This window comes from Vibrio sp. Y2-5 (assembly GCF_014596725.1).
In the GTDB taxonomy this organism is placed as follows: domain Bacteria; phylum Pseudomonadota; class Gammaproteobacteria; order Enterobacterales; family Vibrionaceae; genus Vibrio.
Window position 1 is genome coordinate 1 of record NZ_JACVEG010000011.1, and the last position, 57,671, is coordinate 57,671.

The window sequence follows — 57,671 nt, forward strand, 5'->3', positions numbered from 1 at the left end:
CTCTGCCAGAGAGCTGTGCCACTCTTTTAACGCAGTACATAGTGGAATGTGTGATGAAACAGTTCGATAGTTAAATAATCATGATGCGATTAAGCCGAAAATAAATCCTATTCCCGGCTTTTTTATTTGTCTATGAAGACTAACCAACCTGCTTCAACTCAATCAATATTGCTGTTTCAGCGTCCAGAATCGGCATTGTTAGCCCGACGTTTTGGCACCATTCACCGGACATTTCACAGCCTGAAACTGTCCATTCAGGTTGACACGCCACAATACTGTTAAAGTTCCCCGGTTTATCAATCACTGAGACTTGGTAGATTGCATTTGGGTCTAATCCAACAATACGTAGATGACCACTTAGTGAATACGTTGGCATAGACAATTGAGAGACCAATACCACCGCTTCAGATTTGTCTTGTGAAACAACCGCATGGATTTGATGCGCTTTGTCCTCACTCGGAACTCGCCATGTTGTGCCACTATGCAGCAATGGGCGAAGTGCTTTGTGAAGCTTCACGTAGTGTTCAAAGCCTTGTTTTTCTTCTTGGCTCTCTTTTACAGGGTCTAGCTCAATACCCATATGACCAAACAGAGCGGTCAGTCCTCTGAATTCGATACTGTGGCGGCGGCGAGTACTGTGACAATGGCTGGCTCCGATATGGCTACCCATCACTTCAGGTGGAAAGAAGTAGCTCATGCCACGTTGAATAGTCTGACGCTCTAAAGCATCGTTGTTGTCTGATGCCCAGAAACGCTGGGTACGCTTCAATACCTCGTAATCAATACGTCCGCCACCCGCAGCACAAGATTCAATATCCACATGAGGATGCTTGGCTCGAACTTTATCCACCAACTGGTAGTAACGCTGTGTTTGTTTATGTGCTGCTGCTATACCGCCATGAGCAGGCTGAACCACTTCCCTGTTCATATCCCATTTGATGTAAGCAATATTGTAAGTGGAAAGGAAATGATCCAGCCGTTCGAATAGATAGTCAAAAGCCTCTTGGTTTTGCAGATCAATCACATACTGATTGCGTCCTGTGGGCTGCTCATACCCTTCCACAGCCAGTAACCAATCAGGATGTTGTCTGTAGAGGTCGGAATCTTTGTTGATCATCTCCGGTTCAAACCACAAACCAAATTCCATTCCGAGTTGATTAACATGATCAACAATTGGCGCTAAACCTTGAGGATATTTTCTTTCATCAAGGAACCAGTCACCTAAAGCAGCTTTATCATCATTACGTCCTCTAAACCAACCGTCATCGATGATGAATCGCTCGACACCCATGGCTGCCGCCTGAGTTGCCATTGACATAATGTATTCAGGATCGTGATTGAAATAGATACCTTCCCACGTATTGAGATGAATTGGACGAGGTTTCGATGCAAACTTTTGCGGCAAAATAGAATGGCGTACATGAGTGTGAAACTGCTGGCTCATTCCGTTTAGACCTTTATCGCTGTAGCTGGCATACAGCCATGGCGATGTGACACTTTCTCCCTGCGCCAATGAAACCTCACCCGCGAAATAAATCACTTCAGCCTGCACAAGGCGACGCCCGTCAGCCTTAACATCCGCACGCATGCGGTGGTTACCGCTCCAAGCGAAATGAAAGCCCCAAACATCCCCCTGCAACTCATCGAAATGCTGCTGACCAGCAATAAAAGCGGGATAGTGCTCATGAGAGGTTCGTCCGCGGCGGTTTTCTTGCTGATATCCACCATGCATTAAAGGCTGGCGAGCAGTTTGAAACTCGTGAACCCAACGGCCAAAAAATGTCATCAGTTCATTGGCTCTAGCAGGTAAAGGTAAAGTATTGGCTAAGCGATTAACCTGATAAACACCCGCTTTTAAATTGGTTAATGTATGACGAGTTTTCACCACATCATCAGCGTCTAAACACAATTCCGTCGTCAGCGACAAGCCTGCCAATTCATCGACGCTTTCAATACGTACCCCAGTGTCAATTTCAGCTATTTTCTGAACAACAAACACCGGAGCCCAATCCAAGCCGTCGCGATGCCCTTCAACACCCGGGCTACTAAAAACACCCCGACCGAGTTCTGGGCTTAATGTCATTGCTACATCTTTATCTAGACGCCCATAAGGCACAGGACGATACAAACTCTTCCTATAATTTTCCAAAGTGCCTTGGACGGGTTTGCCCCAATAGAGAACCTCTGCAAACTCACCGACCTCAACGATGATCTGGCTATGTTTACCGATTAAGTTAATTAATACTGGCTCCGTCACTGTCTGTTCCCTTCCAACCTTTGAGTTTTCGATATCATAAGTAAAATTGAAAAACTTTCTGTGATTAAAGCCATAATCATGGAAACGTTTCCATGCATCTATAAACTTAGCCATTGTTAATGGAAATGCTAAGTTTGGAAAATTCTGGTCAAAAACAAGCATGAAAATCTTGAGCTCACGCAGTAGTTGAGCTTTAAGGGCTTGAGTTGTCGAAATAACCGATATTTAATTAACGCCAACTAAAGCCTTTGGGCTTGAAAACATTTTCAGAGTCAGAACAATTATTTTCAGAGAACCACTCACATTACTTGAGCAATTGATTTTAAGCTTGGTTGACTTCAGGCTAAAACGTTCTCTTAGAAACCTAAGGTAAATATAACTATGGCGACCATAAAAGACGTTGCACGGGAAGCGGGGGTATCCATCGCGACCACTTCACGCGTCATTAATAACGCCCCGCACACCAGCGAAACCGCCATCATTGCGGTGAAAGCTGCAATGGAAAAGCTGGGCTATCGCCCGAATGCAAATGCTCGCGCACTGGTAAGCAAATCTTCCAACGCTATTGGCGTGTTAGTGAGTGACGTGTCGGCGCCTTTTTTTGGCATCATGGTTAAAGCCATTGATACCATCGCCAGTGAACAGGAAAAGCAGTTACTGGTTGGTAGTGGTTATCATGATGCAGAAAAAGAACGCAACGCTATCAATCTGCTAATTAACAGCCGCTGCGAATCACTTGTACTTCACAGTAAAGGTATGAGCGATCAAGAACTGACAAAGCTCGCAAAAGAAGTCCCCGGAATGGTGTTAATCAACCGCGTGGTGCCCGATATTGCTTCTCGCTGCATCGCCCTAGATAACCGGAAAGGCGCTTATATCGCCACTGAATACCTGATCAAAAATGGTCACAAGCATATCGGCTATATTGCCTCTAGCCACAATATCGATGATGCCCATGATCGACTTGCAGGTTACTTTGACGCGCTACGTGATTACGGGATCGACGCACGAGAAGAATATGTGGAATATGGTGAGCCTGACGAACTTGGCGGTGAACAAGCAATGGTCAACCTGATGGCAAAGAATACCGACATCACAGCGGTCGCTACCTATAACGACTATATGGCGGCGGGTTGTTTGGTGCTGCTACAAGAAAATGGTATTCGTATTCCCGAAGAGATGTCGGTGATTGGCTTTGATGACGGACATATGGCTCGCTTTGTTTACCCGCGTCTCACCACTATTCGATATCCCATTCAATTAATGGCAAACGAAGCGGTAAAGCTTTCTCTACAACTGGCCAATAAAGAAGATATTGAACGCCCAGACAACAAACTGTTTATGCCCACTTTAGTTCGTCGTTCCTCAGTAGGCAGAGCGCGATAAGCTCTGTCCTATGACCTCACCTATTGCGCTTGAAGGCGAGCATCTATCTCTTGAGCATAAGTGTTCGCTTTCATGCCATAGATGATTTGCACATTGCTTTTGTCTAGTAGAACCACACCAAAAGCGCCATTGCACTTTAAGTAGTCTGCATCAACCAAACCCGAGTCATTGAGTTGCAATCTTAGCCTTGTCGCACAAGCGCCTGAGTGAACAATGTTTTCTAATCCACCGACAGCTTTTACAATACCATCAGTTTCCTGACCAATGTTCGGGTTTACTCTGACTAAAAAATTAAAAATCTGACGAATTTTATCAATCATAAAAACCTGCTGATGAGTAAGATGATTTGTAGTAAATACAATAAATAACCCTACACTGTATGTACATGAGCTTAAATTACACCTTAGTCATACATACAGAACAATCAGTGTTTTCTGAACATCTCGTCATGCAATACAGAGGAACACAATAACGGAGTGCTCAACGCTAATTCGCGCTACGAGTTCAATCTAGAGTGTAAAGTTTAAACTTTTTTTATTCTTAAATTGAAAACCTTATCTTTGGTTGGTTGTTATTGACTACGCAAAGCAGGATAATACCGAGCTCGGAACGAAGACATTATATAATTATGACCGAATATCTTTTGTTGTTAGTCGGCACTGTGCTGGTGAACAACTTTGTACTGGTAAAGTTTTTGGGCTTGTGTCCATTCATGGGCGTATCCAAAAAGTTAGAGACTGCAATTGGCATGGGGTTGGCGACAACGTTCGTTTTAACCTTAGCTTCCGTATGTTCGTATCTTGTAGAAAGTTACATCCTTAAACCGTTAGGTATTGAATACTTACGCACCATGAGCTTTATCCTCGTGATTGCGGTAGTGGTTCAATTTACTGAGATGGTGGTGCACAAAACCAGCCCGACACTCTATCGTTTGTTAGGTATCTTCCTGCCTCTCATCACCACTAACTGTGCAGTTTTAGGTGTGGCATTGCTTAACATCAACGAAAACCATAATTTCGTACAGTCGATCATTTACGGCTTCGGCGCTGCTGTAGGCTTTTCATTGGTACTGATCCTGTTTGCATCAATGCGTGAGCGTATTCATGTGGCAGATGTGCCTGCGCCATTCAAAGGTGCGTCTATTGCTATGATCACGGCTGGTTTGATGTCGCTTGCCTTTATGGGCTTTACCGGATTGGTGAAGTTGTAATGAGTACGATATTAATTGCTGTATTAGCTATCGCGGTACTTGCGGCCGTTTTTGGCGCTATTTTGGGCTTTGCATCCATCCGCTTCAAAGTTGAAGCCGATCCTATCGTTGACCAAATTGATGCTATTTTGCCACAAACCCAATGTGGTCAATGTGGCTACCCAGGTTGTCGTCCTTACGCAGAAGCGATTGCCAATGGTGACCAAATCAATAAATGCCCTCCGGGCGGTCAGCAAACGATCGAAAAATTAGCCGACTTAATGGGCGTTGACGTCCAAGAGTCCGCACACGATCTCGATAGCAAAGTCAAAACCGTGGCTTTTATTCATGAAGATATGTGTATCGGGTGCACCAAGTGTATTCAGGCCTGCCCTGTCGACGCAATTGTCGGAGGCACCAAAGCACTTCATACCGTAATTAAAGATGAGTGTACGGGTTGCGACCTCTGCGTTGCTCCGTGCCCTACAGACTGTATTGAGATGATCCCTGTTGCAACAACCACTGACACTTGGAAATGGCAGCTAAATGCTATTCCTGTGGTTGATGTTACTCACGCTGCAACCACTCAGCAAAGCAGCGGGGATTAAGGATTCATATGTTGTCATTAATTGAACAAATCAGAACGGGTAGCCTGTGGACATTTCCGGGCGGCATTCACCCACCAGAAAACAAACAACAATCGAATCAATCCGCAATCGCTCAGGCAAGTATTCCAGGTGAACTCGTCTTGCCTCTTAAGCAGCACATCGGTAAACCCGGCGATCTACTGGTCAGTGTTGGCGACAGCGTTAAAAAAGGTCAGGCGTTAACGCAGTATACCTCGACATTTATGCTGCCCATTCATGCACCGACATCTGGCACTGTGAAAGCGATCGAACCTAGAACCACAGCGCACCCATCCGGTCTTGCCGAATTGTGTGTCGTTATTGAAACTGACGGAAAAGATGATTGGATTGAGAAGACATGCATTGAAGATTTTACTCAATGCTCGCCTGATGAGCTGATTGAAATCATTCGCCAAGCGGGTGTTTCAGGTATGGGTGGTGCTGGCTTCCCAACAGCAAAGAAAATCCAATCAGGTTTGTCACGCACTGACATTCTGATCATTAATGCTGCTGAGTGTGAACCTTACATTACCGCTGATGATGTTCTGATGAGAGAAAACGCTCAAGAGATCATTCAAGGCATCAGCATTGTCGAACACATTCTAAAACCCAAGCTGACCATTATTGGCATTGAAGATAACAAACCGAAAGCGATTGAAGCGCTGCAAAATGCGGCGCTGAATAAAGACATCGTTATTCGTGTTATTCCAACCAAATACCCGTCAGGTGGCGAAAAGCAACTGATCAAGATCTTGACTAATCTTGAAGTACCCAACGGTCGAATCCCTGCTGATATTGGCTTGATGGTTCAGAACGTCGGTTCTATGCAAGCCATTAAACGTGCCGTTGTCGATGGCGAGCCACTAATTCGCCGAGTCGTCACTCTCACTGGTAACAGTTTTAAAAAGCCGAAAAACGTTTGGACTCTGCTTGGCACCCCCGTTCAGGCATTGCTTGATGAATTTGGTTATCAGGCTGATAAAAAGCTGCCGCGCCTGATTATGGGTGGTCCTATGATGGGCTTTACCCTGCCACATGCCAATGTGCCTGTAACCAAAACATCCAACTGTATTCTCGCTCCGACGCGTCAGGAAATTGCTCCACAATCCTATGAAGTGGCGTGTATTCGTTGTGGTCAATGTGCTGAAGTCTGCCCTGCATCCCTTCTACCACAGCAGCTGCAATGGCATGCAAAAGCAGAAGAATTCGATAAGTGCGAAGAGCTACACTTAAAAGACTGTATTGAATGTGGCGCGTGTGCCTATGTCTGCCCTAGTGAAATTCCACTGGTTCAATACTATCGCCAAGCCAAAGCAGAAATCCGTATTCGCAAGCAGGAATCAGAAGCCGCTGAGCGTGCAAAACTTCGCTTCGAAGAGAAAAAAGAGCGTATGGAACGCGATAAAGCGGAAAGAGAAAACCGCTTTAAAGCGGCAGCAGAAAACCGTCGTCAAGAGATGACCACCAACGATGGTGAAAACGCCATTGCTGCAGCCATCGCGCGAGTGAAAGCACAAAAAGAACAATCGAAAGCGACATCCGATTCTGCGGTTAAACCAGCCGTTGCAGCCGCTATTGCCAAAGCGAAAGCAAAACAAGCAGAAGCAGCAAAAACAGGCGCTGCTGAACCTGATAATGCTGAGATGATCAAACTGCGAGAAGAACGCAAGCGTCAGGCTCGTGAACGCAAGCTGGAAAAAGAGCAGCAAACTGACACATCTCAAACACCAGCTAACGATAAAAAAGCAGCCGTTGCTGAAGCTATCGCCCGAGCCAAAGCCCGTAAGGCGCAGCAAGAATCCGCACCTGCTGAAGATGCCAAAACGGAAACCGAAACGTCTGACGATCCGAAGAAAGCAGCCGTTGCAGCGGCGATTGCCCGAGCCAAAGCTCGCAAGGCGCAGCAAGAATCCGCGCCTGCTGAAGATGCTCAAGCGGAAGCCGAAACTTCAGACGATCCGAAAAAAGCTGCAGTTGCAGCAGCGATTGCCCGAGCCAAAGCTCGTAAAGCGCAGCAAGAATCTGCATCTACTGAAGAAGAAATTCAAGCTGAAACGGAAACTTCTGACGATCCGAAAAAAGCAGCAGTTGCCGCTGCGATTGCCCGAGCCAAAGCCCGCAAAGCGCAGCAAGAATCCGCACCTGCGGAAGAAAAAGCTCAAGCTGACACTTCTGACGATCCGAAGAAAGCCGCTGTTGCAGCAGCGATTGCCCGAGCCAAAGCGCGTAAAGCGCAGCAAGAATCCGCACCTGCGGAAGAAAAAGCTCAAGCTGACACTTCTGACGATCCGAAGAAAGCCGCTGTTGCAGCAGCGATTGCCCGAGCCAAAGCGCGTAAAGCGCAGCAAGAATCCGCGCCAGCTGAAGATGCTCAAGCGGAAACTGAAACTTCTGACGATCCGAAAAAAGCCGCAGTTGCAGCAGCGATTGCCCGAGCCAAAGCGCGTAAAGCGCAGCAAGAATCCGCGCCAGCTGAAGATGCTCAAGCGGAAACTGAAACTTCTGACGATCCGAAAAAAGCCGCAGTTGCAGCAGCGATTGCCCGTGCGAAAGCTCGTAAAGCAGAGCAACAAAACAAAAATACCGAGGAGAATAACTAGTGGCTTTCTTTATAGCTAGTTCCCCACATACACATATTAAACGCAGCACTTCAGATCTAATGAAGTGGGTAGCGTTGTGCGCATTGCCGGGCTTGTTTGCCCAAACCTATTTCTTCGGTTACGGTACCTTAATTCAGCTGGTATTCGCTGTTATTGTCGCGCTTTCGTTTGAAGCCGCAGTAATGAAGCTACGTAAACGCCCTGCTCATCTTGCATTAAGAGACCACAGCGCCATTGTCACCGCTTGGTTATTGGCAGTTGCCATTCCACCAATGTCACCTTGGTGGATCGTGGTCATCGGTCTTATTTTCGCCATTCTGATTGCAAAACATCTTTACGGCGGGCTTGGTCAGAACCCGTTTAACCCTGCGATGGTGGCTTACGTGGTGCTTCTCATTTCATTCCCAGTGCAAATGACAAGCTGGATAGCACCACACCAGCTAGGTGCTGATAGCATCTCTTTAAGCGACTCTTTTTCTTTGATCTTTACTGGCTTCGATGCTGACGGCTTATCACTACAGCAAGTTCGAACTGGTATTGATGGTCTAACAATGGCAACACCATTGGACTCAGTGAAAACATCGCTAAGAGCGGGACACACCTTATCGGAAGTTATGACTCAACCTCAATTCGGTACCTTGGCTGGCATTGGTTGGGAATGGGTCAATCTTGCCTATTTGGCGGGAGGTATTGTCCTTCTGAGACTTAGAGTCATCAACTGGCATATTCCTGTCTCCTTTATCGGCAGCTTGTTGGTACTGAGTACATTAGCGGTACTGTTTGCACCGGGTACAACCGCATCTCCGTTAGTTCATCTGTTGTCTGGTGCAACCATGTTGGGCGCATTTTTCATTGCAACTGATCCGGTTACAGCTTCTACCACAGTGAAAGGTCGTTTAGTGTTTGGCGCATTCATCGGTGCTATGGTGTTTATCATTCGCAGTTGGGGTGGTTTCCCAGACGGTGTGGCATTCGCCGTTCTGCTCGCTAACATGTGCGTACCGTTAATCGATTACTACACTAAACCTCGAACTTACGGGCACTAAGGAGCAACTATGCTAACCGCAATTAGAAAAAACGGTCTTATCCTTGCTACCTTTGCCTGCTTATCGACAGGGGTCGTAGCGCTGACTCATCAATTAACTGAATCGCAGATCAAGAAGCAAGAGAAGATTCAGTTGTTGTCGATTTTAAACCAAGTGATTCCTAAAAAACTGCACGATAACGAGCTGTCACAATCGTGCATTTTGCTCAATGATCCAGCTCTTGGCACGGATAGCTCTATGCCTGCTTATGTGGCGACACTGAATGGTCAGCCTAGTGCTATCGCGATAGAAGCTATTGCACCGGATGGCTACAACGGTGCGATTAAAGTGATTGTTGGCATCAATAATGACGGCACGATTACCGGCACCCGAGTTCTGGCACATAAAGAAACGCCGGGATTGGGTGACAAAATTGACCTAAGAATCACTGACTGGATACTAAACTTTACCGGTAAGTCTGTAACAGCAGACAACGAAGATCAGTGGAAAGTCCGTAAAGACGGCGGTCAATTTGATCAGTTTACCGGTGCAACTATAACTCCACGAGCAGTGGTGAAAGCAGTGAAGAATGCCGTGACTTACGTGAATCAAAATCGTGAAGCACTGGCTAAACAAAGCTATAACTGCGGAGAACAGTAATGAACAATGAGCATAAAGCATTAATGAAAAACGGCATGTGGGAAAACAACCCAGCCTTAGTACAGTTGCTTGGTTTGTGTCCGCTACTTGCTGTTTCTTCCACCGTAACCAATGCACTTGGATTAGGGATTGCTACCTTGCTGGTTTTAGTCGGTTCCAACGTGACCGTATCATTGGTTCGTGATTACGTACCTAAAGAAGTGCGTATTCCTGTATTCGTGATGATCATTGCGTCGTTGGTAACGTGCGTGCAACTGTTGATGAATGCTTACGCCTACGGGTTGTATCTATCACTCGGCATCTTCATCCCTCTGATCGTGACTAACTGCATTATCATCGGCCGCGCAGAAGCCTTTGCCTCAAAAAATGACGTACTGCCTTCCGCTCAAGATGGTTTGTGGATGGGGCTAGGCATGACTTCAGTGCTGGTTGTTCTGGGTGCTATGCGAGAAATCATTGGTAACGGCACCTTGTTCGATGGCGCTGACTTGCTATTAGGCGACTGGGCAAAAGTATTGAGAATTGAAATTTTCCATTTTGATAGCAGCTTCTTGCTTGCCCTACTGCCTCCGGGCGCGTTTTTCGGTGTAGGTTTGCTGATAGCTCTTAAAAATGTAATTGATAAACAACTTGCGGCGCGTCAACCAAAACAAGAAAAACCAACTATCGAACGTGCACGAGTCACTAACGTATCGTCTTAATAGAAAAATTTAAGAGACTGGAAACAGCGCAGAGCAATGAATAAAGATAAAAGAAGACAAATTCTCGAGCGACTGAGAGAAAACAATCCAAAGCCGGAAACGGAGCTCAACTGGAATTCACCATTCGAACTGTTAATCGCCGTTCTGTTGTCAGCTCAAGCAACAGATGTAAGTGTGAATAAAGCGACGGACAAGTTGTATGCCGTCGCCAATACACCTCAAACCATCTTTGATTTGGGCGTTAATGGCGTTAAAGAGTACATCAAGACCATAGGTCTGTTTAACTCGAAAGCAGAGAACGTGATTAAAACTTGCCGTATTTTGCTTGATCAGCACAACGGTGAAGTTCCCGAAAACAGAGAAGCACTGGAAGCGTTACCCGGTGTAGGCCGAAAAACAGCAAACGTTGTGTTAAATACCGCATTTGGCTGGCCAACAATCGCTGTGGACACTCACATTTATCGAGTGTCCAATCGCACCAAATTTGCAATGGGAAAAACTGTCGACGACGTCGAACAGAAACTACTGAAAGTCGTTCCCGCAGAATTCAAATTAGACGTCCACCACTGGTTGATTTTGCATGGCCGGTACACCTGTATCGCACGCAAACCTCGCTGTGGGAGCTGCATAATTGAAGACCTGTGTGAGTTCGCCTCGAAAACAGAACTGTAAATATAAAATTTACCCTGAAAGCTAGGAGTCCAAAATGTCAAACAACCGTGTTCTACATACCATGCTACGCGTTGGTGATTTAGATAAATCTATCGAGTTCTACACCAAAGTTATGGGTATGGAGTTACTACGTAAAAACGAAAATGCTGAGTACAAATACACTCTAGCGTTCGTTGGTTATGGTGATGAGTCACAAGGCGCCGTTATTGAACTCACTTATAACTGGGGTGTAGAAGAATACGACCTAGGTAAAGGTTTCGGTCACATCGCTATCGGCGTAGACGACATTTACGCAACTTGTGATGCAATTAAAGCGGTTGGCGGTAATGTTACTCGCGAGCCAGGTCCAGTAAAAGGCGGTACAACACACATCGCTTTTGTTAAAGACCCTGATGGCTACATGATTGAACTGATCCAAAACCGTCAAGCGACCGCAGGCCTGGAAGGTTAATCCCTGTTCTTTCTGTCAAAAACACCGCCATCTGGCGGTGTTTTTTGTTTTTAAAGCGCAAGTTCAGCACTAAATCTGTGTTCGCCCGAGTGATATCACCACACGGCGGTTCTTATCTTTACCAATCGGCGATTCATTGTCTGCGATCGGACGACGTTTACCAAAGCCTTGAACCTGAATTCTGTCTTCCGGTAAACCAAGTGACTTAAAGTAGTTACGCAGTCTTTCCGAACGTTTTTCCGACAAACTCTGACTTTCATTTTTGCTGTCGGTTGAATCTGTGTACGCTGCGACCAGAACTAAATCGATATCATTGTTATAACGGATGTACTCAGCAATCTGCTCTAAACGCTTTTGAGAAGCTTTGTTCAGATCGACGCTGTTACCGCGGTCATAATGAAGAATGGTGAACGAGATATCTTCGAAACTGTATGGTAATAAGTTGGCAATACAGTCACTAAAAACGTTGTATTGAGCTTGGAACAGCACCGAAGACAGTGCCACTTCAATACGTTGGTCACGACTTTGCCAATCCTGATAGCTAAATGTCGGATAACGACCTTTTTCCAGCTCACTTAATAGTGTCCAAGCTGATTGACCACCGATATAACCATCAAACTGCTTAAAGAACTGAATGTTGGTGATACGATCTGCACTTTCACCCGGTCTCCATGCTGGAGGCATAGAGACTAAACTTACGTTGCGCGTGTCTCCCATAGGACGGCGCATTTTGAGTTCAAAGTCCAAATTCATTTTCTTACTGGCGCGTGCAGAAAACTCTGCATCTCCGTAATTTGGGATGGGATGCACAAGTCGGCACTCAAGTGGTGTGTTCGCCACCATCTGCCAAGTGGATTGCTGTGGCGTTGCCACATAACGCTTTTCTAATGCCGATGCGGCAACAGGCGTCAATAGAGTGGCAGCGGCTAAACTTGTCACAAGCCATTTATTCATAAGGACTTTTTTCTCTTAATACTGCATGTCATCGTGGCTAGTCATTGCCACCAACGGGAACCTGTACAGAGTAATGCAAAAATCTCGCCAGATAAATTCGAAAACACCAATCTAGAACCGGGTAAGAACCGATATTTCTACCCCGTATGATAGCTCCGAGTGGTGAACCAATTAATTCCGTCTAAATAGAATGCTCAGGTTTTTCTTGTAGTCATAACATGCAATAATGCCGCCCTTGTCACAATAACTAGAGCCAGCATGACTGATTTAAAAGAAGCAAAGACATTAAAAGAGCGTTTCCGTGGTTATTTTCCTGTCGTTATCGATGTTGAAACCGCTGGATTCAATGCCCAAACCGATGCTTTATTAGAGATTTGCGCAGTGACTTTGCGTATGGATGAAAATGGCGACTTGTGTCCTGCTTCTACCATTCACTTTCATGTTGAGCCTTTTGAAGGTGCCAATTTAGAAAAAGCGGCACTTGAGTTCACAGGCATCTATGACCCATTCAGCCCGCTTCGTGGCGCAGTGTCTGAAGATCATGCGCTAAAAGAGATCTACAAGCTAGTTCGTAAAGAACAGAAAGACTCTGATTGCAGCCGAGCAATCATCGTCGCGCACAACGCCAACTTCGACCATAGCTTTGTTATGGCAGCAAGCGAGCGCAGTAAGCTTAAGCGCGTTCCTTTCCATCCATTTGCCACTTTTGATACCGCAACGTTAAGTGGTCTAGCTTACGGACAAACGGTACTTGCTAAAGCGTGTAAAGCAGCTGGAATGGAATTTGATAATCGTGAAGCACACTCAGCGCTTTACGATACACAAAAAACTGCAGAGCTATTCTGCGGAATCGTCAACAAATGGAAAGCTCTTGGTGGCTGGCCTGTTGTTGATAACCAAGAAAACAACTAAAACCAAACACGACTTGAATTGAGAATTATATGAATCCTGTAGTCATTTCCGTTTGCGTCATGCTGCTTCTTGCACTGATGCGCGTAAACGTTGTGGTTGCCCTAACCTTCAGCGCCATTGTTGGCGGTTTAGTGGCAGGTATGAGCTTAAATGATACTGTAGCAGCTTTCGAAAGCGGCCTTGGTGGTGGTGCGACTATCGCACTTAGCTACGCAATGCTTGGTACGTTTGCTGTTGCTATTTCTAAATCGGGCATCACTGATCTGTTAGCACAGAGCGTGATCAAACGTCTTCATGGTAAAGAACATGGTGCGGCAACAACCGGATTGAAATACGCGGTCCTAGTTGCATTGTTGTTGATGGCGGTATCTTCACAAAACGTCATTCCCGTACACATCGCATTTATCCCAATTTTGATTCCGCCTCTATTAGGTGTATTTGCCAAGCTCAAACTAGACCGTCGCTTAGTAGCCTGTGTTCTTACCTTTGGTCTGATCACTCCTTACATGGTGCTACCTGTAGGTTTTGGCGGTATTTTCCTCAACAATATCCTGCTAAAGAATCTACATGATAATGGCCTGGAAAACATCTCTGCAGGTCAAGTACCTATGGCGATGCTACTCCCTGCTATTGGTATGATTACAGGTCTGCTTATTGCAGTATTCTTCAGCTACCGCAAGCCGCGTGAGTATCAAGAAACAGAGTTGACGGTTGTTCATCATCAAGCGAACGAAATCGACAAGAAACACGTTGGCATTGCCGCTATCGGTATCGTGGTTGCGTTAGCCGTTCAGCTCGCGACAGGCTCAATGATCATCGGTGCATTGGCTGGCTTTATGGTGTTTACTTTCGGCGGTGTTATCGCATGGAAAGAAACGCACGATGTGTTCACTAAAGGTGTTCACATGATGGCAATGATCGGCTTTATCATGATTTCTGCAGCTGGCTTTGCCGCTGTAATGAAAGATACCGGCGGTGTTGAATCCCTTGTTAGCGCGTTATCAACCAGTATCGGTGACAACAAGCCTTTGGCTGCATTGCTCATGCTTGTGGTGGGTCTACTGGTGACTATGGGTATCGGTTCTTCGTTCTCAACCATTCCAATTATCGCGACCATCTATGTACCTTTGTGTATCGCTTTTGGTTTTTCTCCGATGGCGACCGTAGCGCTCGTGGGTACTGCAGCAGCACTGGGTGATGCTGGCTCACCAGCCTCTGACTCAACATTAGGCCCAACATCAGGTCTAAACGCCGATGGACAGCATGAACACATTTGGGAAACCGTTGTACCGACCTTCCTCCACTACAACTTGCCGTTAGTTGTATTTGGTTGGATTGCGTCAATGATTCTTTAACCTATTTGCTTTCAACCCCACATACTGAAATTGTGGGGTTGATAAAACGCAAGACATTAAAAAGGCTTCCCTAGGGAAGCCTTTTTGCTATTCATTGACTATCAACATACTGAAACGTAAAGTGATTAAGCACCTTCGTTGTACAGTTCCAGACTTGCTAGATCCTGAATTTCACGTTGTGCTTTTACATCGTCACCACGCATCGACTCTAGGTAGTCAAGGTATTTCTGGTCGATGTCGCCTGTCACGTATTCACCGTTAAATACCGATGCTTCAAATTTAGCGATATCAGGGTTACCTACGCGCACTGCATCTTCTAAATCTTCAAGCGTTTGGAAGATAAGCGCGTCAGCACCAATTTGTTTACAGATATCGTCATTATCACGGCCGTGAGCAATTAACTCGTTTGCTGTTGGCATATCGATACCATATACGTTCGGGAAACGAATCTCAGGCGCTGCTGATACCATGTAAACTTTCGCTGCACCAGAATCACGAGCCATCTCGATAATCTGCTCAGAAGTCGTTCCACGTACAATTGAGTCATCGACAAGCAGTACATTCTTATCTTTAAATTCAGAACGGATAGCATTCAGTTTGCGACGAACAGATTTCTTGCGCTGCTGTTGACCCGGCATGATGAACGTACGACCAACATAACGGTTTTTCACGAAACCTTGGCGGTATGGCTTATCAATCGCTTGAGCAATTTGCAGTGCAATATCGTTTGATGTTTCTGGGATTGGAATAACAACATCAATGTCCAAATCAGAAAATTCGTTCTTAATACGGTCGCCTAGACGTTTACCCATTTCAACGCGTGCGCTGTAAACAGAGATTTTATCGATGAATGAATCAGGACGAGCAAAGTAAACGAACTCGAAAATACATGGAGTAAGACTTGGGCTATCAGCACACTGTTTAGTGAACAGCTCACCTTCAAAGGTTGCGTAAATAGCTTCACCCGGCGCAACATCACGTACGAAGTCGAAACCTACCGCATCGAGTGCTACCGATTCTGACGCAACCATGTATTCAGTACTACCATTCACTTCGCGCTTACCAAGGCAAAGTGGACGAATACCATTTGGGTCGCGGAATGCAATCATACCGTGACCAATGATCATAGCTGTGACCGCGTATGCGCCACGAATAGTGCGGTGTACGTTTGCCACTGCACGGAAGACATCTTCAGAAGTAACATTACCTCTTACAGTATCAATCTCATGCGCCAATACGTTTAGCAGAACTTCAGAATCTGAAGTGGTATTGATATGACGACGATCTTTTTCGAATAACTTTTCACGTACAACATTCGCATTGGTTAGATTGCCGTTATGAGCAAGCGTGATACCGAATGGAGAGTTTACGTAAAAAGGCTGAGCTTCAGATGCACTTGAGCTGCCTGCAGTTGGGTAGCGAACGTGCCCAATACCCACAGTACCTTGAAGACGCTGCATGTGTTTGGCTTCAAAGACATCTTTTACTAAACCGTTCGCCTTGCGCAGACGGAAACGATTGCTATCTATGGTACAAATACCAGCGGCGTCTTGGCCACGATGCTGCAATACCGTTAAAGCGTCATAAATAGACTGGTTTACAGGCGTTGTGCCCACGATTCCAACAATACCACACATGTCTTATTCCTCGATTTGCGTCAGTAACTGACGCGTCATATCGCGTCAGATAGAAAACTTGATGTTGCTTGTATGTGTTCGAAGAGAGGCGCAATCACACGGCTAAATTCCGGTACTAGTTGCGAACTCTTCCACCACTCTGAGCTTGGTAATGCAGTAAAGGTATCGATAAAAAACAGAGCTGCCGCTACGATTAGAACCCCACGTAATGCGCCAAATACAACGCCTAAGACTCTATCCGTACCTGATAAACCTGTTTTCTGAACCAATTGCGAAATCACATAATTCACAATAGCCCCCACCACTAAGGTTGCTACAAAGAGTGCAGCAATGGCGGCGCCGTTGCGAATCAAATCGTCTTTAATGTTGGTAAAGTACACCGCAAGTTTTGCGTAGTACTGTGAAGCAATAAAAAATGCACCACACCAGATAATTAATGACAGGGCTTCTTTCGCAAAGCCACGTACCAAACTGATCAAAGCTGACAAGCCGATCACACTTAAAATGACAATATCTAACCAATTCATGAGTTCTTACATCTTAAGTTGGCGCGCATTTTAACAGAAAAAAACGCGACGCAAACGTTTTCTTATGGGTTTAGTGGTTTAAATTTGAGCAATTGACCTTTTGAACCGGTAACTTTCTCTAATTCCAGCAGTTGTCTCTCAAGCTTACTTTTTGAGACATCAGGTCCAATGATTACTCTTGTAAAACCGTTTTCTTGTTTTGTGTGAGCTTGATAACCGCGTTTTTGCAAATCGCTCACAACGTTTTTCGCGTTTTCTGCGTTCTTCAATGCCATCAACTGAATGATCCACGCGCTGTCTTGGTAGTCATTTTTCTCAGGTACTTCTTTGACGACGGTTTCCATCGGTTTATCAGCATCAGCCGAGGCGTTTGATGTCTGAGACGTTTGTTGAGTGACAGAGACCGGAGATTCCGGTAATGCGGTTTGATCTTCAACAGGCTCAAGCACTTCGAACTTTTCTACATCACTATTAAGCTCAGGCTTGATCGGAATGCTTGTGATCTCTTCTTGATAGTGCATTTTCTTGCCATCAAGAACATCAGGCAAAACGATGACACCTATCGCTACCAAAATAATAGTACCTACTAAACGGCTTTGAAATTTACTCGCCATTTACGCTCCTTTATTTTTCCAGTGCTCAAGCACTTCACCGACTGTGTGAAAAGATCCAGCGACGATTATGACATCACCATCAGCAACCCTTGTCATCGCACTTTCAAATGCACTTACAGGGTTTGCATACTCCACTTGACCTTGTTCAAGGTGCTGACACAATTCAGTTGCAGAAGCCGCTCTGGGTCCTGACAACGAAGCTGGGTACCAATGCTTCACAAATGGCTTAAACACATCAATGGTGGACTGAATATCTTTATCGTGCAGCATACCTAGCACCATATGTATGGTTTTATCAGGAAACTGAATACGGATCTGGCTAGCAAGATATTCGGCTGAATGAGGGTTATGAGCCACATCAAGTAGTACTATTGGATTATCACTAATGCGCTGCATGCGCCCAGCCAATTTTGCTTTGCGCAGACCTTCGACAATATTGACATCGCTAACTTCTAACCCTGAACATCCCAAAGCCATCAATGCCGTTGCCGCATTAGCAAGAGGAAGTGTTGGGACTGGCAGATCAGTGAGGTCAAAAGGCCCACTTCTCCACTGCCAAACAGAGTCTGACACTTTTTCATAATCAAACTGGATACCAACTTGATAGAAATCCGCACCAATATCATCGGCATGAGCGGCAACCGTTGAAGGAGGCTTTGGTTGCCCGCAAATGGCTGGCTTACCTGTTCGGAAAATGCCCGCCTTCTCAAAACCGATCACATTGATATCATCACCCAGCCAATCAACATGGTCGATAGCTAAGCTGGTAATAACAGATACATCGTGATCAACCACGTTAGTCGCATCAAGACGACCACCAAGGCCAACCTCTAACAGCACAACATCGACTTTTTCTGTTTGAAAAATGCGCAGCGCAGCCAATGTACCGAACTCAAACAAGCTTAGGCTAATTTCGCCACGCTGTTCTTCAATATAAGCAAAAGCTTCTGTGTGTAGTTCATCACGAGCATCAACACCGTTAATACGTACACGTTCGTTGTAGCTAATAAGGTGAGGAGAACTGTAGACACCGACCGAATAACCTGCATCCAGAAGAATACTTTCCATTAACGCACAGGTAGAACCCTTGCCGTTGGTTCCGGCAACTGTGATAACGGTAGGAGCGGGTTTAGTGAGAGAGGCTTTGTTAGCCACCGCTTGTACGCGGTCCAAGCCTAAATCAATTGCAGAAGTGTGAATATGGGTTAAATAATCAAGCCACATCGACAGTGGAGATGTGGCTTGAGGAATTGGGTTTTGTTTCATCTAACGTAGAACCATTGTTTTCTTTGGTTTAGTTAGCGCCTACTTTACCCTTTTTTCTTCGCTTCTGGTACTGAATATGCTTCCTCTTGTGGAGCATCGTTCACAGAAACTACGAGTGGAGATTTTTGGTTGGTCATCTTCGCAAGTAAGCCTGCAATGCGTTGACGCATTTCGCGACGGTCTACGATCATATCAATCGCGCCGTGCTCTAGCAGGAATTCGCTGCGTTGGAAGCCTTCTGGAAGATCTTCACGTACTGTTTGCTCAATAACGCGACGGCCAGCAAAACCGATCAGTGCTTTTGGCTCACCGATATTGACATCACCCAGCATCGCAAGGCTTGCAGAAACACCACCCATTGTTGGGTCAGTCATTACCGAAATGAACGGTAGTCCTTCGTTTGACAAGCGCTCTAACGCTGCACTGGTTTTAGCCATTTGCATTAGAGACATCAAAGCCTCTTGCATACGAGCACCGCCACTTGCAGAGAAACATACTAGGCCACAGTTTCGTTCAATTGCCGACTCCACTGCACGAACAAAACGAGCACCGACAACCGAGCCCATTGAACCACCCATGAATGAGAATTCAAAAGCACAAGCCACAAGTGGAATACCGTGCAACTCACCGTTCATAACGATAAGAGCATCTTTCTCGCCGCTGTTTTTTTGCGCCGCTGCTAGGCGTTCTTTATAACGCTTAGAATCTTTGAATTTTAGTTTATCTTGAGGCTCAAGCTCTTGTGCAATCTCTTGACGATTGTTTTCGTCTAAGAATGTTTCCAGACGACGACGCGCTCTCATACGCATGTGATGATTACACTTTGGACAAACTTCGAGGTTGCGCTCAAGCTCTGCGTGGTATAGCACCTGCTCACAAGACGTACACTTAGTCCAAACACCTTCAGGAATCGATGCTTTACGTGAAGTTACTATGTTGCTTTTTTCTAAAATCTTTTCAAGCCAACTCATAGAAGACCTTTTACTCTGTGCTCTCCCGCTCAATGCGAAAGATTTAAATTCGACAATAATGCGTGGGGATTAAAGCATAGAAAATGCCAACTGTAGACAAAAAACTGGTTGTACCTATTTCTTGTACCAGCCACACACACCTAATATTGCTCATTTTCAACGCTAATCAACTGATAACTTTGAGCCAATTACTACACTTTAGTTCAACATTAGTTCAAATGATCAGGTAAAAATAGCGGCCCTAATGGTGGTTTTGGTAAATCAAACTCTTGTGGGTAATCCACAGACACCAAATATAGACCTTCCGCTTTTGCAGTTGCCCCCGCCAATGTGCGATTTTTCGCATCCAGCAACCACTGAATCCACTCAGGTTCTTTCTCACCACGACCAACAGCAATAAGGCTACCAGTAATATTGCGAACCATGTGATGAACGAAAGCATTCGCTTTAATATCAATAACTACGTAACGTTCATGGCGGGTAACATTCAAGTGCATAATATTACGCCACGGACTACGTGACTGGCAATGAACGGCTCGAAATGACGTGAAATCATTCTCACCCAACAGATATTGGCCAGCTTGATGCATTTTTTCCGCATCAAGTTCTCCGTGATAGTGGCTCACACCAGAAGCCAGAATCCCCGGACGGTATTCATGGTTATAAATCACATAACGATAACGTCGAGCAGTTGCGGTAAAGCGAGCGTGAAATTCGTCAGGCACTTCTTTTGCCCAACGTACCGCGATATTTTTCGGTAAGTTCGCATTGGTTCCCATCGTCCAAGCGACCATTTTTCGTGTCGCTGTTGTATCAAAATGCACAACTTGTCCAGTGCCATGTACGCCAGCATCTGTGCGTCCTGCACACTGAACTTCAACAGGATGGTTGGCGACGACAGACAGTGCTTTTTCTAGCTCTTCTTGAACACTTGCAACTTCTCTTTGACGCTGCCAACCAAAGTAATGAGTACCGTCATACTCAATACCCAACGCTATTCTCATGGTGTATTACTCTTAATCACTATAGGTCTGCTGACCTTGGGTCGGGCAGTATAATATCAATCGCTTGAGATTTCTAACCCACGAATGTTTATAGCCACTGGGTCTCTCCTGCTGTGTATCATTCCGAAATAAGCAAAGAGGCAGCGAATGCTGCCTCTTACTCTAGTTATCTTTATTACACTCGACCATTAATGACATCGATAAGGTGCTTCGCCTGTTGGCGAATTTCATCACTACCATCCACGATCGCTTCTTCCAGCAACTTAATGGCACCTTTATCATCGTTCATCTCAACGTAGATTTTCGCTAAATCTAGCTTACCTGCAGCTTCTGAATTACTGTCTACGTCGATATCACTGACATCACCAATCACATCTGGGAACTCATTGAGTCCCACATCCAGTTTTAACTCTTCATTATCTAGATTAAGAGTGCTGCCATCATCGCTCTCAACCTGAGCCATTAAATCGTCGATAGTCATAAACTGACGACTAGTAGGCTCAAAATCAGCAAACTCTTCCTGATTTCCCCAATTTTCTTGGGCGACTTCTGGCTCTTTCACCTGAATTTCAGGATGCCACACGTCCTTCTCAGTTTCTGGCACTTCGTCAGATATCGTCGCTTGCTGATCAGGCGTTAAGTTAAATCCATTCCAATCTTCTCCGCCCATTTCCAGCATGGCATCAATGTCCATGCCAGCACTGTCAACGGACTTCGCATCAATAGGTTTGTCAAAAGCAAAGTGAGTTTCTGCTTTATCCTCGTCAGTCAACCAATCGGAAAGCGCTTGCTCATCAAACTCTTGTTTAGAAACATCGCTAAGATTAACTTCCGTTGTCTCTGGTTCTGCCTCTGCGTACAGCGATGAATCATCTAACTGAGCGTCTTCTGATTCATCAGACAGTTCATCCGTTTGGGAGAACATATCCGCTAGAGCATCCTCTTCCGTATACTCAGGTAACTCAGAATCGTCAATTTCTACATCCGCGATCTCGGCTTCAGCTTCTGGCAACTCTTGCTCTTCGACGAATTCAGAATCCGCCAGCGCATCTTCTTCTGTGTACTCTGGAAGTTCTAACTCATCGAATTCTGCTGCAATGTCTTGCTCTGGCTGTTCAGGCGCAGTCTCTTCCGCTAAAACCTCGGCAGGCTCCACTTCGTTTTGCGCTTCTGGAGCTTCCGTTTCTGCTGCTTCAGATTCAACATCGGCCAGCGCATCTTCTTCTGTTGTGTACTCTGGAAGATCTAACTCATCGAATTCTGTGGCAATGTCTTGCTCTGGCTGTTCAGACGCAGTCTCTTCCGCTAACACCTCGGCAGGCTCCACTTCGTTTTGCGCTTCTGGAGCTTCCGTTTCTGCAGCTTCAGATTCAACATCGGCCAGCGCATCTTCTTCAGTGTACTCTGGAAGATCTAACTCTTCGAATTCTGCTGCAATGTCTTGTTCTGGCTGCTCGGGCTTAGTCTCTTCCGCTAAAACATCGGCAGGTTCCGCTTCGTCTTGCGCTTCTGTAGCTTCAATTTCTGCTGCTTCAGATTCAACATCGGCCAGCGCATCTTCTTCTGTGTACTCTGGCAGATCTAATTCGTCGAATTCAGCGGCAATATCTTGCTCTGGCTGTTCCGGCGCAGTCTCTTCCGCTAAAAGCTCAGCAGGCTCCACTTCGTTTTGCGCTTCTGGAGCTTCCGTTTCTGCTGCTTCAGATTCAACCTCGGCCAGCGCATCTTCTTCTGTGGACTCTGGAAGATCTAATTCGTCGAATTCTGTGGCAATGTCTTGCTCTGGCTGTTCAGGCGCAGTCTCTTCCGCTAACACCTCAGCAGGCTCCACTTCGTTTTGCGCTTCTGGAGCTTCCGTTTCTGCTGCTTCAGATTCAACATCGGCCAGCGCATCTTCTTCTGTGTACTCTGGCAGATCTAATTCGTCGAATTCTGTGGCAATGTCTTGCTCTGGCTGTTCAGGCGCAGTCTCTTCCGCTAAAACCTCAGCAGGCTCCACTTCGTTTTGCGCTTCTGGAGCTTCCATTTCTGCTGCTTCAGATTCAACATCGGCCAGCGCATCTTCTTCTGTTGTGTACTCTGGAAGATCTAACTCATCGAATTCTGTGGCAATGTCTTGCTCTGGCTGTTCAGACGCAGTCTCTTCCGCTAAAACCTCAGCAGGTTCCGCTTCGTCTTGCGTTTCTGGAGCTTCTGCTTCTGCTTCTGCTTCTGCTTCTGCTTCTAAACCATCAAACACCCAATCATCATCTTGAGGAACACCGAATTCATTCGCTACAGCTTGCTCTTGTTCTGTATCAGCTTGTTCGCTACCTTCAATTTCTGGATTAAATTCGAAATCATCCAGTTCTAAATCGTCTTCCTTTAGTGCGGAAATTGATTCGAATTCTTCATCCAGTAAAGGATCTGATTTAGGTGCATTAGTAATGAGGTCATCGATAAAGTTTTCACTATTGAAATCTTCAACCAATTCTTCAGATTCAGCGTTTTGTTCGATTGTCAGCAGCTCATCAAAAAGCTCTAAGCTTTCATCTGGCTCATCTGAGTCTTCGGACTCTAAACTAACGTCATCGGCTAAAAAGTCTTCGTACCCAGTCGGTTCCTCACTCAGTTCACCAACAAAATCATCGAGCAGGTCTGTACTGTTTTCGTCGATATCAGGTATGTCCGAATCACCGGCTTCTCCCAGTAGTTCGTCCAGTTCCAGCATCATTTCGTCGGCGACATTTTGTTCAGAATCTGCTTCATCAAAACCATTTTCATCCAAAAGCTCATCTAGCAACGCTGTGCTATTGGCTTCGAAGTCTGGCTCATCTTCATCATCTTCTAACAACAACTCGTCAAGTAATGCGGTATCGTCCTGCGCATTCGCCTCTAAAGACTCTAGGTCAGCTTGGGCTTCTATGTTTGAAAATATGTCGTCTAACTCTTCATCTGAAGTGAATGTAGCCGCTTCAGGCTCAAGACCGCTTTGAGACTTTTCATCTTCTAGCAAGCTGTCGAAATCTAGCAACTCTGAACTGCTTTCATCATCGTCTTGTGCTGCAAACAGTTCATCCAACATAGATTGATCAAGAGACGGTGAATCAAGCTCTTCAGAATCACCATCTGTAGCCAATAAGGATTCAATATCAGCTTGTGACATTTCACCGTCATCAGACAGGTCAAAGCCAATCTCATCATCTTCATCATTGTTCTGCGATGCTTCGTCTAGAGCGCGCTCCATTTCTTCTAAACCGAGGGCTTTCTCATCAACTTTGACATCGATACCGTTATTGCTAGAAGATAAATCACCGAAGTCGGTATCAAGGTCACCAGAGTCATCAATAGCAGCGAACAAGTCTTCGCCTTCTTCACCTTCTAAATCGAAGTCTAATTCGCTATCGTCTAAACCAGCAAAGATGTCACCTTCGTCTTCATCCGCTGCATCTTCTTTCTTCTCTTCACCAAAGAGTGAATCGTTGTCATCCATGCTGCCAAACAGATCATCGTCCAGAAGCAACTCATCATCTAAATCTTCCAGAGCCTGATCACCAACCGCAAGTGGAGCAACAGTTTCAGCGCTAGAATTCGTGTTGAGTGCGGTTTCTTGAGTTGGTGAGCTTGATGCTTGATTTGAACCTGAACGACGTCCTAAAAATAGCACCACGAGTAAAGCGATTAATAATCCTGGAATAAGTGCTAACCCAGCAACAACCCAGTTGTTCGCAAGCAATTCATCTAGCTTAGAAGGTGCTAGACGTTGCATCTCTTCGCGTTTAATTCTCTCTTCAGCCAACAGTTTTTCGACTTCAGAACGAATACGGTTTTCGTCACCCAATTCTTGTTTCAAACCGCTTACTTCAGATTGCACTTCTGCAAGCATCAAACGCAGTCTGTGGTTCTTCTCTTCCAGTGCCTGTATTTCATTTTGATCAGCTGATGACACTTTCATGCTGTCATCATTTTTGGCTTCCATAACAGGCTTTTCTGCAATCGCAGGAACTGTTGACGTTGCTTGCGCTTCAGGAACCTTCGTTTCTGTAGGAGCGACAGCGGTTGGTTTCACATCTACTGTCGGTTTAGGTTCTACTTTTGGTGTGTTAACGGCGGGGGTTGCAGGCTTCGCTGACTGTTGAGCGAGGCGAGCTTTATGCGCGGCCATTACATTGACCGCTTCTTCCGTTGAAACACTGCTCACTTGAGCGAGAGAAGGAATACGTAATGAGCTACCGGGAATTAGGCTATGAATATTTTGGTTTTCAAACGCTTGAGGATTTAAACGATAAATTGCCAGTAGCGTCTGCTGTACGGAAACTTGGTTAGAGGGACGTATACGTGATGCAATCGACCATAAAGTGTCTTTTTCAGAAGTAGGGCCAAGAACCTGTGAAGGCTCTGCCGTTGCTGTTGTTCGATTACGGACAATATCACTACTATATTGTGGCGCTGACTGAACTTCGCCAGTCGGACCAATAAGGCGAATACTCTCTGCACTAACGAAAGAAGTCTGAGTCACGGCCGCTACAGCGATTGGCAGTAACAGGCGTTTAAAAAATTGACGCATATAAGGCTCAGCTAGGTGCTATGAATTAATAAAGATAATAATCTGTTAAATATATCGGATAAGAGGAGCAAAACTATAGGAGATAACGCAAAAAATGTGTTCGTACCGTAATAATCGCAGCAATCTCACACTAAAAATCCATTTTTGTTACTCATGTCCGATACCATAATGACGATTCAAAAAATAAAAGCCAGCTTTAAGCTGGCTTTTACATCGTGTTACCTTACTCGGATATTACTCAGACTCAATTTTAGCCCAAGTATCGCGAAGGCCAACAGTGCGGTTGAACACTAAAGATTCTGGCGTTGAATCTTTATTATCAGCACAGAAATAACCCACACGCTCAAATTGGTAACCAACTTCAGCTTCTGCAGTCGCAAGGCTCGGTTCAACAAAACCATTCACCTTAACCAGTGATTCTGGGTTAATCGTTGCGGCGAAATCATCGGCTGCACCTGGGTTAGGTACCGTGAATAGGCGATCATATAGACGGAATTCAGCTGGAAGACCTTTATCTGCAGATACCCAATGGATCACTCCTTTCACTTTACGACCATCTTCTGGGTTTTTGCCCAATGTCGCTGGATCGTAAGTGCAGTAAATCGTTGTGATGTTGCCGTCTTGGTCTTTCTCTACACGCTCTGCCTTTACAACATACGCGCCACGCAGACGAACTTCTTTACCTAACACCAAACGCTTGTATTTCTTGTTACCTTCTTCTCGGAAGTCTTCACGTTCAATCCAGATTTCACGAGTAAATGGTACATCACGAGACCCCATATCAGGGTTATTGGGATGGTTAGCAAGATTAAGCACTTCCACATTACCTGCATCGAAGTTTTCGATAACCATCTTCACAGGATCCAACACAGCCATTGCACGCGGTGCATTGGTGTTTAGATCATCGCGAATACATGACTCTAGTGAACTAAACTCAATCATGTTGTCTTGCTTAGTAACACCAATACGTTTACAGAATTCACGAATAGAAGCAGCTGTAAAACCACGACGACGCAAACCGGAAATTGTAGGCATACGCGGGTCATCCCAACCATCGACCAATTTCTCAGTCACAAGCTGATTTAGCTTACGCTTAGACATTACTGTGTATTCTAGATTCAGGCGGCTGAACTCATATTGACGTGGATGACAATCAATCGTGATGTTATCAAGCACCCAATCGTACAGACGGCGGTTATCTTGGAATTCCAAAGTACAGATAGAGTGCGTAATACCTTCCAACGCATCCGAAATACAGTGCGTAAAGTCGTACATTGGGTAAATGCACCACTTGTCACCCGTCTGATGATGATCAGCAAAGCGAACACGGTAGATGACTGGATCACGCATTACGATGAATGACGAAGCCATATCGATTTTAGCACGCAGACATGCTTCACCTTCTTTGAAGCCACCAGTTCTCATTTTTTCAAATAGAGCCAAGTTTTCTTCTACGCTACGGTCACGATAAGGACTGTGTTTGCCCGGAGTGGTTAAAGTACCACGGTATTCGCGGATCTGCTCTGGAGTCAGCTCTTCAACATAAGCCAAACCTTTGTTGATAAGCTCCAGCGCATATTCGTATAGTTTGTCAAAATAATCAGATGAATAGCAAATATCACCAGACCACTCAAAGCCTAGCCAACTTACATCTTTCTTAATTGATTCTACGTATTCGATGTTTTCTTTCTCTGGGTTTGTGTCATCAAAACGTAAGTTACACTGGCCCTGATAGTCTTGAGCGATACCAAAGTTCAAACAAATCGACTTCGCGTGACCGATATGCAGATAACCATTAGGCTCTGGCGGGAAACGAGTATGCACGCTAGTGTGTTTACCATCCGCTAAATCTTTATCTATGATTTGGCGAATGAAGTTCGATGGACGAGCCTCAGCTTCACTCATCTATAGCACCTCAAAATAATTTAATACTGGCAGAAAGTTTTCCTGTCTGGGCCAAATTAGCCGCAATCCACAGAAATATTGCGTTCAATGATCCACAATTCTGGGCATTTTCACAATAAAAACTGCGGATTTATTAGGAAATAATATTTCCTTCGCTTGTTATGTAGCCAACGTCTTACAAAGCAAAAAGCCTTCGCATATAGCGAAGGCTTTCATTTCAGCTACAGAATTTTATCTATTATGGCAGTTTCACGCCAGATAGATCTTCAGTAGCACTGATTGCTTTCATTTCGCCAGCAACGATTTCTGCTAGTGGGCCAAGGATAACTTGTAGGTTGTTTTCGCCAAGTTTAACCACACCTTTAGCACCTAGTTTCTTCAATACCGCTTCGTCAGCCACTGAACGGTCTTTCAGTGTTAGACGTAGACGTGTAATACAAGCATCAATAGTTGTTAGGTTTTCGTGACCACCTAGAGCTTTTAGGTATTGGCGCGCTAGCTCACCTTTGTCAGCACTTGAGCTTGAAGGCGCTGCAACAGCTTCATCATCATCTTCACGACCTGGTGACTTCAAGTTGAAAGTACGGATTGCGAATGTAAATGTGAAGAAGTATAGAGCGAAGAACGCTAGACCAATGATAAGTAGAGTTACAGGTTTAGTTGCTAGACCCCAGTTTAATGCGAAGTCGATTAGACCAGCAGAGAAACCAAAGCCGTGTAGTGTACCAAACATGTTAGCAACAACTAGAGCTAGACCAGTGAACACTGCGTGCATTGCGTATAGTGCAGGTGCTAGGAACACAAACATGAACTCTAGAGGTTCTGTGATACCTGTTAGGAATGAACAGAATGCTACAGAGAACAATGCACCACCAACTTGATGACGTTTTTCTACAGGCGCGGCAAAGTACATTGCTAATGCAGCACCAGGTAGACCGAACATCATGATTGGGAAGAAGCCGTTCATGAATACACCAGCGCTCTTATCGCCACCGAAGAAACGGTGTAGGTCGCCAGACTTCATTGTTTCAGTTACTTCTTTAACAACAGCTGTGATTTCTGGAGTCGCTACGTTTTGGAAGTTAAACGTATGCTCTTGACCAACGACTAGAGCTTTAGCAATAGATGGATCCACACATAGCTTTTGTAGTGCAGGTAGAGCTTGACCAGCAGCCTGAGCACCCGTTACTACGATTTCCTGACACGTACCCATACCGAACCAGAAGTATGAGTTAAGCACGTGGTGCAAACCGACAGGAATGAGCGCACGGTTTAGAGTACCGTAAACAAACTGACCTACTGAACCAGAAGTTGACACAGCATGCGCAAGAGTATCAAGGCCACCTTGAATACTTGGCCATACGATACCCGAAATGGCACCAGCCACAAGCGCAAACAGGCCAGCCATAATAGGTACAAGACGCTTACCAGAGAAGAACGCTAACCATTCCGGAAGACGAGTAGCGTAAAAAGCGTTATAAGCGTGACCTGCGATGATACCTGCAAAAATACCGCCGAAGAATGACATGTTAATTGATGGATCAATTGTTTTTGCTGTTGCTGTTAGTACGAAATACGCAACTGCACCAGCTAGACCAGCAGCACCAGAACCGTCTCTTGAAAGACCGATTGCGATGCCAAGACCAAATAGAAGTGGTAGTTGACTAAAGATCGCACCACCAGCTTCTGCCATAAATGGAATGTCTAGCAGGTCGCCCTGACCTAGACGTAATAAGATCGCTGCAACGGGTAGCGTTGCGATAGGTAGCATCAATGCTTTACCTAACTTTTGCGCATATCCAAGAATATTCACCGTAAGTTCCCCCTATAGGATTTTATAAATATCGGCAAACTTATTTTAGTCGCCCAATTTAGTCACATTTAGTGTATGACAATAATTTTGCTCCGCAAATTAAAAGCTCATCAATTGTGACCGTAATCACCTCAAAGCAGCATAATTCGAGGTTTTTGCTAGCGAGATCATAAAACTTATTTTACAATATAAAAAAACATAAATTTATCGGTACTATTCGATTAATACATAAGTGATGTAATGTCTTATTTCAAAAGAGATTATGACAACTAAAAACCTTATTCTTGGTGTTCAAACCAAGATAAATAAGGTACCGAATAAGCGTCCAGAAGCACCATTTGAGTTGCCTCTGAGCACAAAGATATTTCGCGATTTGATAAAAGTTAGCAAAGAGTCAGCTTGTACCATACTCTTTAGAGACAATATCAGCTTATCGCTCCTAAAATTATAGAATGTCTATCGACGAGGATTCGTTAATTATGTACGCACTAACTAACTGTAAAGTATACACAGGCAGCGATGTACTAACTGACCATGCTGTTATCATTAATGCCCATACAATTCACGCTATTATCCCTGAAGAAAATCTTCCTAGTGACATAGAGCAAAAAGATCTTGATGGAGCAAACCTAAGCCCTGGCTTTATTGATTTACAGCTCAATGGCTGTGGCGGCGTTATGTTCAACGATGAAATAACAGCAGACACCATCCATACGATGCATCAAGCTAACCTTAAATCCGGTTGTACAAGCTTCTTACCTACTCTTATCACCTCTTCAGATGAAAACATGCGTCAAGCAGTTGCGGCAGAGCGTGACTATCGCCAAAAGTACAGCCATCATTCATTAGGCCTTCACTTAGAAGGTCCTTATTTGAATATTGAAAGAAAAGGGATCCATAGCGTTGACTTTATTCGCGAATCGGATGAAGCAATGATCGACTTTATGTGTGAGAACAGCGATGTCATTACTAAAGTGACGTTAGCCCCAGAGAATAATAATCCTCAACATATTGAAAAATTGGCGCAAGCAGGCATCGTAGTATCGATTGGCCATACCAACGCAACCTATCAAGAAGCACGTAAAGGCTTTGAATCCGGAATTACTTTTGCGACTCATTTGTTTAATGCGATGACACCAATGCAAGGCCGTGAACCAGGTGTTGTTGGTGCTATTTTTGATACACCAGAAGTCTATGCCGGCATTATCGCTGACGGTTTTCATGTTGATTACGCGAATATCCGTATCGCCCATAAAATCAAGGGTGAAAAGCTCGTATTAGTGACAGATGCCACAGCTCCTGCAGGCGCAGAGATGGATTACTTTATTTTTGTCGGTAAGAAAGTATATTACCGAGATGGCAAGTGTATCGACGAAAACGGTACACTTGGCGGCTCAGCCCTAACGATGATTGAAGCAGTTCAAAATACGGTTGAGCATGTCGGCATCGCTTTAGATGAAGCACTGAGAATGGCTACCTTGTATCCAGCAAAAGCAATTGGTATTGACCAGAAATTAGGTCGTATTAAGAAAGGCATGATTGCCAATCTGACTGTTTTTGACCGTGACTTCAATGTAAAAGCGACTGTGGTTAACGGACAATACGAGCATAAGTAATAATGAATGGCGGACAAATAGGTAACGTAGATTTAGTCAAGCAGCTAAACAGCGCTGCAGTATATCGATTAATAGACCAACAAGGTCCAATTTCTCGAATCCAGGTTGCCGATGTAAGTCAGCTTGCCCCTGCAAGTGTGACAAAAATAACCCGCCAACTTTTAGAACGCGGCCTGATTAAAGAGGTCGCTCAACAAGCTTCTACTGGTGGTCGAAGAGCAATATCTCTGACCACCGAAGTCGCTCCATTTCACTCTGTTGCAGTACGCCTTGGGCGAGACTACATTCAGTTCAGTCTTTTTGACTTAGGTGCGAAAGAGATCGCATCAGGTTTTCAAGAGTTTCTCTATACCAGTCAAACTGAGTTGGTAGATGGCCTTCTCAAATACCTTAAAGATTTCACTAATCAACATGCTTCCTCAATTGGGCAACTGATTGCGATCGGTATCGCCTTACCTGGTTTGGTCAATCCAGAGACTGGCGTTGTTGAATATATGCCAAATGTCAAAATAGATACTTTACCGCTGGGCGAAATCATCAAAGACAATTTCCATGTAGAATGTTTTGTTGGTAACGACGTTAGAGGAATGGCATTAGCTGAACACTATTTTGGTGCCAGTCAGGATTGTCAGGATTCAATATTGGTTAGTGTTCACCGAGGTACAGGGGCGGGGATTATTGTCAATGGTCAAGTCTTCTTAGGCTTCAATCGTAACGTGGGTGAAATTGGTCACATACAAATAGACCCACTGGGTGATCAATGCCAATGCGGCAACTTCGGTTGCTTAGAAACCGTTGCAGCGAACCCAGCGATCGTCAATCGCGTCAATAAACTCATCGCTCAAGGTTATGAATCCAGCTTGTCTCAAGTCGATGGTATTACTATTCATGATATATGTGAGCATGCCAACAATGGCGATGAACTTTCCCAACAAGCTTTGGTACGTGTAGGGAATCAGTTGGGAAAAGCAATCGCAATTACCATTAACCTGTTTAACCCACAAAAAGTCATCATTGCTGGTGCGATTACAGAAGCAAAAAGCACTCTGTTCCCTGCAATTCAACGCAATGTAGAGAATCAATCTCTAAAATCATTCCATACTAATTTGCCAATTGAAGCTTCCCAATTAGACAAACAACCAACGTTAAGTGCTTTTGCAATGATCAAACGCGCAATGCTGAATGGTGTATTGTTACAAAAACTTCTGGAAGATTAGGGTCTATCCACATTGGTATAAGCAACTGATTACCCTATAATGCAAGGCTGCGTCTATTAATTAGACACAGCCTTTTTATTTCTGGGAAGCAAATATTTACCAATGGAAATTATTCTAATTACAACGGCATTCTTCGCTGGTTTTATTGCGCTAAAGTGCAACCTCCCTCCCCTAGTGGGCTTTCTTATCGCTGGTTTTGCGCTGCACGCTTTTGGCTTTGAATCAAACGAGACCATCTCCATTTTGGCCGATCTTGGTGTTACGCTGCTGCTGTTTACTATCGGTTTGAAACTGGATATCAAGACTCTGCTGACAAAAGAGATCTGGGCCGGAGCAACAATACATAATCTTTTATCAACCGCTGTATTTAGTATTGCCCTTATCGGTTTGAAATACTTAGGATTAGACAGCCTCGCATTGGTTTCTGTCTCTAGCATCATTTTGCTTGGCTTTGCACTCTCCTTTTCAAGTACCGTTTTTGCCGTCAAATCCCTTCAAGAAAAGGGTGAAATGAATGCAACCTATGGCACCATCGCGATTGGTATTCTTGTTATGCAAGACATCTTCGCCGTCATTTTCTTAACCGTTTCAACAGGTAAAATTCCTGAGTGGTATGCGCTTGCTTTGTTCTTGCTCCCATTCATACGCCCTTTGTTTTTCAAAATACTTGATTGGGTTGGGCACGGTGAAATGCTGGTTTTGGCAGGGATTTTCTTTGCTTTAGTCGTAGGGGCTGGCCTATTTGATTTCGTTGGTATGAAACCAGATTTAGGGGCACTCATTTTAGGCATGATGCTAGCGGGACACAGCAAAGCCTCAGAGTTATCCAAGTCTTTGTTTAATATGAAAGAGTTGTTCTTGGTCTGCTTTTTCTTGAACATTGGCTTATCTGAACAACCGACTGTCACTGGTTTCTTGCTTGCACTATTATTACTGCTGCTACTGCCACTCAAAGGTGTGTTGTACTTCTTAGTATTAAACAAGTTTCGTTTTCGTGTCCGAACGTCACTACTCGCCACTATTTCTCTCTTCAACTTCAGTGAGTTTGGACTTATCGTCGGCGGACTGGCATTTAAGATGGGCTGGCTCTCGGGAGACATACTCGTCGCCTTAGCCATTTCAGTACCTTTGTCTTTTATTGTCACCGCACCAATCGTACGTAAAGGTCACGAGATCTATCACTACTCGGCACATTGGTTAAAAGAACAAACCGCCGAACGAATAAATATCAGAGACAGGTTTATTAATCCGGGTAGCTCGCAACTGATTATTCTTGGTATGGGACGCATTGGGACTGGCGCTTACGACGAGTTCCATGCCCGCTATGGTAAAATCTGTTTGGGCGTTGAGCTGAGAGAAGACACGGCTTTAGAACATAGAAACGAAGGTAGAAACGTTATCTCTGGTGACGCTACCGACCCCGATTTTTGGGAAAGAATCCTTGATACAGGTAACGTTAAAATGGTGCTGTTGGCAATGCCACACCATCAGGCAAATCAGATTGCCCTAGAGCAATTGAAAAAGCGTTCATTTAATGGGCAGATTGCAGCTATTGCCGAATATCCGGATCAGTTAGATAACCTTATCGAAAAAGGCGCGCACGCAGCGTTTAACATTTATCGAGAAGCTGGCTCTGGTTTTGCTCGTCATGTCTGTGAACAACTGAAGCCTGAATTTGCAAAACACTAGCCGAGATACCTAGTTCACTCAAAGAGTAAAAAGAGCACTAAGTGCTCTTTTTTTATTCCAAGCGGTGTTTTTTTCATCATTATTTAAAATTCATCCACCAAAAAAGTAAATTAGTTAAAAAATATTTACCTATGAGAAGTTTATTTAAACTATTTACCAATCGTGGGTTGTTTTTTTTAATCAAAATGGCAAATTGGAGTCATCTGATTAAAACTCGTTTACTAAGGGAAGTTGTATGTGTTCTATCTTTGGCATCTTGGACATCAAAAGTGATGCGGCTACGCTACGCCCAGTAGCATTGGAAATGTCGAAAAAACTCCGTCACCGTGGCCCTGACTGGTCCGGTATTTATGCATCTGACAAAGCTATTTTGGCACACGAGCGTTTGGCTATTGTTGGTCTAAATAGTGGCGCACAACCTCTTTATAGCCCAGATAAGAAACTTATCCTCGCAGTAAACGGTGAAATTTATAACCATAAAGAAATTCGTGCTCGTTACGAAGGTAAGTACGAGTTCCAAACCGATTCAGACTGCGAAGTTATCTTGGCACTATACCAAGACAAAGGCGTGGATCTTCTTGAAGAACTCAACGGTATCTTTGCTTTCATTCTTTACGATGAAGAAAAAGACGAGTACTTGGTAGGTCGCGACCACATCGGTATTATCCCGCTATACCAAGGTCAAGATGAGCACGGTAACTACTATGTTGCTTCTGAAATGAAAGCTCTGGTTCCCGTATGTAAAACCCTAAGCGAGTTCCCTCCAGGTAGCTACTATAGTTCTCAAGACAAAGAACCAACTCGATACTACGTACGCGACTGGAACGAATATGCAGCCGTAAGTGGTAACACCACGAGCAAAGAAGAACTGACTGCAGCGCTCGAAGCGGCTGTTAAGCGTCAGTTAATGACAGATGTACCATACGGTGTACTTTTGTCGGGTGGTTTGGACTCATCAATCACTTCAGCAGTCGCGAAACGTTTTGCAGCCATGCGTATTGAAGATGATGAAAAATCTGCAGCTTGGTGGCCACAACTTCACTCATTCGCAGTAGGTCTTGAGGGCGCACCGGATCTTAAAGCGGCACGTGAAGTGGCTGAGAAAATCGGCACAGTTCACCACGAGATGACTTACACCATTCAAGAAGGTCTTGATGCAATTCGTGATGTGATTTACCACATTGAAACCTATGATGTCACAACCATCCGTGCTTCTACCCCTATGTATCTCATGGGGCGTAAAATTAAAGCAATGGGCATTAAAATGGTTCTTTCTGGTGAAGGTGCGGATGAAATCTTTGGTGGTTACTTATACTTCCACAAAGCTCCAAACGCTCAAGAATTCCACGAAGAAACCGTTCGTAAATTGCTTGCACTGAACATGTTTGACTGTGCACGCGCAAACAAATCGCTTGCTGCATGGGGCGTAGAAGGCCGAGTGCCATTCTTAGACAAAGAATTTATCGATGTTGCAATGCGTCTGAACCCTGCAGATAAAATGTGTGGTAACGGCAAGATGGAAAAACACATCCTACGCGAGTGTTTTGAAGACTATTTACCTGAATCCATCGCATGGCGTCAGAAAGAGCAATTCTCTGATGGCGTTGGCTACAGCTGGATCGATACGCTAAAAGCAACCGCCGAGGCGAAAGTAACCGATCAACAAATGGAAACTGCACAATACCGTTTCCCATATAACACGCCAACAACCAAAGAAGGCTATGTGTATCGTGAAATCTTTGAAGAGTTGTTCCCACTGGAGTCAGCTGCTCAATGTGTTCCGGGAGGCCCTTCAGTGGCTTGTTCTTCTGCAAAAGCAATTGAATGGGATGAATCATTCAAAAACTGTGTTGATCCATCAGGTCGAGCTGTAAAAGCCGTTCACATCGAAGCTTACTAAGTAATAAAAAGAAAAAGGCGCCTAGGGCGCCTTTTTCTTATATCGATGTATTTAGTCGCTCTACTTAAGATCTAAATCTTTGTTATCAATACTCATCACTATTGGTTGGTTGATGAGCTTAATCAACATTAATGATCGAGTTTCCCCATCCGATTCCTGATAAATTGCTTCGATGCCAGAAAATTGCCCACCAGTCACTTTCATCACTTGACCTTGTGTTGGCATTTTAGAAACAGCAAAACTTTGCTCACTCGTATCCATCTGTTTAAGTTCATAAATCAGATCACCTTGCAATTCTTTAGGTTGAGCGCCAAAGCGGATAAAATCAGCGACTCCACGGGTTGAGCGAACCGTGGTAAATGAAGGGCCAATTTCAAAATCAAAACGGACGAACATATAACAAGGGAAAAGCGGCTCTTTCACTGATTGACGCTTTCCTCGTAGAATTTTCTCAACTGTAACTTCTGGGTAAAAGCACTCAACGCCTTGATTTTCTAAATGAGCTTTCGCTCTAAGCTGCTCACCTCGCTTACAATAAAGTAAATACCAACGTTTCATATTCTTAACCAATTATTTTTTTGGCAATGCTATCACTATGGATTTACATAGTCATGATTAAAGATAGTAACAACCATTCATCGTCGCTCGTGTGACGAAATAAACAGCACTACCTCATCTAACAATACTTTATTTAAAAATTAGTTTTCACAAATAGTAACTTTTTCAAATATCCTGAATTAACAACGATAAGCAGAGTGAAAATCCACCAAACACACTAATTTACAATATTAAATCATTTGAAATATCTTTATGACCAATGTATATCTATCGGCCACTAAAAATATAATGATGGCATTAGTTTCTAATTATGCAAAACCAACGACAAATTTTTGGTCACCCACGTGGCTTATTTCTTTTATTTAGCACAGAGCTTTGGGAACGTTTCTCCTACTATGCAATGAGAGCTATCTTAGTTCTTTACTTGACTGACGCCACTCTTAACGGTGGTTTGGGTTGGTCAACAAAAGACGCTCTTGATCTTTACGGTATCTATACTGGCTTGGTATATATCACTCCACTTATTGGTGGCTACCTAGCGGATAATTACCTTGGTCAACGCCGTTCCATTCTAATCGGCGGCGCATTGATGGCTATTGGTCAATTCACCTTAGCAATGCCAGCAGAGGTTATTGGTATTTCGCCAATGCACTCTTTTTATCTTGGCCTAGCGCTACTGATTGCAGGTAACGGCCTGTTCAAACCAAACATTTCAACAATGGTTGGTGATTTGTACCAAGAAGGTGATCATCGTCGCGATGGTGCCTTTACTATCTTCTACATGGGTATCAACATTGGTGCTCTGCTTGCTGGTGTTGTCGCAGGGTCAGTAACCAATTCTTTCGGCTGGAAAGCAGGTTTTGTTGCAGCAGGTATCGGCATGCTAATTAGCTTAGTTATGCAGCTTACTCTTGCTCAGTCGTGGCTTGGTGATATCGGTAGAGTTCCTGCAGCTAAACGCGCAATGGAAAATAACAAATCTCAAACCAAGCAGCCGCTTACGAAAGAAGAGTTTGACCGCATTAAAGTTATCTTAATCATGAGTCTGTTTACTATTGTGTTCTGGGCTGGTTTTGAGCAAGCTGGCGGTTTGATGAATATCTATACCCAGCAATATACAGACCGCATGATCGGCAGCTTTGAAGTGCCAGCGGCTTGGTTCCAGTCACTAAACCCATTCTTTATTATTACTCTGGCTCCAGTACTGGCTGTTTTTTGGGTAAGACTGGGCAAACGTGAACCTAACTCTCCTGTTAAGTTTGCACTTGCAATGTTCTTCTTAGCACTTGGCTTCCTATGTATGGTAGGTGCGGTGATGCAGCAAGGCGGAGACACTACGGTAAAAACATCTATGCTGTGGTTGGTGGGTGCATTCTTCTTCCATACTTTAGGCGAGCTGTGTTTATCTCCAATTGGTTTATCACTAGTGACTAAACTTGCTCCACTACGTCTTGCTTCACTCATGATGGGTGCATGGTTTGGTTGTAATGCGATCGCAAACTATGTTGCTGGCTATGTTGGCTCTCATGTAGGTGAGTTAGGCGCAATGGCCATCTTCAGTGGTATTGCTGTGACAGCTACCGTATCTGGTGTCATTCTCCTTCTGTTTGCAAACAAGCTAGTATTTTGGATGCACGGAGCAGAAGGCTACGTTGAAGTTGCAGCTGACGAAAAACAAGCTGAAGTACAACCGGCTTAATACTGCTTGGATAGTAAAAAGGACCACTTAATGTGGTCCTTTTTGTTTACTAGAACATTCAAACTTAGCTCGTTACAAGTGCGTTCATCATCTCGATATGAGCATCATCTGCATTCAAACAAGGAATGTAATTAAACGTCTCGCCACCAGCTTCTAAAAACAACTCTTTGTTTTCCCCTGCTATCTCTTCAAGCGTTTCCAAACAGTCGACAGAAAATGCCGGACAGATGATATCAAGCTTCTTAATGCCCTTTTCAGGTAGCGATTCCATCGTTTTGTCGGTATAGGGTTGTAACCACTCTTCCTTACCAAATTGAGACTGGTAGGTCATCAGAACTTTATCTTCGGATAATCCGAGCTCTTGGGCAAGAAGGCGCGTCGTTTCTTCACAATGCAGTGGATAAATATCGCCATTATCAGCGTATCGCTTAGGGATTCCGTGGTAAGAGCATACTAATAAATCCCCTTGACCATTTTGCTCCCAAGATGCACGAACGCTGCTTGCTAACGCTTGTATGTATAGAGGGTGGCTGTAGTAGTCACGCACAAACGTAAGCTGAGGCATAGTTGGAATGCCCTTTATGGCTTTCGCCAATCCATCAAAAACAGCAGCGGTCGTCGACGATGAATACTGAGGATATAGAGGAAGAACAATAACCTCTTCAACGCCTTGTTGCAGGAGTTTTTCCAGGCCACTACTTAAACTTGGTTCACCATAAGTCATTCCAAGTTCAACAGGAATATTTAGCAATGCTTGTAGCTTGTTACGCTGTTGCTGTGAATACACCATCAAGGGAGAGCCCTCTTCCAGCCAAACCGACTGGTACAGTTTTGCAACTTTAGGAGAGCGAATAGGTAGGATGATTCCATGTAAAAGCGGACACCACAACCAACGACTCATATCGACAACACGTTTGTCATGAAGAAATTCAGCCAAAAAACGCTTAACTTCAACAGCGGTAGGAGCTTTAGGTGTACCTAAATTGGCTAACAAGACACCTTGTTTTTTTATCGTTTTCATAGCGTCCTTTTTCTATTATTCCGGCTCAATACTTAAGTAAAAGGGGGATATACCCAAATCAGTTGGGGCTGATTTTACACGAATTTACATCACTAACATTGTGTCAGTTTCAAGTCGTTTAGGTATAAAAAAAGCGACCTTACGGCCGCTTAACTATAACAAAATTATTAAAAATTTTGATAATAGGTATTATCTATTAAGCTAATGCTTTTTCGATATCAGCACTTACTTCAGCAACTTGCTTAGTACCGTCAAATTTCAGGTACTTAGTATTACCTGCTGCCGCTTCTTTACCGTAGTACTCGATAAGTGGTGCAGTTTGGTTGTGGTATACACCTAGACGTGCACGTACTGTTTCTTCTTTATCGTCATCACGAACAACAAGATCTTCACCAGTTACGTCATCTTTACCTTCAACTTTTGGCGGGTTGTACACTACGTGGTAAGTACGACCAGAAGCAAGGTGAGCACGACGACCAGCCATACGCTCAACGATGACATCGTCTGCAACGTCAAACTCAATTACGTAGTCTACGTCGATACCCATTTCTTTTAAGCCGTCAGCTTGAGGGATCGTGCGTGGAAAACCATCTAACAGGAAGCCTTTCTCGCAATCATCTTGTGCGATACGCTCTTTGATCAGACCAAGAATGATTTCATCAGAAACTAGCTGACCAGCATCGATAACAGATTTAGCTTGTTTACCAAGCTCTGTACCTGCTTTGATAGCGGCACGTAGCATGTCACCAGTAGAGATTTGTGGAATACCGAACTTCTCCATGATGAATTGAGCCTGTGTACCTTTACCAGCACCTGGAGCACCTAGAAGAATGATGCGCATGTTTAATCCTCTTTAGAAAATAATATTTATACCGAAGCTCACTATATCCTTTTAGAAGCAAAGTCCTTTAGAGGAACATCCTTGATAGGGGAACGGTAAGTTTCGGTATAACAGTTGATACAGCTAGCGAATGCAAGCTGGCGTGCAAAATACACGCGTTGATAACCATATTCAAGCTTCGCATTCTATCACATAAATTTGTCTCTCAGGCGAATCTAAGACTAAAGAATGCAACTTGGCATCCATCCCTAAAGCCTGTTTAGCACAAATCGAAACAAATAAACGACGTTAGCTCACTTTTTAATAAAAAAGCCCGCATTTCGCGAGCTTTTTATTCATTAAAACTATTAAACCTTAGTCAGAAGTTTATTCATTGCACTCAGGAACTGAGAAGGATCGGCCATTGAACCGCGTTCAGCCAACATTGCCTGACCCAGCAACACTTCTACCCAACGTCCAAAGGCTTCTTCGTCTGGTTCATCAGACATCATCTTAACCAAAGCGTGTTCAGGGTTGACCTCAAAAATATACTTCACTTCAGGCACTGCCTGACCAGCTGCTTCCAAAAGCTTCGCCATTTGAGTACCCATTTCGAAATCATCCGTGACAACAACTGCCGGAGTCGTCGCAAGCTTAAATGTTGTACGCACGTCTTTTACTCGGTCACCTAAGTAGCCTTTGATACGCTCAACAACCGACTGAAACTCTTGTTCCGTCTCTTTATGCTTCTCTTTTTCTGCTTCGTCTTCGAACTTGCTTAGATCAAGACCCGCTTTGGTGATTGACTGGAACTGCTTACCATCAAACTCTGTTAAGTAGTTCATCAACCATTCGTCAATGCGATCGTACATCAGAATAACTTCGATACCCTTAGACTTAAATTGTTCTAAGTGTGGGCTATTCTTAGCTGCCGCATAGCTGTCAGCCGTCAAGTAATAGATCTTGTCTTGGCCTTCTTTCATGCGTTCAACATAGGAAGCTAAACCAATTGTTTGCTCTGAAGAATCGACTTCTGTCGATGCAAAACGCAGCAGACCGGCAATCTTCTCTTTGTTTGCCATGTCTTCAGCTGGGCCTTCTTTCATTACAAGACCAAACTGCTTCCAGAACGACTGGTATTTCTCTTCATCATTACTTGCCATGCGCTCAAGCATAGTAAGTACACGCTTAGTACATGCGTTGCGTAAAGATTGAGTAACCTTATTGTCTTGCAGAATTTCACGTGAAACGTTTAGCGGCAGATCGTTTGAATCTATCAAACCACGCACAAAACGCAGGTAAGACGGCATAAACTGCTCTGCGTCATCCATAATGAATACACGTTGAACATAAAGTTTCAAACCAGACTTATGGTCTCGGTTCATCATGTCCCAAGGTGCTTTAGAAGGAATGTACAACAAGCTGGTGTAATCGTTCTTACCTTCCACCTTGTTGTGGCTCCAAACGAGCGGTTCAGCAAAATCATGAGATACGTGTCTGTAGAACTCTTGATACTCTTCATCAGTAATATCTGATTTGCTACGAGTCCAAAGCGCTTGTGCTTTATTGATTTGTTCCCAATTCTTATTGCCCGTCTCTTTACCTTCGTCATCACGCTCTTCAGTCTGAATAAAGACTGGAATACCGATATGATCTGAGTATTTTGAAATCACATCACGTAAACGCCATTCAGAAAGGAACTCTTCCCCTTCTTCGCGTAGATGAAGAATGATATCTGTACCACGACTTGCCTTTTCAATTGACTCTACCGTGTACTCACCTTCACCTTTTGAATGCCATTGAACCGCTTCATTGCTCGCAACTCCCGCAGCGCGAGTACGTACCGTTACTGCATCAGCAACGATAAATGCAGAGTAGAAGCCAACACCAAATTGTCCGATAAGCTGAGAATCCTTGGTTTGCTCTTCAGAAAGCTTAGAGAAAAACTCCGCTGTACCTGATTTCGCGATAGTACCTAAATGCTCAATCACATTTTCGCGATTCATACCGATACCGTTATCCGAGATCGTTATCGTTTTTGTCTCTTTGTCGAATGACAGTTTAACGCCAAGGTCTGCATCACCTTGGTAAAGGTCTGGATTTGATAATGCTTGAAAACGCAGCTTATCTGCAGCGTCTGAAGCGTTAGAAATCAACTCACGCAGGAAGATCTCTTTGTTTGAATACAAAGAGTGAATCATAAGATGAAGTAGTTGCTTCACTTCCGATTGAAAGCCACGAGTTTCTTTATTTGCTGTCATTGTTTCGCTCATTTTAGCTCCATAACATCACATTAGAGATTTCCAGTCACAATGCTTAAAAATTAGCCAGACCAGAAAGATAACCAATTTGGTAAATAAGTAGGGTCGGCGAATGTAAATTCAAGGTCAACAAGGTCAAAAAACACTGTTTTTTTTATTTTTATTGATTATGCTTGGCACAGTTTTATATCAAGGAAGATAAATATTCATTGTGGTCTTAACTCCTCCTTAACTCCTTAGCATGGAAACTATTCCCAGTTAGCCGTGATTTAAGACTCTAAAAATAAATGAAGAAGATATCGATGACGGGCATAGGCAATAAATTCCTTCTCGGAGACAGATTTACTTTCGACTCAATCAGCAATTCGCTGATTGATAATGTTTTTGACGATGAACTCGTTCGTCTGGGCAGTAATGAAAGTCGAATACTCCTTCTATTCTGTCAACGTCCAAATGAAGTCGTTTCTCGTAACGAACTGTATGATTTTGTTTGGAGAGAACAAGGCTTTGAAGTAGATGATTCCAGCTTAACTCAAGCTATCTCGACCCTACGCAAGCAACTTAAAGATTCCACTAAGTCACCTCAGTTTGTGAAAACTGTGCCTAAACGTGGCTATCAGTTAATTTCAACAGTGACAGACATTTCTGAGTTTGAAGAAAATGCGCACTTAAACGAACCAGAAAATCTAGAGTGGGAAGAAAAAGACGTCCACAGCGATGTTTCTGAAGAAATTGCTCAGCTTGAGATTGAACAATCCAGCAAAACAGACAGCAGTATCGCTCGCGATGAATTAGAGACAGTGGGTTCACAGCATCCGGTTTCGGCTAAGCGCCCTATTGACCTTGTTACTAAGTTACTGTTCCTGTTCTCTGTGCTGCTACCTATTTTTGCAGTCATGTTCACCCATCCGACTCAATCAGAGTTCAGAAGGCTGGCGAGTTATCATGGCGTCGTGGTAGACACACCCAAAAATCATCCCGACCTAACGGAATGGCTACCTTCGATCGAGTTGTGTGTGAATCAATACATATCTGAGTATCAAGGTGAATTTGCTCTAGAGAAAGTGATCGCAACAGGCGGTCATAACGATGTGCTGATCCTGAATTACATCCATAAACCGGAGTATTCATCAGCCAATATCACGTTAAAGATTGTGGCGAATCAAGATGAGATCAATAAAGTTTGCCAAAGAGGTGAATCATCATGATCAGAAGAATTGCAATAATGATGAGCATCGTTTCAATTGCGTTGAGTAGTTGGCTCTATTGGGGAAGCGATTTAAAGCTCGAGCAGGAAATTTCTTCACGCGAGTGGCAATCAAAAACAGTCACCGTTATTGAAAACACGACAACACATCAACAAATCGGTTCGCTGCGTCGCGTTGATATTTCTTCAAATGTAAAATATCTGCCGAACGGTACCTATGTGCGTGTTTCTAATGTGGTTTTACATTCTGAAAATGATGATGCTCAAAATATCATGAATATCTCAGAAACGGGCAAATGGGACGTCAGCGATAACTATTTACTCGTTTCTCCAACAAAGTTTAGAAATGTTTCACAAAGCCAAAGTCAAGAATTCACCCAACAAGAGCTTGAGTTGGTAACACAGTTTTTCAAAATGGAAGCGCAGCAAAGCCGACGTGTCGACATCGTCAATAACAAAACTTTACTGCTCACTAGCTTGAACCACGGTTCGACCGTACTGTTCAGCAACTAAGGAACTTATGGACAAAGCGAAAATTGACATCTTTTATTGTCGTCAATGTAACTGGATGCTGAGAGCGACTTGGATAAGCCAAGAATTGCTGCATACCTTCAGCGAAGAAATTGAAACCGTATCTCTCCACCCAGATACCGGTGGAAGATATGAGATCTTCTGTAACGGTGTACAGATATGGGAGCGCAAGAAAGATGGCGGATTCCCCGAAGCAAAAGAACTGAAACAGCGCGTGAGAGATCTTATCGATCCAGAACGTGACCTTGGACACTCAGACAGAAAATAAAAGAAGAGCTCAATTGAGCTCTTCTTTTATTTCAATATGTTGTGCATTTTCAAATGGTCGCTTTTGCAAGCATTTCGTCCCCATCGAGAGACTTAACTATAAGTTGGTTACCTTCCAAGAGACCATAGCTTGGCGCAAAGTCATTTCTTGGGAATGTCACTGACCCTGGGTTGAGAAAGAAGCCTTTTCCCCACTCTTGAGCAGAGGGAATATGTGTGTGTCCGTGAACCAGAATGTCACGAGGTCCCATCGCAGGGCAGTTTTGTTGATTGTAAAGATGACCATGGGTCAGAAACATTCTTTGTCCCGATTCAAGCACCACCCATGCATAGTCAGACATCATTGGAAAGGTCAACAACATCTGGTCAACTTCACTATCACAGTTGCCTCGTACCGCTACTATTTTATTCGCATAGTGATTAAGTTGCTCCGCAACTGCGGCCGGGTTGTAGCCCTCAGGTATAGGATTTCGTGGCCCATGATTTAGAAGGTCACCTAGCAAAACGAGAGTTGTCGCCTCTGATTGTTCAAACAAAGACAAGACTTTTTCGGTTGCAGGGAGCGAGCCGTGCAAATCAGAAGCAATAAACAGTTTCATCATAAACCTCATAGCAAAAACCACATGAGTTTAATGGTTTATTACCTAGTCGTCATCTCTTACCATACCGTTTACCACAATATTGTTATAACTCACCATGCCAATGACCTTACCGCAATCAATGACTGGCGCACGGCTTATGCCAAAGCGTTCAAATAGACGAGCGCAGTATTTGACGTTCATATCTGGTGGAACAGATAACGCTGGCTTGGTCATAATTTCATAAATATTGGTTCGTTTTGGCGATCGATTCTTTGCCAAAACTTTTTTTGCGATGTCATTCATCAACACTATTCCGTATTCATCGTCTTCATGCCGTTTATCGACGATCAGTGCTTTCACCTGATGTTTTTTGGCAAGGCATATACCTTCATACACCGTAGTTAACCCATCAACCATCACGTAGGTGCCAGCCATGACATCTCTTACACGAACTTTATCTTCTCGATTCATAGATTGTCCTCCACCACTTTTGTTAACCGTTCAACCTGATGCGCTACACCTACGGCATCTTCTATATCAATCTGAATGGCAATTCCCTGCCCTGAAGTGGCATCAAATTCACCCACTTCATTAATAGTTTCGAGGATATGTCGAGATAAATGCTCTTCAACCACTAACAAGATAACGTCTTTTTGTACTTCTAAAGTCAAACCAAAAAACGTTCGCTTCTTATTTAAACCTTCACCTCGAGCATTGTTAATCACCGTAGCACCCGTTGCCCCAGCTTCTCTTGCGGCATCAAGCACTAAGTCCGTTTTTGCATCTTCGACAAACGCCAGAATTAACTTAAACCGCATTGTCTTTCTCCTTTCTAGTTGCATCTTTGCACTCAGATTTACGATTAAGCCACTGAGTAATTTGTGCATACCCCATTACCGAAATAATAGGAAATAAGCTGGCAAACGCGATAAGCCCAAAACCATCGATCATCGGATTTCGTCCGGGGACGGTAGAAGCCAGTCCAAGTCCCAATGCAGCCACAATCGGGACAGTCACTGTGGAGGTCGTAACACCACCAGAGTCATAAGCTAAAGGAGTAATCAGTTGTGGTGCAAAGAAGGTCTGAATAACAACCACAACATATCCGGCAATAATGTAGTAATGAATTGGGTCTCCGACCACAATCCGATAGCAACCCAGAGTAATGCCCACAGCGACCCCCAAAGCAACAGCCATTCTCAAACCATTAACTGATATAGCACCACCTGATACCTGATTTGCTTTTATAGCAACCGCTATCAGCGAAGGTTCCGCGATTGTGGTACTAAATCCAATACTGAAAGCAAACAGATAGACCCAGTAGTAATCGACCCATTGCAACTTCTCGCCAATACTCAACCTATATTCAGTCAATAAATCGGGAGAAGTTAATTGCATCGCCATCGTCTTTCCCAAAGGAAACAACGCAAACTCCAATCCAAGTAAAAATAGCGTGAGCCCCAAAATTACATAGGCGAATCCGCCCAAAACTCTCATCGGATTTACGATTGGCTTGCGCAAAACCACAAATTGGAAGCCAGCAATGATTACCGCGATAGGAAAAACATCCTGAAGAGTAGAGACAAGTGTGGAATAGAAAGTGCCAAGTGAAATCATGTCATCACCATGCCAAATACCATGACAAAAATCATCGGCAATAGAGAGGCAAACGCGATAAGACCAAATCCATCAAGCATCGGATTTCTACCTTTAATGGCTGAAGCTAGACCAATACCCAGAGCGGTTACTAAAGGAACTGTGATGGTTGATGTTGTGACACCACCAGAATCATAGGCAACACCGATAATGCTTGGCGGTGCAAAAGCCGTCATTACCACAACACCTATATAGCCTATGGCTATCATGTAATGAATCGGCCAACCTTTAACGATACGAATTACACCTATCACGATGGCCATACCTACGGATAGAGCAACCGTGAGCCTAAGCCCGTTAGCGTAACTTTCCATCTCTTGCTCAGAATGCGTAATCATCCCACCTTCAGCAGCCACTTTAGCGGCTTCTGCCGCAATAGAGGTGAGAGCCGGCTCAGCTATCGTCGTTCCGAAACCTAGGCAGAATGCAAAAGCCAATAACCAAAATGCACTCCCTTTGCGTGCAAAAGCTTGGGCCATGGATTCCCCTATCGGGAACAGCCCCATTTCTAAACCAAATATAAAAAAAGTAAGCCCCAAAACGACAAGGACTAATCCAAATAAAACACTTAAAAAATTAGGTAGAACATCTTGTAAGACAAACAATTGAAAAAAGGCTATAACCATTACAATGGGCATCAAGTCTCGCATGCTCGCTAACATAGCTTTAAACAGTGCCGTCAATCCTGACATACTTCCCCCATAACGATTGTTATGAATCATCATGGCAAAACTACCCTAAAGTTGGTGTGACCTAGGTACAGGGCTGAGCAAAAAATTATCACAAGTAAAAACAGCGTATTGGAAGTTCCCACTGAATCTCGTACTCTGATAACAACAGCTGTGCTGCGAATGAGCTTGCAGATACTGCCTATACTTAGGTAGCAAAGGAGAGGCTATGAATATACTTATCACTGGCGGAACTGGTTTTATCGGACGTGAATTGTTAAAGCTGCTGATGACCGAGCAAGTAACTGTATTAACACGCAACACAGAAAATGCTAAGCATCAGTTAAGCCATATTCGTAGTGGTAATCTCAACTTCATTAACTCTTTACTTGATTTACAAGACCTCAATCACTTCGATGCCGTAATTAACTTGGCAGGAGAACCGATTGCAAATAAGCGCTGGAGTCGAAAGCAAAAATCGCGCATATGTCGCAGTCGCTGGGACATTACTGAGCAGTTGGTATCACTGATTCATGCCAGCACTAAACCACCTGCAGTCTTGATCAGTGGCTCCGCAGTCGGTTATTACGGGGATCAACAATCTCATCCTTTTGACGAAAGTCTGCATGTGCATCATCAAAGTTTTTCCCATCAAGTGTGTGACACATGGGAACAAATCGCGTTGAGAGCTCAATCAGACAGAACCAGAGTGTGCTTGCTTAGAACAGGAGTCGTGCTGTCTCCCGCAGGAGGCGCACTACAGAAAATGCTTCCGCCGTATAAGTTAGGATTAGGTGGGCCAATTGGCTCAGGACAGCAATATATCCCTTGGATACACATGACTGACATGGTGCAGGCTATTATGTTCCTGTTGACGACAGAGCACGCACAAGGCGCATTTAATCTAAGCGCTCCCCACCCCGCAACCAATGCTCTATTCAGTAGAAGCCTTGCCTCTGCGATTAAACGCCCGCACTTTTTGTTGACACCGAAGTGGGCAATAAAATTGGTCATGGGTGAAGCATCTGAACTGTTGCTTGATAGCATGCGCGCTAAGCCCAAAAAACTGACTGAGTTAGGCTTCCAGTTCCAGTTTTCCCATATCGAGCCTGCATTAAAAAACCTACTTCAATTCGCCAATTAGTTTTATTTAGGAAAATTCATGACGCATTCAATATTAATCACAGGTTGCTCTTCAGGCATCGGTTATATGGCAGCTCACGCTTTACATAAAAGAGGGTATCAAGTGATTGCGTCTTGCAGAAAACAAGAAGATGTACAAAGGCTCAGCGATGAAGGATTAACCTGCATCCAACTCGATCTGGCTGATGAAGAGAGTATTAAACGAGGTATTGAACAAGCGCTAGAACTTTCAAACCATCAGCTTTCAGCTCTATTTAACAATGGCGCTTATGGCCAACCGGGAGCAATAGAGGATTTACCAACACAAGCGTTACGTCAGCAGTTAGAAACCAATCTATTCGGTTGGCATACACTCACAACGTCTCTGCTCCCTCATTTTCGTCGACTCGGGTATGGGCGAATTGTGCAAAACAGCTCTATCTTAGGCTTTGCCGCTATGAAATACAGAGGCGCTTACAATACCTCGAAGTTTGCGTTAGAAGGTTGGACAGATACTCTTCGTCTCGAACTGAGACATAGCAACATAAAAATTAGCATTATTGAGCCCGGACCAATAGAAACTGAATTTAGAGCAAATGCATTACAAGCGTTTAAACAATGGATAAACGTAGGAGAGAGTGTCCATAAATCTGAATATGAAACTCAGTTGGCTCGATTAGCTAAAGAGACTTCCAACAATCGTTTCGTACTGCCACCTGAAGCCTGCTTGGCACCTTTAATCCATGCATTAGAATCTGCCAAGCCCAAATTGCGTTATAGGGTAACAACACCGACAAAAGTTGCCGCAATTTTAAAACGAGTGCTACCCGGAGCTATGCTGGATAAACTGCTCTACAAAGCGGCGTAAAGTTAATCAAAAAATATTTCTCTTAAAAATAGAATTGTCATTTATTCGCAACATTTCCCATTAATACTGCGCAGATATTAAGCAAGTTATTTGTATTGTGTAAGGTGTGTTGAGTTCATCTATGACTTTAAACCAGTGTAATTGGCTTGGTATTTGTATTGCACTCATTTTAATTGTGACGCTCTAATACCCTGCTCTATCAACAAAAAATGCCACCACTCGGTGGCATTTTTTGTCTCGCGATTCTTGTAAACAACCTACAATTTATGGCTTGAATTTCTTCATTGCGCCCCCATGTAAAGTGAATACTACAAGTGCTCAAAATTCAGGAGCGAAAAGGAATGTCCATGCAGTCACCATTTATCGTTGACGTCAATCAACAGAACTTTCATCAGGTACTCGAAAGTTCAGCATCTACTCCAATCCTATTTTACTTTTGGGCGCCAATAAGCCAAGAAAGCGCGCAGATGATTCCAGCACTTCAACAGCTAACTCAGCAATACAATGGTGTATTCACACTCGCAATGCTGAACTGCCAGGATGAACAAGCGATTGCCGCCCAGTTTGGTGTTCAGTCGCTACCGACTATCGCTTTGTTCATCAATGGTCAGCCTGTTGATGGAATAGGTGGACCTCAGCCAATAGAAGCCGTGAAAGAAATGCTTAACCGTCATTTACCGAGCCAAGACGAAATGACGCTGAATCAAGCAATAGAACTAGTGCAAGCACAACAACACCAGCAAGCACTGCCTCTACTTCTTTCACTACCGGAAGAGCTAAAAAGTAAAGGTGATGTAAAACTTGCTCTTGCTGATTGTTTTATTGAATCAGGTCAGATAGATGCGGCAAAAGCTGAGCTGGAATTCATCCCGCTTGAGTATCAAGACGGCTACTACAAAAGCTTAATGGCGAAGTTAGAACTGCATGATCAAGCGTCTAACAGTCCAGAAATTCAAGCATTAGAGGCAGCTTTATCAGATAACCCTGAAGATGCAAAAATAGCAGTGGAACTGGCTACTCAATATCATCAAGTTAAACGAGATGAAGATGCTCTAGAACTATTGTGGCGATTCCTAAAATCGGATTTAAACGCCTTAGATGGAGAGATGAAAAAGACATTTATGGACATACTCAGCGCTATAGGCCAAGGCAATGGTATCGCAAGCAAGTATCGCCGCCAGTTATACTCTCTTCTTTACTAAGCAGCACTATAAATAGGCAGGTTAATAAGACCTGCCTTTTTTCTGAACTTTACTACAAAACTCACGCCTAAAGATTGTTCAATCTTGTTCTATACCACACACTGCATTTAGGGAGTTTCCTTCCCTTCTTACATAATTAACTTATTAAGGACATGTTATGGCTTTTGATTCACTCATTGCTATCGGTGTGTTTGTTTTTCTAGCAATTGTTTTTATTTTTTCAGCGGTTAAGACCGTACCTCAAGGCAACAACTGGACAGTAGAACGCTTTGGTCGTTACACCCATAGCTTAAAACCGGGACTCAACATCATTATTCCGTTTATCGATCGAGTGGGCCGTAAAATCAATATGATGGAACGAGTACTTGATATCCCAGCTCAGGAAGTCATTAGTAAAGACAACGCAAATGTCGTTATCGATGCGGTCTGTTTTGTGCAAGTCATCGATGCCGCAAAAGCCGCATACGAAGTCAATGATTTGGAGAATGCGATTCGCAACCTGACATTGACTAACATGCGTACTGTGCTTGGTTCTTTGGAGCTCGACGAGATGCTCAGCCAACGAGACATGATCAACACCAAACTGCTTTCGATCGTCGACCAAGCAACGAACCCTTGGGGCGTTAAAGTTACCCGTATCGAAATCAAAGACGTTCAACCACCAACAGATTTGACAGAAGCCATGAATGCGCAAATGAAGGCTGAACGGATGAAACGGGCCTCAATTTTAGAAGCGGAAGGTGTTCGACAAGCTGAAATATTGAAAGCAGAAGGCCAGAAGCAATCTGAAATTCTAAAAGCCGAAGGTGAAAAGCAAGCTGCAATTCTCCAAGCTGAGGCCCGAGAGCGTGCTGCTGAAGCGGAAGCAAGAGCGACAGAAATGGTATCTCAAGCAATTGCACAAGGTGATATGCAAGCGGTAAATTACTTTATTGCCCAAGGCTATACGGACGCTATAAAATCTATTGGTCAGGCAGAGAATGGCAAAATAATTATGCTTCCTTTAGAAGCTACTGGGTTGATGGGATCTGTTGCTGGCATTGCTGAAATGTTTAAACAAACCAACAAAAAAGAGGCTGATTCTTGATTGAATTTTTAACTCAGCTAAACCATTGGCACTGGTTAGCGCTTGGCTTATGTCTGTTAGCCGTCGAACTGATTGGAACTGCTGGATACTTCCTTTGGCTGGGGATCTCAGCACTTATCGTAGGCGTAATCGTGGTTTTCTTACCGATTGGTTGGCAACTGCAATGGATGTCATTCGCAAGTTTCTCATTAATCACCACTTGGTTATGGTGGAGAAAGCAACTCTCTACGGACAAACAAGATGATGCGCATAGAGAGCTCAATCAGAAAGATAAGCAACTCATCGGCAAAACGTCGGTGGTCGAGCAAGATGTAGATGCTGGTCAGTTTCGCTTGATTCTGGGTGATACCACATGGACAGCAGAATGCGATGTGCCATTAAAAACTGGAACACGAGTTAAAGTGATCCAAGTAGATGGCATTGTCGTGAAAGTTGAACCAATCTGAGAAAAAGAAAACCGCCATCTATAAACAAAAAATGCAAGCCTACAGTTGACCTGTTGACTTGCATTATTTCGTTTTACAGCATTGCCCTTTCAAATCATCGATGATTGGGCATTCACTGCCCTCATCACCGGGACATTCCTGAATCCATAGTTCCAGCTGCTGTTTTATAACGGTCAGTTCTTTCAGCTTCTGCTCAACACTTTTCAGCTTCAACTGCGCTTTTTCTTTCACCGCATAACTACTTCTTTCAGGGTCATTCGCCAAGTTGAGCATCGCTTTACACTCGTCAAGACTGAACCCAACTCCTTTACAACGTGCAATCAGATTGAGATCTGCGACATGTTGGTCATGGTAATCACGGTAACCATTGTCTAAGCGATGTGGCGGTTTAATTAACCCTTTTTCTTCATACAGTCTGATCGATTTAGCTGTCAGACCTGTCTTTTTTGATACTTCACTGATGTTCATTGTTCAATTTATGCGAATTAAAGACACGGTTAAACCATGCCTCTAATTCATCTAAATAGCAATTACTCCTGACGAATTAACCAAGCTAGGATATCTGACTTTTCAGCCTTGTTCGCTTTGTCATACCAATACGCCATCATTTCAACAGGTTTACTTTCTGTCTGAATCATACTGGTCACAGAAGTTCTTTGACTGAATGCCCAATCTGCAAAGGCTTTTCTCTCTTCTACTGAACCTTCGTTGAACCAGTATTGAACCATGTCTTGAGACTTACTCTTAATTTCTGCTGGTAGCGTAGTGACAGGGACAGCCTGTTGAGGTTGCTTACTCATCGCATAAGCAGCTTCATTTCTTACAGCATCAAAATAGGCTTTAGGCACAGAGAACTGAACGACATTCTTGCTGGTCTTAGAAGCTAAGGTAAACTCAACTTCATCTCCTTTGAACTGAGATATTTTCTCTTCACTTAAAGGAAATTGGAACCACTGAGTAACTGTACAATGTTCGGTGCAAGTCTCCGCGACAGGGCGATAGTCAACAATTGGATTACTATCGTTATTCACAGTAACGTTATCGAAACGGTCGTAGCTTTTAAATGTTGTTACGCTCATATCAACATACGACCCTTTTACATCTACATTGGCTTCTTTCGCAAAATTACCAACATAAAAGAGTGAAGATTTTACAACATCAGCACCAATAACCGCTTTGGTATCTGGCGTAATTTCCTTTGCTACAACCTGAACATAGTTATGTCTTTCTTTCACCGAACTCGCGACATCATCAAATGCACTAGAACTGTCTAAAGTACTGCATCCACTTAAAAGCAACACAGTTGAAATTATTAATGATGTTTTATTTATCTTCATACTCATTATCCTTGGGAGCTAGCTAAAACACCGGCACTAGGCCGGCGTTTATATTAAGAAAGACAATTAGCAACAATTAGAAGCCGTATTCCATACCGATACGAACAAATGCTTTCTTATCGTCTGAGTTATAAGCGTCATGTTGACCTACACGAAGGTAAGGAACGAAACCGTTCTTCACATACATTAGCTGAGCAGACAATACTTCATCGTCATCGTTTTGTTTGGTGCCAGCCACTTCTGAATCAAGGTTAGCTGCGTAACCAACTTTCACGCCCCATGGGCCGTTCCAGTATTGACCGATGATAGAGTATTGACCCTGCTCTCCTTCCTGACCAGCAACTGTTTTAGACTCACCTTCACTAAACTTGTAAGCACCTGCTAGGCCGAAACCAGCTGGAAGAGGTAATTCAAAACCAACAATATATGCTGTTGAATCAAAGGCTGAACCGCTGTATTTTGCGTTCGACTCGTAGCCACCATGTAACGTTACAATATCCGCAACGTTATAGTGAACACCAAAACCTACGTGGTTAGAACCATCTACACTTTTGTCACCACGACCAACAGACGCATTAAAAGTTAGACCACCAAATGCTGGTGAATCATAGCGTGCGATATCGCCTTTACGATCATAGTGAGCTTTAACGTCACCGCCCCAGTCAAACACACGGCCTAAGCCTGGGTTTGAGTATGGCCAGTCAACGATTTCGTATAGAGGTGTCAACATACGACCGAAGCGAACTTTACCCCAGTCACCTTGTAAACCTAAGAAAGTATCACGAGCACCAAGTGTAGAACCTTTACCATCTTCGCCTACATAACCTGATTCAATTTGCATGAATACGTTAACGTTATCAAACATGTCTTTGCTTGCACGGAAACCAATGCGAGATTCGTTCTCGTAGTCATAGCCGGTACCATCTTCTTGATAGAAAGCAGAGATAGCTGCAACACCGTATGCTTGAACATTAAAATCTGAAAGTACGCCGATTTGACCTGTTTCTTCTGCTGCGAATGCAGAAGTTGAAGCGATAGCGACTGCCGCACCGATAAGCGTGCGTTTAAATATTTTTTCCATGGAAAAACTCCTAAAAAATAGACATAGCTGTTTGTTTCGTCTCTCTTAAGTTGGCCGCCGAAGAGAAGACTTATATTTCGAGCTTTAATGCGATTAATTTCGCTCTAAAAACTCTGAATGCACGAGTACATTCATGCAACTAGACTAACTTTATGGAGTAAAACATCAATGAGAACTTAATTTTCGACTAAAAAAATATGAACTTGAGCAAACTTTAATCGAGTAAGTGACCGAGATCTCAATCTCAAACACACAATATGAAACAAATGTAAATTAATATAAAAAACAATTAGTTAGTAAAAATCAATTTTATATTAGTTGAATTACATCGCATATTTTCTAAGAAATTCTCATAAAGATACAGAGTGTTACATTTGAACGATTCGGAGATATGTTTGCAGTTGTAACGGATATGTTTAAAGTTATTTTACGCATAAAAATAAAGCCTCAGTAATAAATCACTGAGGCTTTTCGATAGATAACTGATGCTATTTCATTAAGTCTAATAAGTCTTGTTCATTGCGAATCTCAATGCCAAGTTCTTGGGCTTTTGCTAATTTCGAACCAGCTGCTTCGCCTGCAAAAAGTATATCTGTATTCTTGGAAACACTTCCCGTCACTTTCGCACCTAAAGCCTGAAGAGCCGCTTTGGCATCATTGCGAGAAAGTTGTGACAAAGACCCCGTCAGAACAACCACTTTTCCTGCCAATGGCTGAGGGGCATCTTCGCTTTGAGGTTCTATATCACTCCACGCGACGCCAAGCTCAATCAGTTCCTGAATCACTTTGGTGTTGTTCTCTTGAGCAAAGAAACTGTGAATATGATTCGCGACCACATGACCGACATCAGGTACTGCGATTAACTGCTCAACAGAAGCTTGGCTAATCGCCTCTAGATTTGAGAAGTATTGAGCCAAGTTCAACGCTGTCGCTTCACCAACTTCCCTGATCCCCAGAGAATAGAGGAAGCGTGGTAGCGTAGTTTGCTTAGATTTCTCAAGCGCATTGACGATATTTTGCGCCGACTTTGGCCCCATACGTTCCAAAACAGTTAACTCACCTGCTCGTAGTTTAAATAAATCAGCAGGAGTCACCACCATTTCTTTATCTACAAGTTGCTCGATAACTTTGTCACCTAACCCATCAACATCCAAAGCTTTACGGGATACAAAGTGCTTGAGTGCTTCTTTACGCTGAGCCTGACAGACTAACCCTCCAGTGCAACGAGCAACCGCTTCACCTTCCACACGTTCAACCGCTGATTGGCATACTGGACAAGTGACAGGGAAAATAATCTCTCGCGCCGTTTCAGGCCGTAGCTCTTGGACAACCGAGACAATTTGCGGAATAACATCTCCTGCGCGGCGAATAATAACGGTATCACCAACTTTCACGCCTAGACGCTCAATTTCATCGGCATTGTGTAGGGTTGCATTACTGACTGTCACCCCTCCAACAAATACCGGGTCTAATTTAGCCACTGGGGTAATCGCCCCAGTTCGCCCCACCTGAAACTCAACATCGTTCAAGGTCGTCATTTCTTCTTGAGCCGGGAATTTGTAAGCAATTGCCCAACGTGGTGCTCGGGCTACGAAACCAAGCTGTTCCTGAAGCTCAATATCATCCAGCTTGATCACCACACCATCTATTTCATATGGCAATTCAGCGCGACGCTGAAGAATATCTTGATAATAAGCTTTTACGTCATCAAGAGACTTTACTCTTCTGGTTTCCGGGCACATTGGTAGCCCCCAGCCTTTCAACTGAATAAAGCGATCGTAGTGACTCGATGAAAGATCTCCTCCTTCAATCACACCTACGCTGTATGCATAAAAAGCTAAAGGACGTTTTGCTGTAATGCGCGAATCAAGCTGACGTAAGCTCCCTGCGGCTGCATTTCTTGGGTTAACAAAGACTTTCTCACCTTTTTTCACGGCAAGCTCATTCATACGTTCAAAGCCCGCTTTTGGCATGAACACTTCACCACGCACTTCAATGCGCTGCGGCCATGAATCGCCTTGCAGTTTTAAAGGAATTGACTTTATGGTGCGCACATTTTCGGTAATATTTTCGCCTGTAGCACCATCACCTCGGGTAGCCGCTCTGACTAAAACGCCATTTTCGTAAAGCAGGCTAACGGCAAGGCCGTCAAGCTTAGGCTCGCAACAAAATTCGGCCAGTTTAGCAGCAGGAACTCGGTCGCCCATACGGCGATTAAATGCGTTTAACTCATCATCATCAAATGCGTTATCCAAAGACAGCATCGGGATTTCATGGGTGACAGGCTCAAACCCGCTGAGTGGCATTCCGCCGACTCGTTGACTTGGTGAATCAGCAGTGATGAACTCAGGATGAGCTTCCTCTAAATCGAGTAACTCACGCATTAAACGGTCATATTCAGCATCAGGAATCGTCGGATCATCTTCAACGTAATAGCGAATCGCGTGAATATGTAGCGTTTCTCTTAGTTCTTTTAGCCTTTGCTCTACGTTTTGCATTTCTTATTCTCTCGAATCATGAAAAAAGGCTCCGACTCGGAGCCTTTTATTAATAACTGTTCACTTACTGCTGAGCAGCTTTGATCTTGAAATCTTGAATTTGTTTTCTGTACGCATCTAATCGATCTGGCGTCATCATGTTACGAGAATCGTCCAGTACGTTACCACTGAGATCGTCTGCAATTTGCTGTGCTGTCTTCAACATCAACTTGAAATTCTGAGCAGGATCGCCAAAACAAGGTAAGGTCATAAAGAATGAAATACCCTTAGTGGTAAACTCAGCGGGATCGTCGTGTTTTAGTGTTCCAGGCTGCATCATGTTCGCAACGCTAAACAGCACTTTGCCTGTCCCAGACATATCCGCATGGCGATGGAAGATATCCATTTCACCGTAAAGTAGACCGTTTTGCTGCATGCTATCGAACAGCTTAGTACCAACAAATGGTTCATTACCGGCACAATGGACATTCAGAACGATAACTTCCATTTCGTCCGACTTTGGCTCTTTAGTCTCCGTTGCCGCAGGCTGAGCTTCAGTGATTGATTCGGCCACGGCCTCATCGTTGTCTTTCTCAACAACCATTGAAGGCACTTCCAGCTCCATCTCTTCATCAACAGTGTTAATAACAGTTGTAGCTTCAACGGTTGGTTCGTAATCAGAAATCAAAGGATCAGCTTCAGTAGCAGTATCGGACAAACCAAAATCAGGCTCTTTACGATCCTTACGAATAATCTCGTAGTCATCTTCCGGAGCAAATGCACGCGACGGTACGGTCTCTTCTTGATCAACGTCTATTTTGCCAAGCGGCTTATCACCGAACTTGGATTTCCCTTCTTTCTTACTGGTCCACAGACCATGAAATAGCAAAGCGGCTATCGCTAGCGCGCCTACAATAATGAGTACGAATCGCAATTCCTGCATCTTAAACTCTCGGCTTCTCGATTTTTGATGTCCTGAATTTCACGCTTTCGAAGAACGTCAACCAGAGGCAAAATTTCTTATATCCAGATACTCTACCAAAACTCTACCCCGATTTAGAACAACTTAATGTTATAAGTTGAGATAACAATGAGATTTTTAGCATTCTTTCATTCTGATTTTGCTTGGTTACAATAGAATGCTCATCCTTATGACACTTTAATAAGACACGGAATAAGCTATGCATTTAAAACAGCGCTCAGGCTTGGGTTATTTTTTCTACGGATTCGAACTGGCGGTATCACCCGGTATTCGACGTTTCGTGATTCTACCACTGCTAGCCAACATA

At 43.9% G+C, this 57,671-nt stretch carries 51 protein-coding genes (1 of these 51 running past the window's edge); 25 read left to right on the forward strand and 26 right to left on the reverse strand.

What is annotated here, in order from left to right:
- Window positions 1-139: 139 nt before the first annotated feature.
- Window positions 140-2,257, reverse strand: a complete 2,118-nt coding sequence (locus HUO09_RS19260) for an alpha-galactosidase (RefSeq protein WP_188235045.1) — start codon at window positions 2,255-2,257, stop codon at window positions 140-142.
- A 381-nt stretch (window positions 2,258-2,638) separates the two neighbouring features.
- Here HUO09_RS19260 and HUO09_RS19265 point away from each other — a divergent pair, with 381 nt between their 5' ends.
- A complete protein-coding gene (locus tag HUO09_RS19265) occupies window positions 2,639-3,643 on the forward strand; it encodes a substrate-binding domain-containing protein (protein ID WP_188235046.1) in 1,005 nt (334 codons plus the stop codon).
- Between the two features lie 20 nt (window positions 3,644-3,663).
- Here the strand turns inward: HUO09_RS19265 and HUO09_RS19270 are convergent, their stop codons facing one another.
- A complete protein-coding gene (locus HUO09_RS19270; protein ID WP_188235047.1) occupies window positions 3,664-3,963 on the reverse strand; it encodes a PTS transporter subunit EIIB in 300 nt (99 codons plus the stop codon).
- A 308-nt stretch (window positions 3,964-4,271) separates the two neighbouring features.
- Between HUO09_RS19270 and rsxA the strand changes: the two genes are divergently transcribed.
- Genes rsxA through gloA form a run of 8 tightly spaced genes read left to right on the forward strand, consistent with a single transcriptional unit; the run spans window position 4,272 to window position 11,567 of the window.
- Entirely contained in the window at window positions 4,272-4,853 is a 582-nt protein-coding gene (gene rsxA / locus HUO09_RS19275) for an electron transport complex subunit RsxA (protein WP_167413703.1), read from the forward strand.
- Window positions 4,853-5,440 carry an electron transport complex subunit RsxB gene (gene rsxB / locus HUO09_RS19280; protein WP_167413704.1) on the forward strand — a complete coding sequence of 196 codons (588 nt, stop codon included), beginning with the start codon at window positions 4,853-4,855 and terminating at the stop codon, window positions 5,438-5,440. Before rsxA ends, rsxB begins: the two co-directional genes overlap by 1 nt.
- An 8-nt stretch (window positions 5,441-5,448) precedes the next feature.
- Window positions 5,449-8,058, forward strand: a complete 2,610-nt coding sequence (gene rsxC / locus HUO09_RS19285) for an electron transport complex subunit RsxC (RefSeq protein ID WP_188235048.1) — start codon at window positions 5,449-5,451, stop codon at window positions 8,056-8,058.
- Entirely contained in the window at window positions 8,058-9,104 is a 1,047-nt protein-coding gene (gene rsxD, locus HUO09_RS19290; protein WP_188235049.1) for an electron transport complex subunit RsxD, read from the forward strand. Before rsxC ends, rsxD begins: the two co-directional genes overlap by 1 nt.
- 9 nt (window positions 9,105-9,113) lie before the next feature.
- A complete protein-coding gene (gene rsxG, locus HUO09_RS19295) occupies window positions 9,114-9,743 on the forward strand; it encodes an electron transport complex subunit RsxG (protein ID WP_167413471.1) in 630 nt (209 codons plus the stop codon).
- The gene (locus tag HUO09_RS19300) at window positions 9,743-10,444 is read left to right on the forward strand and encodes an electron transport complex subunit E (protein WP_102940180.1); all 702 of its coding nucleotides are present in this window, start codon (window positions 9,743-9,745) and stop codon (window positions 10,442-10,444) included. Before rsxG ends, HUO09_RS19300 begins: the two co-directional genes overlap by 1 nt.
- Before the next feature lie 36 nt (window positions 10,445-10,480).
- Window positions 10,481-11,116 (forward strand): endonuclease III, encoded by a 636-nt coding sequence (gene nth / locus HUO09_RS19305; protein WP_188235050.1) that lies wholly within the window; start codon window positions 10,481-10,483, stop codon window positions 11,114-11,116.
- 34 nt (window positions 11,117-11,150) lie between these two features.
- Window positions 11,151-11,567, forward strand: a complete 417-nt coding sequence (gene gloA, locus HUO09_RS19310; protein ID WP_167413473.1) for a lactoylglutathione lyase — start codon at window positions 11,151-11,153, stop codon at window positions 11,565-11,567.
- Between the two features lie 69 nt (window positions 11,568-11,636).
- Here the strand turns inward: gloA and HUO09_RS19315 are convergent, their stop codons facing one another.
- Entirely contained in the window at window positions 11,637-12,521 is an 885-nt protein-coding gene (locus tag HUO09_RS19315; RefSeq protein ID WP_188235051.1) for an OmpA family protein, read from the reverse strand.
- A 258-nt stretch (window positions 12,522-12,779) separates the two neighbouring features.
- Here HUO09_RS19315 and rnt point away from each other — a divergent pair, with 258 nt between their 5' ends.
- Complete coding sequence (rnt, locus tag HUO09_RS19320) at window positions 12,780-13,433, forward strand: ribonuclease T (protein ID WP_188235052.1); 654 nt, start codon at window positions 12,780-12,782, stop codon at window positions 13,431-13,433.
- 29 nt (window positions 13,434-13,462) lie between these two features.
- Complete coding sequence (locus HUO09_RS19325) at window positions 13,463-14,788, forward strand: Na+/H+ antiporter family protein (protein ID WP_188235053.1); 1,326 nt, start codon at window positions 13,463-13,465, stop codon at window positions 14,786-14,788.
- Window positions 14,789-14,913: 125 nt separating this feature from the next.
- Here HUO09_RS19325 and purF read toward each other — a convergent pair whose 3' ends face one another.
- From purF to nagE, 9 genes are all read right to left on the reverse strand, one after another.
- Complete coding sequence (gene purF / locus HUO09_RS19330) at window positions 14,914-16,425, reverse strand: amidophosphoribosyltransferase (RefSeq protein WP_167413477.1); 1,512 nt, start codon at window positions 16,423-16,425, stop codon at window positions 14,914-14,916.
- Window positions 16,426-16,460: 35 nt separating this feature from the next.
- Window positions 16,461-16,952 (reverse strand): CvpA family protein, encoded by a 492-nt coding sequence (locus tag HUO09_RS19335; RefSeq protein WP_167413478.1) that lies wholly within the window; start codon window positions 16,950-16,952, stop codon window positions 16,461-16,463.
- Between the two features lie 62 nt (window positions 16,953-17,014).
- The gene (locus HUO09_RS19340) at window positions 17,015-17,566 is read right to left on the reverse strand and encodes an SPOR domain-containing protein (RefSeq protein ID WP_188235054.1); all 552 of its coding nucleotides are present in this window, start codon (window positions 17,564-17,566) and stop codon (window positions 17,015-17,017) included.
- On the reverse strand, window positions 17,567-18,832 hold the full coding sequence (folC, locus tag HUO09_RS19345; protein ID WP_167413480.1) for a bifunctional tetrahydrofolate synthase/dihydrofolate synthase: 1,266 nt from the start codon (window positions 18,830-18,832) through the stop codon (window positions 17,567-17,569). It abuts the gene before it with no gap.
- Between the two features lie 44 nt (window positions 18,833-18,876).
- Window positions 18,877-19,803: an acetyl-CoA carboxylase, carboxyltransferase subunit beta gene (gene accD, locus HUO09_RS19350; protein ID WP_167413481.1), complete on the reverse strand. Its 927-nt coding sequence runs from the start codon at window positions 19,801-19,803 to the stop codon at window positions 18,877-18,879.
- A 209-nt stretch (window positions 19,804-20,012) separates the two neighbouring features.
- Window positions 20,013-20,807: a tRNA pseudouridine(38-40) synthase TruA gene (truA, locus tag HUO09_RS19355; protein WP_188235055.1), complete on the reverse strand. Its 795-nt coding sequence runs from the start codon at window positions 20,805-20,807 to the stop codon at window positions 20,013-20,015.
- A 175-nt stretch (window positions 20,808-20,982) separates the two neighbouring features.
- Window positions 20,983-25,353: a FimV/HubP family polar landmark protein gene (locus HUO09_RS19360; RefSeq protein ID WP_188235056.1), complete on the reverse strand. Its 4,371-nt coding sequence runs from the start codon at window positions 25,351-25,353 to the stop codon at window positions 20,983-20,985.
- A 234-nt stretch (window positions 25,354-25,587) separates the two neighbouring features.
- Window positions 25,588-27,258, reverse strand: a complete 1,671-nt coding sequence (gene glnS, locus HUO09_RS19365; RefSeq protein ID WP_167411203.1) for a glutamine--tRNA ligase — start codon at window positions 27,256-27,258, stop codon at window positions 25,588-25,590.
- Between the two features lie 238 nt (window positions 27,259-27,496).
- Window positions 27,497-29,071 (reverse strand): N-acetylglucosamine-specific PTS transporter subunit IIBC, encoded by a 1,575-nt coding sequence (gene nagE / locus HUO09_RS19370; protein WP_188235057.1) that lies wholly within the window; start codon window positions 29,069-29,071, stop codon window positions 27,497-27,499.
- A 479-nt stretch (window positions 29,072-29,550) separates the two neighbouring features.
- Here nagE and nagA point away from each other — a divergent pair, with 479 nt between their 5' ends.
- The 4 genes from nagA (at window position 29,551) to asnB (ending at window position 35,493) form a co-directional block, all read left to right on the forward strand.
- Window positions 29,551-30,687 (forward strand): N-acetylglucosamine-6-phosphate deacetylase, encoded by a 1,137-nt coding sequence (nagA, locus tag HUO09_RS19375; RefSeq protein ID WP_188235058.1) that lies wholly within the window; start codon window positions 29,551-29,553, stop codon window positions 30,685-30,687.
- A gap of 2 nt (window positions 30,688-30,689) precedes the next feature.
- Window positions 30,690-31,904: an ROK family protein gene (locus HUO09_RS19380; protein WP_167411206.1), complete on the forward strand. Its 1,215-nt coding sequence runs from the start codon at window positions 30,690-30,692 to the stop codon at window positions 31,902-31,904.
- 102 nt (window positions 31,905-32,006) lie between these two features.
- Window positions 32,007-33,593, forward strand: coding sequence for a cation:proton antiporter family protein (locus tag HUO09_RS19385; protein WP_167411207.1), 1,587 nt, complete (start codon window positions 32,007-32,009; stop codon window positions 33,591-33,593).
- Window positions 33,594-33,828: 235 nt separating this feature from the next.
- Window positions 33,829-35,493 (forward strand): asparagine synthase B, encoded by a 1,665-nt coding sequence (gene asnB, locus HUO09_RS19390; RefSeq protein WP_167411208.1) that lies wholly within the window; start codon window positions 33,829-33,831, stop codon window positions 35,491-35,493.
- Between the two features lie 60 nt (window positions 35,494-35,553).
- Here the strand turns inward: asnB and rfaH are convergent, their stop codons facing one another.
- Complete coding sequence (gene rfaH, locus HUO09_RS19395) at window positions 35,554-36,051, reverse strand: transcription/translation regulatory transformer protein RfaH (RefSeq protein ID WP_188235059.1); 498 nt, start codon at window positions 36,049-36,051, stop codon at window positions 35,554-35,556.
- Between the two features lie 310 nt (window positions 36,052-36,361).
- Between rfaH and HUO09_RS19400 the strand changes: the two genes are divergently transcribed.
- The gene (locus tag HUO09_RS19400) at window positions 36,362-37,750 is read left to right on the forward strand and encodes a peptide MFS transporter (RefSeq protein WP_188235060.1); all 1,389 of its coding nucleotides are present in this window, start codon (window positions 36,362-36,364) and stop codon (window positions 37,748-37,750) included.
- Window positions 37,751-37,814: 64 nt separating this feature from the next.
- Here HUO09_RS19400 and hemH read toward each other — a convergent pair whose 3' ends face one another.
- The 3 genes from hemH to htpG all read right to left on the reverse strand — a co-directional run bounded on the left by hemH (window position 37,815) and on the right by htpG (window position 41,864).
- A complete protein-coding gene (gene hemH / locus HUO09_RS19405) occupies window positions 37,815-38,771 on the reverse strand; it encodes a ferrochelatase (protein ID WP_188235061.1) in 957 nt (318 codons plus the stop codon).
- 196 nt (window positions 38,772-38,967) lie between these two features.
- On the reverse strand, window positions 38,968-39,612 hold the full coding sequence (gene adk, locus HUO09_RS19410) for an adenylate kinase (RefSeq protein WP_042486378.1): 645 nt from the start codon (window positions 39,610-39,612) through the stop codon (window positions 38,968-38,970).
- Window positions 39,613-39,959: 347 nt separating this feature from the next.
- Window positions 39,960-41,864, reverse strand: a complete 1,905-nt coding sequence (gene htpG / locus HUO09_RS19415; protein ID WP_188235062.1) for a molecular chaperone HtpG — start codon at window positions 41,862-41,864, stop codon at window positions 39,960-39,962.
- Window positions 41,865-42,154: 290 nt separating this feature from the next.
- Between htpG and HUO09_RS19420 the strand changes: the two genes are divergently transcribed.
- Genes HUO09_RS19420 through HUO09_RS19430 form a run of 3 tightly spaced genes read left to right on the forward strand, consistent with a single transcriptional unit; the run spans window position 42,155 to window position 43,858 of the window.
- Window positions 42,155-43,060, forward strand: a complete 906-nt coding sequence (locus HUO09_RS19420) for a transcriptional regulator (protein WP_188235063.1) — start codon at window positions 42,155-42,157, stop codon at window positions 43,058-43,060.
- Complete coding sequence (locus HUO09_RS19425; RefSeq protein WP_167411214.1) at window positions 43,057-43,572, forward strand: regulatory protein ToxS; 516 nt, start codon at window positions 43,057-43,059, stop codon at window positions 43,570-43,572. Before HUO09_RS19420 ends, HUO09_RS19425 begins: the two co-directional genes overlap by 4 nt.
- A 7-nt stretch (window positions 43,573-43,579) precedes the next feature.
- Window positions 43,580-43,858: a SelT/SelW/SelH family protein gene (locus tag HUO09_RS19430; protein WP_102953763.1), complete on the forward strand. Its 279-nt coding sequence runs from the start codon at window positions 43,580-43,582 to the stop codon at window positions 43,856-43,858.
- Window positions 43,859-43,907: 49 nt separating this feature from the next.
- Here the strand turns inward: HUO09_RS19430 and yfcE are convergent, their stop codons facing one another.
- From yfcE to HUO09_RS19455, 5 genes are read right to left on the reverse strand one after another with little or no spacing between them, the layout of a single operon-like run.
- The gene (gene yfcE, locus HUO09_RS19435) at window positions 43,908-44,456 is read right to left on the reverse strand and encodes a phosphodiesterase (protein ID WP_188235085.1); all 549 of its coding nucleotides are present in this window, start codon (window positions 44,454-44,456) and stop codon (window positions 43,908-43,910) included.
- 45 nt (window positions 44,457-44,501) lie between these two features.
- On the reverse strand, window positions 44,502-44,909 hold the full coding sequence (locus HUO09_RS19440; RefSeq protein WP_167411215.1) for a CBS domain-containing protein: 408 nt from the start codon (window positions 44,907-44,909) through the stop codon (window positions 44,502-44,504).
- A complete protein-coding gene (locus HUO09_RS19445; RefSeq protein ID WP_167411216.1) occupies window positions 44,906-45,256 on the reverse strand; it encodes a P-II family nitrogen regulator in 351 nt (116 codons plus the stop codon). The genes HUO09_RS19440 and HUO09_RS19445 overlap by 4 nt, the downstream gene beginning before the upstream one ends.
- Window positions 45,246-46,055 carry a DUF1538 domain-containing protein gene (locus tag HUO09_RS19450; RefSeq protein WP_167411217.1) on the reverse strand — a complete coding sequence of 270 codons (810 nt, stop codon included), beginning with the start codon at window positions 46,053-46,055 and terminating at the stop codon, window positions 45,246-45,248. Before HUO09_RS19450 ends, HUO09_RS19445 begins: the two co-directional genes overlap by 11 nt.
- Window positions 46,052-46,786: a DUF1538 domain-containing protein gene (locus HUO09_RS19455; RefSeq protein ID WP_167411218.1), complete on the reverse strand. Its 735-nt coding sequence runs from the start codon at window positions 46,784-46,786 to the stop codon at window positions 46,052-46,054. Before HUO09_RS19455 ends, HUO09_RS19450 begins: the two co-directional genes overlap by 4 nt.
- A 205-nt stretch (window positions 46,787-46,991) precedes the next feature.
- Between HUO09_RS19455 and HUO09_RS19460 the strand changes: the two genes are divergently transcribed.
- The 5 genes from HUO09_RS19460 (at window position 46,992) to HUO09_RS22635 (ending at window position 51,487) form a co-directional block, all read left to right on the forward strand.
- Window positions 46,992-47,906, forward strand: a complete 915-nt coding sequence (locus tag HUO09_RS19460; RefSeq protein ID WP_188235064.1) for a TIGR01777 family oxidoreductase — start codon at window positions 46,992-46,994, stop codon at window positions 47,904-47,906.
- A gap of 18 nt (window positions 47,907-47,924) precedes the next feature.
- The gene (locus tag HUO09_RS19465) at window positions 47,925-48,752 is read left to right on the forward strand and encodes an SDR family oxidoreductase (RefSeq protein ID WP_188235065.1); all 828 of its coding nucleotides are present in this window, start codon (window positions 47,925-47,927) and stop codon (window positions 48,750-48,752) included.
- A gap of 347 nt (window positions 48,753-49,099) precedes the next feature.
- The gene (locus HUO09_RS19470; RefSeq protein WP_188235066.1) at window positions 49,100-49,954 is read left to right on the forward strand and encodes a co-chaperone YbbN; all 855 of its coding nucleotides are present in this window, start codon (window positions 49,100-49,102) and stop codon (window positions 49,952-49,954) included.
- A gap of 157 nt (window positions 49,955-50,111) precedes the next feature.
- On the forward strand, window positions 50,112-51,041 hold the full coding sequence (locus HUO09_RS19475) for an SPFH domain-containing protein (RefSeq protein WP_188235067.1): 930 nt from the start codon (window positions 50,112-50,114) through the stop codon (window positions 51,039-51,041).
- Window positions 51,038-51,487 carry an NfeD family protein gene (locus HUO09_RS22635; protein WP_167411223.1) on the forward strand — a complete coding sequence of 150 codons (450 nt, stop codon included), beginning with the start codon at window positions 51,038-51,040 and terminating at the stop codon, window positions 51,485-51,487. The genes HUO09_RS19475 and HUO09_RS22635 overlap by 4 nt, the downstream gene beginning before the upstream one ends.
- Before the next feature lie 63 nt (window positions 51,488-51,550).
- Here the strand turns inward: HUO09_RS22635 and cueR are convergent, their stop codons facing one another.
- The 5 genes from cueR to zipA all read right to left on the reverse strand — a co-directional run bounded on the left by cueR (window position 51,551) and on the right by zipA (window position 57,325).
- Complete coding sequence (gene cueR, locus HUO09_RS19485; protein ID WP_167411224.1) at window positions 51,551-51,955, reverse strand: Cu(I)-responsive transcriptional regulator; 405 nt, start codon at window positions 51,953-51,955, stop codon at window positions 51,551-51,553.
- Between the two features lie 62 nt (window positions 51,956-52,017).
- Window positions 52,018-52,824 (reverse strand): hypothetical protein, encoded by an 807-nt coding sequence (locus HUO09_RS19490; protein ID WP_188235068.1) that lies wholly within the window; start codon window positions 52,822-52,824, stop codon window positions 52,018-52,020.
- Window positions 52,825-52,900: 76 nt separating this feature from the next.
- A complete protein-coding gene (gene chiP / locus HUO09_RS19495; protein ID WP_188235069.1) occupies window positions 52,901-53,905 on the reverse strand; it encodes a chitoporin in 1,005 nt (334 codons plus the stop codon).
- 488 nt (window positions 53,906-54,393) lie between these two features.
- The gene (gene ligA / locus HUO09_RS19500; protein WP_188235070.1) at window positions 54,394-56,403 is read right to left on the reverse strand and encodes an NAD-dependent DNA ligase LigA; all 2,010 of its coding nucleotides are present in this window, start codon (window positions 56,401-56,403) and stop codon (window positions 54,394-54,396) included.
- Window positions 56,404-56,467: 64 nt separating this feature from the next.
- Window positions 56,468-57,325, reverse strand: coding sequence for a cell division protein ZipA (gene zipA / locus HUO09_RS19505; protein ID WP_188235071.1), 858 nt, complete (start codon window positions 57,323-57,325; stop codon window positions 56,468-56,470).
- Window positions 57,326-57,563: 238 nt separating this feature from the next.
- Here zipA and cysZ point away from each other — a divergent pair, with 238 nt between their 5' ends.
- Window positions 57,564-57,671: the start of a sulfate transporter CysZ gene (gene cysZ / locus HUO09_RS19510; protein ID WP_167411229.1), read on the forward strand. 636 nt of this gene lie beyond the right edge of the window; only the first 108 of its 744 coding nucleotides appear in the window; it begins with the start codon at window positions 57,564-57,566; its stop codon lies off the right edge, out of view.

Excerpts from the sequence above, each read along its gene's own strand:
- zipA (WP_188235071.1), bottom strand. The coding sequence starts at position 57,325 with ATGCAGGAATTGCGATTCGTACTCATTATTGTAGGCGCGCTAGCGATA.
- HUO09_RS19455 (WP_167411218.1), bottom strand. The coding sequence starts at position 46,786 with ATGTCAGGATTGACGGCACTGTTTAAAGCTATGTTAGCGAGCATGCGA.
- HUO09_RS19490 (WP_188235068.1), bottom strand. The coding sequence starts at position 52,824 with ATGAAGATAAATAAAACATCATTAATAATTTCAACTGTGTTGCTTTTA.
- chiP (WP_188235069.1), bottom strand. The coding sequence starts at position 53,905 with ATGGAAAAAATATTTAAACGCACGCTTATCGGTGCGGCAGTCGCTATC.
- HUO09_RS19425 (WP_167411214.1), top strand. The coding sequence starts at position 43,057 with ATGATCAGAAGAATTGCAATAATGATGAGCATCGTTTCAATTGCGTTG.
- ligA (WP_188235070.1), bottom strand. The coding sequence starts at position 56,403 with ATGCAAAACGTAGAGCAAAGGCTAAAAGAACTAAGAGAAACGCTACAT.
- HUO09_RS19340 (WP_188235054.1), bottom strand. The coding sequence starts at position 17,566 with ATGGCGAGTAAATTTCAAAGCCGTTTAGTAGGTACTATTATTTTGGTA.
- HUO09_RS19445 (WP_167411216.1), bottom strand. The coding sequence starts at position 45,256 with ATGCGGTTTAAGTTAATTCTGGCGTTTGTCGAAGATGCAAAAACGGAC.
- accD (WP_167413481.1), bottom strand. The coding sequence starts at position 19,803 with ATGAGTTGGCTTGAAAAGATTTTAGAAAAAAGCAACATAGTAACTTCA.
- HUO09_RS19470 (WP_188235066.1), top strand. The coding sequence starts at position 49,100 with ATGCAGTCACCATTTATCGTTGACGTCAATCAACAGAACTTTCATCAG.
- rsxA (WP_167413703.1), top strand. The coding sequence starts at position 4,272 with ATGACCGAATATCTTTTGTTGTTAGTCGGCACTGTGCTGGTGAACAAC.
- HUO09_RS19380 (WP_167411206.1), top strand. The coding sequence starts at position 30,690 with ATGAATGGCGGACAAATAGGTAACGTAGATTTAGTCAAGCAGCTAAAC.
- rnt (WP_188235052.1), top strand. The coding sequence starts at position 12,780 with ATGACTGATTTAAAAGAAGCAAAGACATTAAAAGAGCGTTTCCGTGGT.
- rsxC (WP_188235048.1), top strand. The coding sequence starts at position 5,449 with ATGTTGTCATTAATTGAACAAATCAGAACGGGTAGCCTGTGGACATTT.
- hemH (WP_188235061.1), bottom strand. The coding sequence starts at position 38,771 with ATGAAAACGATAAAAAAACAAGGTGTCTTGTTAGCCAATTTAGGTACA.
- HUO09_RS19315 (WP_188235051.1), bottom strand. The coding sequence starts at position 12,521 with ATGAATAAATGGCTTGTGACAAGTTTAGCCGCTGCCACTCTATTGACG.
- HUO09_RS19270 (WP_188235047.1), bottom strand. The coding sequence starts at position 3,963 with ATGATTGATAAAATTCGTCAGATTTTTAATTTTTTAGTCAGAGTAAAC.
- adk (WP_042486378.1), bottom strand. The coding sequence starts at position 39,612 with ATGCGCATCATTCTTCTAGGTGCTCCAGGTGCTGGTAAAGGTACACAG.
- HUO09_RS19440 (WP_167411215.1), bottom strand. The coding sequence starts at position 44,909 with ATGAATCGAGAAGATAAAGTTCGTGTAAGAGATGTCATGGCTGGCACC.
- HUO09_RS19265 (WP_188235046.1), top strand. The coding sequence starts at position 2,639 with ATGGCGACCATAAAAGACGTTGCACGGGAAGCGGGGGTATCCATCGCG.
- HUO09_RS19400 (WP_188235060.1), top strand. The coding sequence starts at position 36,362 with ATGCAAAACCAACGACAAATTTTTGGTCACCCACGTGGCTTATTTCTT.
- HUO09_RS19360 (WP_188235056.1), bottom strand. The coding sequence starts at position 25,353 with ATGCGTCAATTTTTTAAACGCCTGTTACTGCCAATCGCTGTAGCGGCC.
- gloA (WP_167413473.1), top strand. The coding sequence starts at position 11,151 with ATGTCAAACAACCGTGTTCTACATACCATGCTACGCGTTGGTGATTTA.
- asnB (WP_167411208.1), top strand. The coding sequence starts at position 33,829 with ATGTGTTCTATCTTTGGCATCTTGGACATCAAAAGTGATGCGGCTACG.
- rsxG (WP_167413471.1), top strand. The coding sequence starts at position 9,114 with ATGCTAACCGCAATTAGAAAAAACGGTCTTATCCTTGCTACCTTTGCC.
- rsxB (WP_167413704.1), top strand. The coding sequence starts at position 4,853 with ATGAGTACGATATTAATTGCTGTATTAGCTATCGCGGTACTTGCGGCC.
- nagA (WP_188235058.1), top strand. The coding sequence starts at position 29,551 with ATGTACGCACTAACTAACTGTAAAGTATACACAGGCAGCGATGTACTA.
- truA (WP_188235055.1), bottom strand. The coding sequence starts at position 20,807 with ATGAGAATAGCGTTGGGTATTGAGTATGACGGTACTCATTACTTTGGT.
- HUO09_RS19300 (WP_102940180.1), top strand. The coding sequence starts at position 9,743 with ATGAACAATGAGCATAAAGCATTAATGAAAAACGGCATGTGGGAAAAC.
- HUO09_RS19420 (WP_188235063.1), top strand. The coding sequence starts at position 42,155 with ATGACGGGCATAGGCAATAAATTCCTTCTCGGAGACAGATTTACTTTC.
- nth (WP_188235050.1), top strand. The coding sequence starts at position 10,481 with ATGAATAAAGATAAAAGAAGACAAATTCTCGAGCGACTGAGAGAAAAC.
- HUO09_RS19385 (WP_167411207.1), top strand. The coding sequence starts at position 32,007 with ATGGAAATTATTCTAATTACAACGGCATTCTTCGCTGGTTTTATTGCG.
- purF (WP_167413477.1), bottom strand. The coding sequence starts at position 16,425 with ATGTGTGGTATTGTTGGAATCGTGGGCACAACGCCTGTAAACCAGTCT.
- HUO09_RS19450 (WP_167411217.1), bottom strand. The coding sequence starts at position 46,055 with ATGATTTCACTTGGCACTTTCTATTCCACACTTGTCTCTACTCTTCAG.
- htpG (WP_188235062.1), bottom strand. The coding sequence starts at position 41,864 with ATGAGCGAAACAATGACAGCAAATAAAGAAACTCGTGGCTTTCAATCG.
- HUO09_RS19430 (WP_102953763.1), top strand. The coding sequence starts at position 43,580 with ATGGACAAAGCGAAAATTGACATCTTTTATTGTCGTCAATGTAACTGG.
- HUO09_RS19475 (WP_188235067.1), top strand. The coding sequence starts at position 50,112 with ATGGCTTTTGATTCACTCATTGCTATCGGTGTGTTTGTTTTTCTAGCA.
- HUO09_RS19335 (WP_167413478.1), bottom strand. The coding sequence starts at position 16,952 with ATGAATTGGTTAGATATTGTCATTTTAAGTGTGATCGGCTTGTCAGCT.
- cueR (WP_167411224.1), bottom strand. The coding sequence starts at position 51,955 with ATGAACATCAGTGAAGTATCAAAAAAGACAGGTCTGACAGCTAAATCG.
- HUO09_RS19460 (WP_188235064.1), top strand. The coding sequence starts at position 46,992 with ATGAATATACTTATCACTGGCGGAACTGGTTTTATCGGACGTGAATTG.
- yfcE (WP_188235085.1), bottom strand. The coding sequence starts at position 44,456 with ATGAAACTGTTTATTGCTTCTGATTTGCACGGCTCGCTCCCTGCAACC.
- folC (WP_167413480.1), bottom strand. The coding sequence starts at position 18,832 with ATGAAACAAAACCCAATTCCTCAAGCCACATCTCCACTGTCGATGTGG.
- HUO09_RS19465 (WP_188235065.1), top strand. The coding sequence starts at position 47,925 with ATGACGCATTCAATATTAATCACAGGTTGCTCTTCAGGCATCGGTTAT.
- rfaH (WP_188235059.1), bottom strand. The coding sequence starts at position 36,051 with ATGAAACGTTGGTATTTACTTTATTGTAAGCGAGGTGAGCAGCTTAGA.
- HUO09_RS19325 (WP_188235053.1), top strand. The coding sequence starts at position 13,463 with ATGAATCCTGTAGTCATTTCCGTTTGCGTCATGCTGCTTCTTGCACTG.
- glnS (WP_167411203.1), bottom strand. The coding sequence starts at position 27,258 with ATGAGTGAAGCTGAGGCTCGTCCATCGAACTTCATTCGCCAAATCATA.